Here is a 57,671-nt window from a genome sequence, read left to right as displayed (position 1 = left end):
AGCTCCAGCGGCAGTACGTCGAGCTGTGGGTGGAGGTGCTGCGGAAGGTCTATCCGGGCATCGCGGAACCCGCCGCCCGCTCCGCCGTGCACTCGGTCTTCGGCCTCCTGAACTCGACCCCGCACCTGGGCCGCCCCGGCTCGCTGCCGGGCCGCGGGGCGACGGCGGAGCTGCTGCACCGGATGGCACGGGGGGCCTTCGCTGCGGCCGCGGCGGAGTGACGAGCGTTACGGGATCTCCTCTGGACGCCTCTCCTTACCCGCCGGTACCTTGGTGTCTGAGCAAGCGCTTAGCCATGTGGGCCGCAACCCCCAATTGAGGAACCCCGACGGCGAGCAACCAGGTACGCGAGAGCGGCGCCGGTTCAGGCGCAGAGAAGGGTGGTGGCGGCGGTGCGCCGTACGGTGTTCAACGAGGACCACGAGGCGTTCCGGGAGACCCTGCGCGCCTTCATCGAGGCCGAGGTCGTCCCGGTCTACGACGAGTGGTTCGCCGCCGGCCAGGCGCCGCGCGACTTCTACTACAAGCTCGCCGAGCTCGGCATCTTCGGCATCCGCGTGGACGAGGAGTACGGCGGCGCCGGCATCGACTCGTACAAGTTCGAGGCCGTGATGTACGAGGAGACCGCGCGCGCGGGCGTGCAGTTCGGCGGCTCCGGTGTGCACGTGCTGCTCGGCCTGCCGTACATCAAGATGCTCGCCACCGACGAGCAGAAGAAGCGCTTCCTGCCGAAGTTCGTCTCCGGCGAGGAGATGTGGGCCCTCGCGATGACCGAGCCGGGCACCGGCTCCGACCTCGCGGGCATGAAGACCACTGCCAAGCTCTCCGAGGACGGCACGCACTACGTCCTCAACGGCGCCAAGACCTTCATCACCGGTGGCGTCCACGCCGACCGTGTGATCGTCTGCGCCCGCACCTCCGCGCCCACCGCCGAGGACCGCCGCTTCGGCATCTCCCTGTTCGCCGTGGACACCAAGTCCGAGGGCTACTCGATAGGCCGCAAGCTGGACAAGCTGGGCCTGAAGACCTCCGACACCGCCGAGCTGGCGTTCGTCGACGTGAAGGTCCCGGTCGAGGACCTGCTCGGCGAGGAGAACAAGGGCTTCTACTACCTGGGCCACAACCTCGCCTCCGAGCGCTGGGGCATCGCCTTCGGCGCCTACGCGCAGGCCAAGGCCGCCGTGCGGTTCGCCAAGGAGTACGTCCAGGAGCGCACCGTCTTCGGCAAGCCGGTCGCGTCCTTCCAGAACACCAAGTTCGAGCTGGCCGCCTGCCAGGCCGAGGTGGACGCCGCCGAGGCCGTCGCCGACCGCGCCCTGGAGGCCCTCGACGCCGGTGAGCTGACGCCCGCCGAGGCCGCCTCCGCCAAGCTGTTCTGCACCGAGGTCGCCCACCGCGTGATCGACCGCTGCCTCCAGCTGCACGGCGGCTACGGCTTCATGAACGAGTACCCGATCGCCCGCCTGTACGCGGACAACCGGGTCAACCGCATCTACGGCGGCACCAGCGAGATCATGAAGACGATCATCGCCAAGGACATGGGCCTGTAAGACCCGGGAAACCCCTAGAAATCACTGGCGGGTACAACTGTCTGCCATGAGCCAGGCACTACAGGGTCTCCTCGATCTGCTCGACCTCGAGCAGATCGAGGAGAACATCTTCCGCGGCCAGTCCCGGTCCGCCGTCGTCCCCCGCGTCTTCGGCGGGCAGGTCGCGGCCCAGGCGCTGGTCGCCGCGGGGCGCACGGTCCCCGCGGACCGGCACGCCCACTCCCTGCACGCGTACTTCCTGCGGCCGGGCGACCCGGGCGCGCCCATCGTGTACACGGTCGAACGCATCCGTGACGGCCGCTCCTTCACCACCCGCCGGGCGATCGCGGTCCAGCACGGCAGGCCGATCTTCGCGCTGTCGGCGTCCTTCCAGGTCCACGAGGACGGCCTCGACCACCAGACCCCGATGCCGCCCGCGCCCGACCCGGCCACGCTGCCCACCTCCCAGGAGCGGCTGCGCGGTTACGACCACCTCGATCCCGCGGTGGTGGAGAAGTTCCTGGAGGCCCGCGAGGCCGTCGACCTGCGCTACGTCGAGGAACCGCCGTACGGGAAGTTCGGCGAGCCGCGCGAACCGCACAGCCAGGTCTGGTTCCGCACCAACGGCAAGCTGGACGACGACCCGCTGCTGCACGTCGTCCTCGCCACCTACGTCTCCGACATGACCCTGCTCGACTCGATCCTGCTCGCGCACGGCCGGGGCGGCTGGGCCGTCGGCGACGTCGTCGGCGCCTCGCTCGACCACGCCATGTGGTTCCACCGGCCGTTCAGGGCCGACGAGTGGCTGCTCTACGACCAGGAGTCGCCCACGAGCCACGGCGGCCGCGGGCTCGGCCAGGCCCGGATCTACACGCAGGACGGGCAGCTGGCCATCTCGGTGATCCAGGAAGGGCTGGTCCGGGTCCCGCGCTGACGGGACAGCAGGACCGTCAGGACAGGCCCGCCTCCGCCAGCAGATACGCCGTCATCGGGTCGTAGTGGCGCGGGCTCGGCACATGGTCGTCGAGCGGGACCGTCACCTGTACGGTGCCCTCGGCCTCGGCGAGGAAGAGCGCCGGGTCGTTGCAGTCGGCGTAGCCGACGGAGTCGACGCCGTGCTGGCCGGCGTAGCCCGCCCAGCCGTGGTCGGCGACGACCAGGTCCGGCAGCGGGCGGCCCTCCTCCTCGAGTGCCGTGAGGATGGCCTTCATCGGCTCACCGGAGTGCGTGTGCCAGAGGGTGGCGCCGTGCTCCAGGACCGCCACGTCCGCGAGCTGCCACACATACCCCTCGTCCGTCTGCAGCCCCTCCGGGATCACCACGATCTCGCAGCCGGCCGCGCGCAGGGCGGCGGCCGTGGCGCGGTGCACGTCGAGCAAGCCGCCCGGGTGGCCGGTCGCGAACAGCACCCGCTGCCGCCCCTCGGCCGCCTTGCGCAGCCGGGCCGCCATCCGCTCCAGACCGCCCACCGTCAGCTCGGGGTCGATGGTGTCCTGGCCGTACCGGTACTCGGGGTCGTCGTTCACACCCACCCGCTCCGCCATCACCGCGAGCACGTCCTGCTCGTCGGTCCACCGGTCGCCGAGTTCCAGCCCGAGCCAGAAGTTGCGGACGCCGTTCGCGAGCTGGCGGTAGTGGGAGAGGTTGTTCTCGCGCGGGGTGGCGACGTCGCCCGCGATGCGGGTCTTCACGAGGTGCTCGAGGAGCTCGGCGCGGCTGGGTGTCCCGGGTATCGGCATGAAACCCATTGTGAGGCAGCCGACTCTGCGATTCCCTGGCGTCCGGCACGCTGGGACGCGCGTCACGTACTCAGCGACGTGGGCCCGCGTACCCACTGCCGCCGTACCTGTTGCCGTCGTACCTACTGCCGCCGCAGCGCGAACCACAGCTCCATGCGGACGTCCGGGTCGTCCAGGTCCGTGTCGAGGAGGGCGGCGCAGCGGGCGATGCGCTGGCGGACCGTGTTGCGGTGGACGGACAGGGCGACGGCCGTGCGGTCCCAACTGCCGTGCAGGGACAGCCAGGTGCGCAGGGTCTCGGCGAGCGCGGGGGTGCCCGAGATCGGGGCTAGGAGCGTACGGGCGTGGGCCGCGGCCTCCTCGGACGGCACCAGGTCGGCGAGGCCCGCCCGGTCGCCGTGCCGGACCAGCACCGCGCGGGTGGCGCGGGCGCGGGCCAGCGCGCGGGCGGCCTGGGTGTCGGCGGACGGCCATCCGGACGGGGCCGAGGCGGCGCTGACGCCCAGCGTCCAGCCCGGCTGTGCGGCCGGTTCGCGGCCGGCGGGCACCAGGACCCGGACGACGTCGTCGGCCAGGTCGACCAGCGGTGACCCGAGGGCCGCGCCCAACGCCGAGGCGGCCACCGGGTCGGGTGCCTGCGCATCCGGCCGGGCGTGCACCACGAGCCAGGGGCCGGGCCCGAGGAGGGCGGCCACCTCGGCCGGCGGCGCCCCCAGCAGCAGCCGTACCAGCGCGGACGACCGTGCCGCCCCGGTGCCGCTCTGGTGCTCGCCGGTGAGGAGGGAGAGCAGGACCGCGGCCACGGAGGCGATGGTGTGATCGCCGGGTTCCCGCTGCGGCGCGGCGACCCCGAGCACGAAACCCTGCCCGGCGCCGAGGGCGTAGGCGGCGAGGTGGGTGCCGGCGGCCGTGTCGGTGGCGGAGGTGGGCGCCCCCGGACCGGAGGGGCGTACGACCTGCGCGAGCCGGGCCAGCGCCTCCGGGACGGTCGCCTCCGCCGGGCGCCCCGCGGAGGCGATCTCCGCGCCCTCCGGCCCGTACAGCACCGCCCGGCCGCCCACCCGCTGGGCCAGCTGCCGCAGCACCGACGGCACCGGGTCCGGGCGGGAGGCCGCCGCCGCGAGGCTCTGCTGGGCCTCCGTCACCCGGCGCAGTTCGGCGAGGCGCGCCTGCGCCATCAGCTGCCAGACCGCGCGGGCGATGCCGGAGAACGTGGTCTGCTCAGGGACCTCGACGAGCGGCAGCTCGTGCGCGTCGCACGCCGCCACCAGGGCGCGCGGCACCGTGTCGTGCACGGGGGCCAGGCCGAAGCCGAGGGCCGCGCCGCCCGCCGCGACGATCCGCGAGACGTAGTCGTCGAAGTACGTGCCGGAACCGGCGGCCTCCGGGACATGGACCCCCGCGGTCAGCAGCAGCTCCCCGCCCAGCAGATACGGGTACGGGTCGGCCATCTCCGAGGTGTGCGCCCAGTGGATGACGATGCCCGGATCGGTCGGCCCCGCGATCTGCCGCAGGGCCAGGTCCTCACGGGCCAGGAGTGCCGAAAGGGGCACGGGTGGCGTGGGTGGCGTGGCGGGAGCCGTGGAGTCCGGCATGGTGTGCGCTCCCTCCATCCCGTACGGCTCGAATGGATGAAACGTACACTTCGCAGTCGCTTTTCAGCCACCTAGTGTCAGTGCTCATCACCCGCCGGCGAGACCGAGCGAAGGAGGGCCCCGTGGCCATCGACTACACAGTGATCGTCGTCTATCTGGCCGGAATGCTGGCCATGGGCTGGTGGGGCATGCGCCGCGCCAGGTCGAAGAGCGAGTTCCTGGTCGCGGGGCGCCGCCTCGGACCCGCGATGTACTCCGGCACCATGGCCGCGATCGTCCTCGGCGGCGCGTCCACCATCGGCGGCGTCGGCCTCGGCTACCAGTACGGCCTCTCCGGCGCCTGGATGGTCTTCACCATCGGCCTCGGGCTGCTCGCCCTGTCCGTCTTCTTCTCCGCCCGCATCGCCCGACTGAAGGTCTACACCGTCTCCGAGATGCTGGATCTCAGGTACGGCGGCCGCGCGGGCGTCATCTCCGGTGTGGTCATGTGGGCGTACACCCTCATGCTCGCGGTGACGTCCACCATCGCGTACGCCACGATCTTCGACGTGCTCTTCGACATGAACCGCACGGTCGCGATCATCCTCGGCGGCTCGATCGTGGTCGCGTACTCGACGCTCGGCGGCATGTGGTCGATCACGCTCACCGACATGGTGCAGTTCGTGGTCAAGACGATCGGCGTGCTGCTGCTCCTGCTGCCCATCGCGGTCGTCAAGGCGGGCGGCTTCTCCGAGATGAAGGCCAAGCTGCCGACGTCGTACTTCGACCCGCTGGGCATCGGCGGCGAGACGATCTTCACCTATGTCCTGATCTACACGTTCGGCATGCTCATCGGACAGGACATCTGGCAACGCGTCTTCACCGCCCGCAGCGACACGACGGCGAAGTGGGGCGGCACGGTCGCGGGCACCTACTGTCTGGCGTACGCCCTCGCCGGCGCCGTCATCGGTACGGCCGCCAAGATGCTGTACCCGAAGCTGGGCAGCCCGGACGACGCCTTCGCGACCATCGTCAAGGACGAACTCCCGGTCGGCGTGCGGGGGTTGGTGCTGGCCGCCGCGCTCGCCGCCGTGATGTCGACCTCGTCCGGCGCGCTGATCGCCTGCGCGACCGTGGCCAACAACGACATCTGGTCGCGGCTGCGGGGAGCCGTACGCAGGTCCGACGGCGAGCACGACGAGGTCAAGGGCAACCGCGCCTTCATCCTGATCATGGGCCTCGCGGTGATCGGCACGGCGATCGCGCTCAACAACGTCGTCGAGGCGCTGACGGTGGCGTACAACCTGCTGGTCGGCGGGCTCCTCGTGCCCATCCTCGGCGGGCTGCTGTGGAAGCGCGGCACCGTGCAGGGCGCCCTCGCCTCGGTGATCGTCGGTGGCCTCGCGGTCATCGGCCTGATGGCCGGCTACGGCATCCTCGCCAACGAGCCCGTCTACTACGGCCTTCTGTCGTCCCTCGTCGCATATGTGGCGGTCTCCCTGGGGACGAAGCCCACGGACGAGCGTGTCCTCGCCACCTGGCGCGAGCGTCTCGCGGGACGGTCCTCCGAACTCGCGTCCGAACCGGTCCCGGCTCCCCAGTAGAGTCGTACGAGAATCAGTACTTATCGCTCCATACGCGATGAAGCGTAGGAAAGAAGGCATCAGCCCATGAGCAGCAACGAGACGCCCCGCGGCCCCGTCGACTCCTCCCGCATCCCGCGGTACGCCGGACCCGCGACCTTCGCCCGGCTGCCCCGCCTCGACGAGGTCGGCCGCGCCGATGTCGCCGTGGTGGGCGTGCCGTTCGACTCGGGCGTCTCGTACCGGCCGGGCGCCCGCTTCGGCGGCAACGCGATCCGCGAGGCGTCCCGGCTGCTGCGGCCCTACAACCCGGCGCAGGACGCGTCCCCGTTCGCGCTGGCGCAGGTCGCGGACGGCGGGGACATCGCGGTGAACCCCTTCAACATCAACGAGGCCGTGGAGACCGTCGAGGCCGCGGCGGACGAGCTGCTGGGCACGGGCGCCCGCCTGATGACCCTGGGCGGCGACCACACCATCGCGCTGCCGCTCCTGCGCTCGGTGGCGAAGAAGCACGGCCCGGTCGCGCTGCTCCACTTCGACGCCCACCTCGACACCTGGGACACGTACTTCGGCGCCGAGTACACGCACGGCACACCGTTCCGGCGGGCGGTGGAGGAGGGCATCCTCGACACCGAGGCGCTCTCCCACGTCGGCATCCGCGGCCCGCTCTACGGCAAGCAGGACCTCACCGACGACGAGAAGATGGGCTTCGGCATCGTCACCTCGGCGGACGTCTACCGCCGGGGCGCCGACGAGGTCGCCGACCAGCTGCGGCAGCGCATCGGCGACCGCCCGCTGTACATCTCGATCGACATCGACTGCCTCGACCCGGCCCACGCGCCCGGCACCGGCACCCCGGAGGCGGGCGGCATGACCTCCCGCGAGCTGCTGGAGATCCTGCGCGGCCTGGCCTCCTGCAACCTGGTCTCGGCGGACGTCGTCGAGGTGGCGCCCGCGTACGATCACGCGGAGATCACGTCGGTGGCCGCGTCCCACACGGCGTACGAACTGACCACGATCATGTCCCGCCAGATCGCCGCGGCCCGCACGGAGAACAAGGGGAACGAAGGCAAGTGACCCACGACCACGACCTGGAACTCCGCCCGACCGAGGCGCAGATCTCCGCCGCTCTCAACCCTCCTCCCGGCCGCAACGGCGGAGACCTGGTCGTGGAGACGCTCGCCGGGCTCGGCGCGACGACGGTCTTCGGGCTGCCCGGCCAGCACGCGCTGGGCATGTTCGACGCGCTGCGCCGGTCGGCGCTGCGGTATGTGGGCCTGCGGGTGGAGAACAACGCGGGGTTCGCGGCGGACGCGTACGGCCGGATCACGGGCGAGGCGGCGCCGCTGCTCCTGTCCACCGGCCCGGGAGCCCTGACGTCCCTGGCCGCGCTGCAGGAAGCGGCCGCGGCCTCGGCGCCCGTGCTGGCGATCAGCAGCCAGATCCCGACGGCGGGGCTGGGCGGCGGCAGGCACGGCTATCTGCACGAACTCCCGGACCAGGCGGCCTCGTTCCGGGGCGTGGCCAAGTCGGTCCACACGGTCCGCACCCAGTCCCAGATCCCGTCCGCGATCGCGGCGGCCTGGAAGTCGGCTCTGACCGCCCCGCACGGCCCGGTGTGGGTGGAGATCCCGCAGGACGTACTGCTGGCGCAGACCTCGCTGCCGGTGGTGACGGGAGTGGACGCGACACCGGAGGACCTGGTGCCGCGCCCCGAGCTGACCGCCGTCGCCGCCGACCTGCTCTCCCGCGCCGAACGCCCGGCGATCATCGCGGGCGGGGGAGTGGTACGGGCGGACGCCTCGGGCAAGCTGCGGCAGCTGGCGGAGGTCTTGCAGGCGCCGGTGGTGACGACGCCGGGCGGCAAGGGCGCCTTCCCCTGGAAGCACCCGCTGTCCCTCCAGTCCTGGATCGAGGACCGGCACACCACGGACTTCCTGGAGGACGCGGACGTCCTGCTGGTGGTCGGCTCGGGCCTGGGCGAACTCTCCTCCAACTACCACACGTTCAAGCCCCGCGGCCGGGTCGTCCAGATCGAGGCGGACCTCGGCAAGCTGGAGTCCAACCACCCGGCGCTGGGCATCCACGCGGATGCCCGCCTGGCGTTGCAGGCCCTGCTGGAAACCGTGTCGGAGCGCACGGACCCCACGGCACCGGAGCGGGTCAGGGCGGTCCTCTCGAAGGTCACCGAACGCATCGCCTCCCAGGAACTGACCCTGGAACAGGACGTGTTGGCCTCCGTCCGCCGGGCGCTGCCCGCCGACTCCCCGTCCTTCTGGGACATGACGATCCTGGCCTACTGGGCCTGGTCGGCCTTCGACGCCAAGGGACCCAATCTCCTGCACTCCGCCCAGGGCGCCGGCGGACTCGGCTACGGCTTCCCGGCGGCCCTGGGAGCAGCGGCGGCGGACCCCACCCGCCCGGTGCTGGCGGTGTCGGGTGACGGCGGCGCCCTGTACTCGATCGCGGAGCTGGCGACGGCCCGCCAGTACGACCTGAACGTCACCTGGCTGATCGTCGACGACGGCGGCTACGGCATCCTGCGCGAATACATGACCGACGCCTTCGGCCAGGCGACGGCGACGGAGCTGTCCCGGCCGGACTATGTGGCCCTCGCCGAGTCCTTCGGGGTGCCGGGGGTGCGTACGACGCCGGAGACCCTGGAGACGGACCTCGCGAAGGCGCTGGCCTCAGCCGGGCCGTCGGTGGTGGTGCTGCCTGCGGTGCTGAGGATGTTCGCGGCGACGCATCTGGACTGACCGGGGCACTGCGGGGCGCGGCCGGTCTACGGACGTCGTGCGAGGAAGACGAACTCCCTGCCCGGCCGGTCGGGTGCCTCGCGCACGCCCTCCACCACGTACCCCTGTGCGACCAACTCGGCCTCGACCTCGTGCCGTTCGCGGAAACGCAGCGTTGAGTCCGACGTCAGCACCTGGCCGGTCGTGGTGAACACATAGGTCCAGCGGAACGACACCAGTGGCCCGCTCACCTCGATCAGTCGGACCCAGCTCTCGACCGCGCCGACGCCCGCAGTCTCCGTCACCCGGTAGGAGTCTTCGCGGTTCCATTCCTCCCAGGCGCGTCGGGCCGGATCCCGGGTCTCGAACACCAGCCGGCCACCCGGTCGCAGCGCGCTGTACGCCCCCTTCAGCGTCTCCTCCCACTCCCGGGCGTCGACGATCTGCTGGGCGACGTTCGCCGTCATGGTCGCCAGGTCGACCTGCAGCGGCGGGAGCGCTGTCGCATCACCGCAGATCCAGCGCACCCGTTCGCCGCCCGGCTTGGCCCGGGCGACGTCGATGGATGCCCTGGCCGGATCGCAGCCGACGACCTCGATCCCGCGATCGGCAAGCAGGAGCGCGAACACCCCGGTCCCGCAGCCGATGTCCAGAACCCGACGGGCCCCGAATTCCTCCGCCATGCGGGCGTAGGCGTCGAGATCGCTGCGGTCGGGGTCCAGCCGGTCGTAGATCGCGGCAAGCTGTGGATGCGTGAAGCACTCGTCGGCAGCCATGCTGCCGAACCTAGGCGGAGCCGGCCGCGCCGGGCCACGGAATTTCACCGGCCCCGCCCCACGCCACCGGCCTACCAGATCGCGTCCACCCACTCCGGGTGGTCGATGAACGGGTTCCGGTTGTGCTGGTAGGTGTCGTAGATGACCTGGTTGCGCTTCTCCTCGAAGGCGCTCGGCGGGTCCTCGTCGTTCCACTGCTTGAGGACCGAGAGCTTGCCGATGTACGGGTTGCTGCCGTTGTTGACCTTCTCGTCGGGCTCCAGGTCGGGGAAGCCGTCGCCCCCGTCGTAGCGGACCGCCATGTAGAGGATCATGCGGGCCACGTCGCCCTTGTCCGCGTCGCGCGGCTCGAAGGAGTCGGAGTCGACCCTGCTGCCGCCGCCGCCCGTGACCGCGCTGCCGCCGTTGTCGAAGTCCAGGTTGCCGCGGATGCTGTTGACCTGGACGTCGGCCGGGCGCAGATGGTGCAGGTCGGTGCCGGGGCCGGTCGAGGTGCCGAAGTCGCCGTGGGACTTGGCCCATACGTGCTCGCGGTTCCAGTCGCCGGTGTCGCCGCCGCTCAGGGACTTGGCGCGGGAGACGCCGCTGTAGAGCAGGATGACGTTGTTGCTGTTGTTCGGGTCCTGGTCGGTGACCTTGAGGGCGTTCCAGACCGCGTCGTACGAGATCTTCGTCTGGCTGCTGATGATCGTGTGCAGGGAGGACTTGAGGCTCGCGCCCGTCTTGCCGATCGCGTTCTTGTAGTACGTCGAGTCGTAGTCGGTCGTCGTGGCGTCGGCCGGAGTCGCGGTCAGGGCCGGGGTGGTGAGGCCGACCAGGACGGCCGCGGTGGCCCAGGCCACCGACTTCCAGCGGCGGGTGCGTGTCGCCGTCATGTGGGGGTTCCCATCTACGCGGGTTGAATGGAGGCGGCAAGAAGGAGGGTGACATGGACATGAGGTCCGGCAGGTGAACGGAACGTAAAAAGGGGCCCCGGTCATGTGGTCGGGGCCCCTTCGGTGTCGGAGTCCGTCAGCTGACGTCTGACGGGTCCAGGCGGTAGAGCGACGACGAGCTCGAACGGGACGAGGACGGCGAGGACGGCGAGGACGACGAGGACGGCGAGGAGTTCGTGTTCGTGGTCGTGTTCGACGTCGAACTCTTGCTGTAGGCGCTCTCCTTGACCGCCGTGCCGTGCTGCTGCACCCAGTTCGACACCTCGGTGCTGAGGTTGTTGCCGCCGCCGGGGCCGCCGCCCATGCCGCCGCTGCCGATCTGGATGTAGTGCAGCTCGCCCTTCTTCACCAGCTCCTTGAGCTTGGCCACCGTCATCGCGTTGTCGGAGCCGGTGAAGCCCCACATGGAGATGACCGGTTCCCTGGCGCTGAGCTCGATCTGGGCGGCGCTCTGCGAGTTGGACACCGCGAGCAGCCACTTGGCGCCGTCCTGGTGCTCCTTCAGGTACGAGATGAGCTCGCTGTCCGCGCCGCCCATGCCGCCGGGGCCGCCCATGCCGCCGCGGCCGAAGCCACGCTGTCCGGACGTATCGCCCAACTCGCCGTTGCCGCTGGGAGTTTGGCCGCCGCCCTGTGGGGTGCCGCCCGGCACTTCACCGTTCTGGCCCTGCCGCCCGCCGACGGGGAAACCGCCCGCGCCCTCGGCCCGGCCGCCTGCCCGGGTGGCGCCGCCCGGCATCCCCCCGCCGCCCGGGAAGCCGCCGCGGTTGCCGCCGGGTCCACCGCCGAAGCCGCCTCCCGTGGAGGGGCCGGCCGTCGGGTTGGTGCCGCCCATCATGCCGCCGGAGGAACCGAAGGCCGGCGAGACCGCGTACGCCGTTGGACCTGCGAGGGCCGCGATGACCGCCGCCGCCAGGGAAGCCGTCAGCAGCCGTACGCGGGAGCCGGAGCGGAAGGCGAGCATGCCGACGACGCCGGCCACGGTGAGGACGCCGATCGTGGGCCACAGCCAGGTGTTCCAGCCTGAGGCGCGACGGAGCAGCACGATCGCCCAGATGCCGGTGACGGCGAAGGCGACCGGGAGCACCCATGCCCAGCGCCTGTCGCGGCGGAAGGCGCCCAGCAGCATCGCGCCCCCGCCGCCGCACAGTGCCGCGATGCCCGGGGCGAGAGCGGTCGTGTAGTACGGGTGCATCGTGCCCTGGGCGGTCGCGAAGATCACGTAGTGCAGCAGGGTCCAGCCGCCCCACAGGACCAGTGCCATCCGGCGCAGGTCGGTGCGCGGGGCGCGCCCGCACAGGACCAGGCCGCCGATCAGGGCGATCGCGGAGAAGGGCAGCAGCCAGGAGATCTGGCCGCCGAGGATGTCGTTGAACATCCGGCCCAGGCCTGCGGAGCCGGAGAAGCCGCCGCCACCGCCCCCGCCGCCTCCGCCGTTGCCCTCGCCGCCGAAGACGCGGCCGAGGCCGTCGTAACCCATGATCAGGTTCCAGGCGGAGCCGTCCGTGGAGCCGCCGATGTAGGGCCGGTCGGAGGCCGGGACCAGCGAGACGGCGACCGCCCACCAGAAGCTGGAGACGGCCAGGACGACCGCGGCGAGAAGCAGGTTGACGATGCGCTTCACCCAAGGGGCCTTCGACGCGTAGAGGTAGAGCGCGAAGACGGCCGGGAGGGCGATCCAGCCCGCGAGCAGCTTGGTGTTGAAGGCGAGGCCGAAGCAGGCGGCCGAGCCGAGCAGCGGCAGCAGCCTCTCGTCACGGGTGGCGCGGAACGCCAGCGCCGCGCCCGCCACCATGAGGAAGACGAGCAGGGTGTCCGGGTTGTTGTCGCGGTTGATGGCGACGGTGATCGGGGTGAGCGCCAGCACCAGCGCGGCGACGGTCGCGGCGCCGTGGCCCCAGACCCGCTTCACATTGGCGTGCAGGATCCAGATCGTGGCGAGGGCCACCGCGATCATCGGCGCCATCATCTGCCAGGTGCCGAAGCCGAAGACACGGCACGACAGGCCCATGACCATGAGCGCGAGCGGCGGTTTGTCGACGGTCAGGAAGTTGCCCGGGTCCAGCGACCCGAAGAACCACGCCTTCCAGCTCTGCGTGCCCGCCCAGACGGCACCGCTGTAGAAGGTGTTCATGCCGGAGCCGGAGAGGTTCCAGGCATACAGGGCCGCCGCCAGGACGAGAATCGCGATCAGCGCAGGCAGCGACCAGCGGGGCGCCTTGTCCGCGGGCGCCGCGGGTGGGGACGGCGGCGGCCGGTCGGCGGACACGGTCTCGGCGGTGTGGGGGAGTGGATCGGTGGCAGATGTCACGAGCGCATCGTGCAGAGGCGGAGTGAGCGCGCGCTGTGGCGAACCTGGCTCCCGGCTGTGAATCGGCCGAGGCCGCGGTGACGCCTCGTACTGCTTTTGCCCAACGATCCCGCTGATGCGTACAACCATTCAGTCGAACCCGTGCGTCAACAGGGGCATGACTCACCGGACTTCCACCAGACGCGCAAGAGCGCTCGCCACCGGAGCCCTCGGGCTCGGCATCCTCATACCCGGCGTGGCCGCCGCCTCGCCCGCCGCGGCCGCCACGACACCGGCCGTCAGCTGTACGTCCTCCAAGGCCGCCCTGGCCACCAAACTCCAGAAGGACATCACCGCCGCCCTCGCGAACCGCACGGGCACCGTCTCGGTCGGCCTCTACGACCGCTCCACCAACACGACTTGCTCGCTGCGGGCCACTTCCTCCTACGACTCCGCGAGCGCAGTGAAGGTCACCGTCCTCGCCACGCTGCTGTGGGACGCGAAGAAGCACAACCGCTATCTGACCGACACCGAGGCCTCCTTGGCCAAGGCCATGATCACCAAGTCGGACAACGACGCGACCAGCAAGCTCTGGAAGCAGCTCGGCCTGACGAAGATCAAGGGCTTCCTGAGTGCCGCCGCCATGACGAAGACCGTCCCCGGCGCGAACGGCTACTGGGGGCTGACCCAGATCAACGTCACCGACGAGCAGAAGCTGCTCAAGCTGATCACCGCGCCGAACGCGGTCCTGAGCGACAACTCCCGTGCCTACATCCTGAAGTTGATGAGCCAGGTCATCTCCTCGCAGCGCTGGGGCACACCGTACGGAGCGCCCTCCGGGGTCTCGGTCCACGTCAAGAACGGCTGGCTGCAGCGCTCCACGCACGGCTGGCGGGTCCACAGCCTCGGCACCTTCAACGGCGGCGGCCACGACTACATGATCACGGTGCTGACGTGGGGCAACAGCACCATGAGCTACGGCATCAACACCATCCAGGGCGTGGCGAAGGTGATTCACAGGGACCTTGCCGCGAGTTGACCTCTACCGGTCTCCCGCCCGTCACCCTCCCGCCCTACGGTGACGCCCATGCGCCTGAGAACCGTACTCGCGACCGCCACCGCGGCCCTGGCGGCGGCCACCAGTCTGACCGCCGCCGGGCCCGCCACCGCCAACACACAGCAGGGCCATGCCTGTTCGCCCTCCGTCTCCGTCGACCGCTTCTCCGACGCGCTCGACAAGACGACGTACCAGGGCACCTTCGTCGGCAACTTCTCCGCGCTCGCCGTGGATCGTGACGGGTCACTGGCCGCCCTGGAGGACCGCTCCTCGCTGTTCAGCCTGGACCGGAAGACCCTCGCGCCGCAGTCCGTCGTCCCGCTCGCCGACGAGAAGGGCGCCGCGCTCGACAGCGAGGGGCTGGTCATCGACCGGGACGGCACCCGGCTGATCACCTCGGAGACCGAGCCGTCGATCCGCCGCTACAGCGTGGACGGCAGGATCCTCGACCGCCTCCCGGTCCCCTCCCCGCTCCTCGTCGCCCCGGCGGGCCGCGCCACGGCCAACCAGACCTTCGAGGGTCTGACCCTCCTGCCCGGCGGCCACACCCTGCTGGCCTCGATGGAGAACGCGATCTCCGGCGACGCCACGAACACCGTCCGCTTCCAGACCTGGGAGCGGACGAAGGGCGGGCACTTCCGGCTCGGCGCCCAGTACGCGTACCCGATCGACTCCGGCCTCGGCGTCCCGGAGGTCCAGGCCACCCCGGACGGTCGCCTCCTCGTCCTGGAGCGCGGCTTCACTCCCGGCGTCGGCAACACGGTCCGCCTCTACCTGGCCGACCCGCGCCACGCGACGGACACCAGCGGCATCGAGAACCTCACGGGCCAGTCCGGCGTACGCCTGATCAGGAAGACGCTGCTCACGGACCTGGTGACCTGCCCGTCACTGGGGGCGACGGCCAAGCAGCCCCAGCCGAACCCCCTGCTCGACAACATCGAGGGAATGGCGATCACGGGGTACACGAAGGGCCGCCTGAAGGTGCTGCTGGTCAGCGACGACAATCAGAACGCCGTGCAGACGACGCGCTTCTACTACCTGCGGGTACGCGTCTGAGCCTCGACCCTGTTTTGTTGCGGCGGGATGAAATCCGCCTCGTTCCGCGTTGGTGCCTTCCGGTAGATCAGGACTTCTGAGCGATGGAGGGCACCCGCGTGGAACCGCAACGGGGATGGGCACGACGGCTGGCGGGATACGCCTGGCGCTATCCGAAGGACGTCCTGCTCGCCCTCGGCTCCTCGCTCGCCGGCATGGCCGTCATGGCGCTGGTCCCGCTGGTCACCAAGGTGATCATCGACGACGTGATCGGTGACCACAGCCGCCGTATGGCCCCCTGGGCGGGAGCCCTGCTCGGCGCCGCCGTCCTCGTGTACGTCGCCACCTACATACGCCGCTACTACGGCGGCCGCCTCGCCCTCGACGTCCAGCACGACCTGCGGACCGAGATGTTCGAGACGATCACCCGGCTCGACGGGCGCCGCCAGGACGAGCTGTCCACCGGGCAGGTCGTCGGCCGCGCCACCAGCGACCTCCAGCTGATCCAGGGCCTGCTGTTCATGCTCCCGATGACCATCGGGAACCTGCTGCTCTTCCTGATCTCCCTCGTGATCATGGCCTGGCTGTCGCTGCCGCTGACGCTGGTGGCCCTGGCCGTGGCCCCCGCCCTCTGGTGGATCGCCAAGCGCAGCCGCTCCAGGCTGCACCCCGCCACCTGGTACGCGCAGGCCCAGGCCGCCGCCGTCGCCGGAGTGGTCGACGGCGCCGTCAGCGGCGTACGCGTGGTGAAGGGGTTCGGGCAGGAGGACCAGGAGACCGGAAAGCTCCGGGAGGTCAGCCGCCGGCTGTTCGCCGGGCGGCTGCGCACCATCCGGCTGAACAGCACGTACACCCCGGCGCTCCAGGCCGTCCCCGCGCTCGGCCAGGTCGCCATGCTGGCGCTCGGCGGCTGGCTGGCCGTGCGCGGGCACATCACCCTCGGCACCTTCGTCGCCTTCTCCACCTACCTCGCCCAGCTGGTCGGCCCGGTCCGCATGCTCGCCATGGTCCTCACGGTCGGGCAGCAGGCGCGCGCCGGCACCGAGCGCGTCCTGGAGCTGATCGACACCGAGCCGTACCTGAGGGACGGGACGAAGGAACTTCCCGCCGACGCTCCCGCGACCGTCGAGTTCGACGACGTGTCCTTCGGGTACGACCGCGCCCCCGGCAAAACCAGCCCGGTTCTCGACGGGCTGAGCTTCGAGATCCGCCCGGGCGAGACCCTCGCCGTCGTCGGCTCCTCCGGCTCCGGCAAATCCACCGTCTCCCTCCTCCTGCCGCGCTTCTACGACGTCACCCACGGCGCCGTCCTCATCGGCGGCCACGACGTCCGCGAGCTCACCCTCGACTCGCTGCGGGCCGCGATCGGGCTGGTCCCCGAGGACTCCTTCCTCTTCTCGGACACCGTGCGCAGCAACATCGCCTATGGCCGTCCCGACGCCACCGACGAGCAGATCGAGGCCGCCGCGCGTGCCGCCCAGGCGGACCGTTTCATCCGCGAGCTCCCGGACGGCTACGACACCAAGGTCGGCGAGCACGGCCTGACCCTCTCCGGCGGTCAGCGCCAGCGTGTCGCCCTGGCCCGCGCGATCCTCACCGACCCGCGGCTGCTCGTCCTCGACGACGCGACCTCCGCCGTGGACGCCCGCGTGGAGCACGAGATCCACGAGGCGCTGAAGCAGGTCATGCAGGGCCGCACGACCCTGCTCATCGCGCACCGCCGCTCCACGCTCAACCTCGCCGACCGGATCGCCGTCCTCGACGCCGGCCGCCTCGCCGACATCGGCACCCACGAGGAGCTGCAGGAACGGTCCGCCCTCTACCGGCGCCTGCTCACCGACCCCGACGAGCTCGGCGGCGTATCGCCGGGGCACACCCAGCCCGCCGTACCGGCCGAGGACACCTCGGTACGGGACGAGCTGGACGCCGAGTTCGACGCCGAGCGCGGTCTGACGCCCCGCCTGTGGACCGGCGACCGCGAGCCCAAGGACACCGCGCTGGCCGGGATGCCCGCCACCCCCGAACTCCTCGCGGAGGTCGACGCGCTGCCCCCGGCGAACGACACCCCGGACATCGACGAGGCGCGGGCGGTGCGGGCGGAGGAGTCGTACGGCCTGAAGCGGCTGCTGCGGGGCTTCGGGCTGCCGCTGCTGGTCAGCCTGGGGCTGGTCGCCGTCGACGCGGGCATGAGCCTGCTGCTGCCGATCATGATCCGGCACGGCATCGACCAGGGCGTCTCCAAGCTCGCCCTCGGCGCGGTCTGGTCGGCCTCGCTGCTGGCGCTGCTCGCCGTGGTGGTGCAGTGGGCGGCGCAGCGCGGTGAGACCCGGATGACGGGGCGCACTGGGGAGCGGGTCCTGTACTCGCTCCGGCTGAAGATCTTCGCCCAGCTCCAGCGGCTCGGACTCGACTACTACGAGCGGGAGCTGACCGGCCGGATCATGACGCGGATGACGACCGACGTCGACGCGCTCTCCACCTTCCTGCAGACCGGGCTGGTCACCGCGTTCGTCTCCGTCGTCACCTTCTTCGGCATCATGGTCGCCCTGCTGGTGATCGACGTTCAGCTGGCGCTCGTGGTCTTCGCGACGCTGCCGCCGCTGATCGTCGCCACGTTCTTCTTCCGCCGGGCGAGCGTGAAGGCGTACGAACTGGCCCGTGAGCGGGTGTCGGTGGTGAACGCCGATCTCCAGGAGTCCGTGTCCGGGCTGCGGATCGTGCAGGCCTTCCGGCGCGAGGGCGACGGCGGCCGGCGGTTCGCGGAGCGCAGCGACAGCTACCGCAGGGCCCGTATACGGGGTCAGTGGCTGATCTCGATCTACTTCCCCTTCGTGCAGCTGCTGTCGTCCGTGGCCGCCGCTGCCGTGCTGATCGCGGGCGCGGGCCGGGTGGACGACGCCACGCTGACGACCGGCGCGCTGGTGGCGTACCTGCTCTACATCGACCTGTTCTTCGCGCCTGTCCAGCAGCTCTCGCAGGTCTTCGACGGCTACCAGCAGGCCACGGTCTCCCTCGGCCGCATCCAGGAACTCCTCCAGGAGCCGACGTCCACCAAGTCCGCCGACGAGCCGCTCGAAGTGCTCTCCCTGCGCGGCGAGGTCGCCTTCGAGGACGTGCACTTCGCGTACGGCGACGACGAAGAAGCCCTCGCCGGCATCGAGTTGAAGATCCCGGCGGGCCAGACGGTCGCGTTCGTCGGCGAGACGGGTGCAGGCAAGTCGACCCTGGTCAAGCTGGTGGCGCGCTTCTACGACCCCACGGGCGGCCGGGTCACGGTCGACGGCCAGGACCTGCGGTCGCTGGACATCACCTCCTACCGCCACCGTCTCGGCGTCGTCCCGCAGGAGGCGTACCTCTTCCAGGGCACCGTCCGCGACGCCATCGCCTACGGCCGCCCGGACGCCACCGACGCCGAGGTCGAGGCGGCGGCCCGCGCGGTGGGCGCGCACGAGATGATCGCCACGCTCGACGGCGGCTACCTCCACGAGGTCGCCGAACGGGGCCGCAACCTCTCGGCCGGCCAGCGCCAGCTGATCGCCCTGGCCCGCGCGGAACTCGTCGACCCCGACATCCTCCTCCTCGACGAGGCCACGGCCGCCCTCGACCTGGCCACCGAGGCCCAGGTCAACCAGGCCACCGACCGCCTGGCCGGCCGCCGCACCACCCTCGTCGTGGCCCACCGCCTGACCACCGCCGCCCGCGCAGACCGGGTGGTGGTCATGGACCACGGCCGGGTCGTCGAGGACGGCACCCACGAGGAGCTGCTGGCGCTGGAGGGGCGGTATGCCGCGTTGTGGCGGACGTTTGTGGGTGCTGACGCGCCGGTGGGGGCCTGACCGGCTGTTCGTGTGGGGGTCGGTGGCATGTCGCCTGCGGCCGCGTGGGGCGCCGGGCGGAGCCCGGCCAGTCGTACGAAGCCTGGGAGGCCCGCCAGGGCCGAGCGGTGCGAGGGCGACCGGGGGAGGTTCAGCCCACGGCCGGGTCGTCGAGGACGGCACCCACGAGGAGCTGCTGGCGCTGGAGGGGCGTTACGCCGCGTTGTGGCGGACGTTCATCGGGGAGGCCGAGCCCGGGGAGCCGGTGGGCGCGTCGTACTGACGGTCATGCAACCATCCGACATACGTCCTGCGTCCGTACACCCGTACGTACATCGCCGGGGTACGGGAGGGATGACAGTGGACAGTGGTGCGATACGGCGGCGGCTCGGGGCGTTCCTTGCCGTGCTGGCCGCTTCCGGGGTGCTCGCGCTCGCGGCGCCGGGGGAGGCGCAGGCCGCCGACTCCTTCTGCGCGGGCCGCAAGATCAGGACGTTCACCTTCTCCACCGGGGCCGTGCAGCTGTACAAGAGCGGCAACTACCTCTGCGCCCTCACCGTCCCCAAGAGTCCCGGTGTCAAGCGCCCCATGATGGTCAGCCTGCAGGCCCGCGGCTTCGAGCCCGTCGTCGACAAGGGACTGTTCACGCAGCACGCCGGCCCGGTCCGCTCGTACGTCGGACACCGCAAGGTGTGGATCAAGGGCTCGGTCGGCAGCGGGTCGTACGACTCCGGCGGCTGGAAGCGTTACTAATCCGTCAATCACAGCAGTGATCCCCCATCTCCCCTGGTGCACAGCGGAGTTGCTCCGATAGCTTCCGCTCGCACATCTGAATGACAGGGGAGGGTGCATGCGCAAGGCGCTGAGATGGCTGCTCGCGCTCGCCGTGCTCATAGGCACGTTGAGCACGGCCGGGGCGGCCACCGCCGCACAGCCGGAGGCCACCGGAACGACCGACATCAAGGATCAGCTGCTCTCCATACCGGGGATGAGCCTGATCGAGGAGAAGCCGTACACCGGCTACCGCTTCTTCGTCCTGAACTACACCCAGCCGGTCGACCACCGCGACCCGTCCAAGGGCACGTTCCAGCAGCGGATCACCGTGCTGCACAAGGACGTCAGCCGCCCGACGGTCTTCTACACCAGCGGCTACAACGTCTCCACGACCCCCAGCCGCCGCGAGCCGACCCAGATCGTGGACGGCAACCAGGTCTCCATGGAGTACCGCTTCTTCACGCCCTCCCGGCCCGCCCCGGCCGACTGGAGCAAGCTGGACATCTGGCAGGCGGCCAGCGACCAGCACCGTATCTTCCAGGCGCTGAAGTCCGTCTACACCAAGAAGTGGATCGCGACGGGCGGTTCGAAGGGCGGCATGACCGCCACGTACTACGAGCGCTTCTACCCGCGCGACATGGACGGTGTCGTCGCGTACGTCGCCCCGAACGACGTCGTCAACGACGAGGACTCCGCCTACGACCGCTTCTTCACCAAGGTCGGCACCAAGGAGTGCCGCGACCGGCTGAACGCCGTGCAGCGCGAGGCGCTCGTGCGCCGGGAGCCGCTGGAGAAGAAGTACGCGGCCTACGCGGCGGACAACGGCTACACCTTCAAGACCATCGGCAGCCTGGACCGGGCGTACGAGGCCGTCGTCCTCGACTACGTCTGGGGCTTCTGGCAGTACAGCCTGCTCAGCGACTGCGCCACCGTCCCGGCGGACGCGAAGACCGCGACCGACCAGGCGATCTGGGACTCCGTGGACTCCATCTCCGGCTTCTCCTTCTACACCGACCAGGGCCTGGAGCCGTACACGCCGTACTACTACCAGGCGGGCACACAGCTGGGCGCGCCGGACATCCGCTTCCCGTACATCGAGAAGCAGTACATCCGCTACGGCTACGAGACGCCGCGCAGCCTGGTCCCGCGCGACATCCCGATGAAGTTCCAGCCGTACGCGATGCGCGACGTCGACTCCTGGGTGCGGCACCACGCGCACCACATGCTCTTCGTCTACGGCCAGAACGATCCGTGGGGCGCGGAGCGCTTCCGCGTCGGCAAGGGCGCGAAGGACGCGTACGTCTTCACGGCAGCGGGGCTGAACCACGGCGCCAACGTCGCCGGCCTGGTCGCCGACCAGAAGGCGCTGGCCACCGCCCGCATCCTGCAGTGGGCCGGTGTCCCCGCCGCCTCCACGGCGCAGGCGAAGCCGCTGGCCCGATTCGACAGCAGGCTGGACATCCGGGACGTGGAGCGCGAGCCGGCTCTGCGGCCGTAGCACCGCCGACTCCGGTGCTGCGCCCGGCGGTTGTTCACACCCGCCGGGCGCAGCCCACCGGCTGTGCGCTCGCCAGATGCACATACAGCGCCGTCCCCGCGGGGCACTGGGCGCGCGTGGCGACCGCCTCGACCACCTTGTACTGCGGTTTCCTGCTGCCGCTGCCGTCGCAGGCCGTCTCGCGGACCTGCCCGCTCCCGGAGCCGTAGACGCAGTCGCCGACGATGGTGCGGGGGCCGCCCCCGCCGCCCGGGTCGCCGGGGTGCGGTGGCTCCAGGTTGCGCATACAGGCGTAGCCCTGCGGGATCGAGCCGTCGCCGTCCTCGTCGGCGGACGGGCTCTGCCGGCTGATGTGCAGGACGAAGTCCGTGGTCGCCGGGCACAGCGGACCGTCGCTCACCGTGCCGTCGTAGCGGGCCACGACCCGGGCGGCCGCCCGCTCGCTGGTGCACGGCACCTCCGTGAAGCTCGTCGAGCCGAACGAACTGCACTCGTCGACGGCGAGGAACACCGCCCCGTAGCCGGAGGGCCGGGTCGTGGCCGCCTTCGGTGTCACGTCGGCCCTGCCGTCCTCGCCCGTCCCGGACTTCAGGATCTGACAGCCGGCCAGCAGGGCGGCGACCAGTACCAGCAGTGCGCAGACCACCCCCGCGGAACTTCTCTCACGCATCGCGAACCCCCCGGGCACCTCCCCAGATGACCCGCATCCAGCGTGACCCGCCGCAGCGGGCGCACGCCAGACGCGCGGGATGCTTTGGGCCAGTTTGGGGTTGCACGCCGGGTGCGTTACGTATGCGCCCTACGCCCCCTGTACCGGGTGCCGGGCGCACGGGTTCTAGTACGTCAGTCCGTACCCGATGGGATACAGCACCTTCGTCGGATCGTCCGCCCGCTGCACCGGCACCGGCAGCTTCCCGCGCGGCACCGCCCGGCCCGCGATGACGCGCGCGGCCGCCCGCAGTTCCACGTCGGTCCAGGAGTACGTCGCCAAGTGGGCGGAGGCGGAGGGGAGTTGGGCCACGTCGTAGGGGTTGCGGATCGCGACCGCCACCACCGGTCTGCCGGTCGCCGCCAGCTGTTCGACCAGCGTGCGCTGCGAGCTGCCCGCGGTGACGTTGTAGGTGCCCACGACCACCGCGTCCGCGTCCTGCGCCGCCGCGACCGCCGCGGCGATGGCGGCCGCGGAGGGGGCCGTGCCCGTGGACAGGGCGGTGGCGGTGAAGCCCAGTTCGGTGAGGGCGCTCGCGAGCACGCCGGTGGGCGGTCCCGTCGTACCGGACGGGGAGGCCGGGTCGGCGCCGACGACGAGGATCTTCCGGTGCGTGAGCCGGGACAGCGGCAGCAGGCCACCCGTGTTGACCAGCAGGGTCGTCGTGCGCTCGGCGATACGGTCGGCGGCGGCCAGGTGCGCGGCCGTGCCCACGGCCCGGTCGACGCCCTTCCGGCTGACGTAGGGCTCGTCGAAGAGCCGCAGCCTGGCCTTGAGCTTCAGGATGCGCAGGATCGACTCGTCCAGCCGGGACTCGGTGAGTTCCCCGTCCTGGACGGCCTTCAGGACGGCGTTCCAGGCAGTGGCGAGGTCCGGCGGGTTGAGGAGCTGGTCGACGCCGGCCTTGAGTGCGAGCACGGGGACGCGGTCGTCGCCGTACTTGGTCCGCACGCCCTGCATGCCCAGGGAGTCCGTCACCACCACACCGTCGTAGCCGAGCTCCTCGCGCAGGATGCCGGTGAGGATCGGGTGGGAGAGGGTCGCCGGGTCGCCGGAGCCGTCGAGGGCCGGGAACTGGATGTGCGCTGTCATGATCGAGTCGATGCCCGCCTCGACGGCCGCCCGGAACGGCACGGCGTCCAGTTTCTCCCACAGCTCCCGGCTGTGGGTGATCACCGGGAAGCCGTAGTGGCTGTCGACGGCCGTGTCCCCGTGCCCCGGGAAGTGCTTGGCGGTCGCGGCGACCGACGACCTCTGGTACCCGGCGACCTCGGCGGCGACCAGCGCGGCCACCGCGTCCGGGTCGGCACCGAAGGACCGGACGCCGATGACCGGGTTGGCCGGGTTGATGTTCACGTCTGCGTCGGGGGAGTAGTCCTGGTTGATGCCCATCGCGCGTAGTTCGGCGCCGGAGATGCGGCCGAGGGTGCGGGCGTCCTCGCGGGAGCCGCCGGCGCCCATGGCCATGGCGCCCGGGAAGAGGGTGGCGGGCTTGCCGACGCGGCAGACGATGCCGTGTTCCTGGTCGGTGGTGATGAGCACGGGCAGGCCGCGGGGCCGGCTGAGGGAGGCGCGCTGGATGCCGTTCGACAGGTCCGCGATCTGGTGCGGGTCCTTGGTGTTGTGCGCCCAGGTGAAGTAGATGATGCCGCCGACGCGGTATTCGGCGATCAGCTCGGCGGCCGTGCGGACGCCGATCTCCTTGAGGTTGGCGTCGATGTCGGCCTGGTCGGGGTCGGTGGCGGAATGGCCGTAGACCCGCATGACGAAGAGCTGGCCGACCTTCTCCTCCAGGGTCATACGGGAGATGAGGGAGCGGAGTTTCTTGTCGCCGGGGGTGCCGGCGCTTGCCGTGGTGCCGACGGCCAGAGCCGCGGTGACGCCTGCGCCGGCGGCGAGGACGGTACGTCTGGAGGGCACGTGCGCTCCTTCCGGAGTGATCCGCTGGAGATCAGCTGAAGGAAACTTCCGTGAGGGAGTGAATATCCGGGAAGTTTCTGCCAGTCAAGGGAGCGCGCACGGCAGGGGTTTGGCGGAGGGGCCGCCATCGGCGCTGTTGGAGGGGGCGCGCCGATGGCGGCGTGCTGCCGGCCGCTGTACGGCGGAGAGGGTGGAGTCAGCGATCGCAGCCAGCAGCGAGGGCCGACACCGCACGGCGGAGACTCATCCGGCAGCTTGCGGGTTGGACGAACCGAATTCGGGGCGGGTTCCCGCCTTCCGCGCGATTCCCGGAAGTTGGTGCCCGAGGGTTCAACGGGACGGGTGGGACGTGATGCCCGGCCACTGCTCCTGCAGAGTGCGTACGGTCTCTGCGATCGCCGGACGACGTGCGGCTCCTTTGCGCCACAGGGCGTACAGGCGCCGTACGGGGGTGGGTTCGAGGTGCACCTCGACGACCCCGGCGGGCAGCGGGCCGCGGCCCAGGCGCGGGACGAGACAGATGCCGAGGCCGCCGGCGACCAGCGCGACCAGGGTGGGGTTCTCGTCGGCCTGGTGCACGATCTCCGGCTCGTGCCCGGCGGCCCGCATGGTCCGCATCAGCCAGTCGTGACAGACCCGCCCCGGCGGCTGGCACACCCACCGCTCCCCGCCCAGCTCCTCGCGCCGCACGGACTCCCGCCCGGCGAAGGGATGGCCGTCGGGCACCAGCAGCGTGCTGAGGTCGTCGCCGATGACGGCGTGCTCGACGCCCGGCGGCACAGGCAGCGGCGCGATGTCCCAGTCGTGCACGACGGCCAGGTCGACCGCGCCCTTGGCGACCAGGTCGACGGAGAGATGCGGGTCGATCTCGGTGAGCCGGGCGTCGAGCGCGGGGTGCCGGGCGGCCAGGTCGGCGAGCACGGCGGGCATCAGCCCGCGCGCCGCCGAGGCGAACGCGGCGATCGTCAGCCGCCCCGCGGGCACCCCGCGCCGCTCCTCGAGCGCGGTCTCGGCCCGCTCGACTATGGCGAGCAACTCCTGTGCTGTATCGACGAGTTGATGGGCCTCGGGGGTCAGCCGCACCCCTCGTCCCTCTCTCTCCAGGAGTACGGTCCTGGTCTCCCGCTCCAGCTTGGCGATCTGCTGGGAGACGGCGGACGGCGTGTACCCGAGCGCGGCGGCCGCCGCTCCCACGGTCCCGTGGACGGAGACGGCGTGCAGGGCGCGCAGGCGTTGGAGATCGAGCACGGCAGCTCCCATTCATCAGCGTTGCTTCATCCGACCATGCAGTAATCATCGCTGGTGCTACATGGTCGTGGGGCGTGATGCTCGAACGCATGCGACCTGCACACCTTGCTCTTGCCGTGGTCGTTGCCGCCGTCTGGGGCGTGAACTTCACGGTCATCGAGATCGGCCTCGACCACTTCCCTCCGTTGCTGTTCTCGGCCCTGCGCTTCCTCGCGGCGGCCCTGCCGGCCGTCTTCTTCGTGGGCCGTCCGAAGGTGGCGTGGAAGTGGATGCTGGCGGTGGGGCTGGTGCTCGGTGTGGCCAAGTTCGGTCTGCTGTTCATCGGCATGGACGCCGGAATGCCGGCCGGACTGTCCTCGCTGGTCCTGCAGATACAGGCGGTGTTCACGGCCGGGGTGGCCTTCGTCGTGCTGGGCGAACGGCCTTCCGCGGTACGGGTGTCGGGCATGGCGGTGGCGCTGGCGGGCATCGGTGTCGCGGCGGTGGACGAGGGCACCTCGGGCCCGCTCGGCGCCTTCGCCCTCGTGATCGGCGCGGCGGCCTGCTGGGGCGTCTCGAACGTCCTGACCCGCAAGGCGGCCCCGCCGGACGCCCTGAACTTCATGGTCTGGGTGAGCACGGTCCCGGTCCTGCCGCTGCTCGTCCTGTCCCTGCTGCTGGAGGGTCCGGGCAGGGACTACGACGCCCTGCGCGCCCTGGACTGGCAGGGCGCCGGCACGGTCGTCTACGTGGCCTGGGTGACGACGGTGTTCGGCTTCGGGGCGTGGGGGTGGCTGCTGCGCAGGTACCCGGCGTCGACGGTCGCGCCGTTCTCGCTGCTCGTCCCGGTCTTCGGAATGTCGTCGGCGGCCGTCTTCCTCGGGGAAGGCGTGAGCCCGCTGCGGTGGTGTGCGGCGGCGCTGCTGGTGGGCGGGGTGGGGCTGGCGTCGGTGACGCGGGGGCGACGGGAAGTCGTCCATCCCGTGGACGAGGCGGCGACCGAGCCCGCACTCGGCCGATCATGAGGGCATGCCCGTAGTCACCATCCCCGGTTCCAAGTCCGTCACCGCCCGCGCGCTCTTCCTGGCTGCGGCGGCCGACGGGGTCACCACCCTCGTACGCCCCCTGCGCTCGGACGACACCGAGGGCTTCGCCGAGGGGCTGGTGCGGCTGGGGTATCGGGTCGGGCGGACCCGGGACGCCTGGCAGGTGGACGGCCGTCCGCAGGGCCCCGCGGTGAGCGAGGCGGACGTGTACTGCCGGGACGGCGCCACGACCGCCCGGTTCCTGCCGACCCTGGCGGCGGCGGGACACGGGACGTACCGCTTCGACGCGTCCGCCCAGATGCGCCGCCGGCCCCTGCTGCCCCTGACCCGGGCCCTGCGCGACCTGGGCGTCGACCTGCGGCACGAGGAGGCGGAGGGGCACCACCCGCTGACGGTACGGGCGGCCGGTGTCGAGGGCGGCGAGGTGGTCCTGGACGCGGGGCAGTCCTCGCAGTACCTGACGGCCTTGCTGCTGCTGGGCCCGCTGACCCGCAAGGGCCTGCGGATCCGGGTCACCGACCTGGTGTCCGTCCCCTATGTGGAGATCACGGTCGCGATGATGCGGGCGTTCGGGGTGGAGGTGGAGCGGGAGGGCGAGGTGTTCGTGGTCCCGCCGGGCGGCTACCGGGCGACCACGTACGCGGTCGAGCCCGACGCCTCGACCGCCAGTTACTTCTTCGCGGCGGCCGCGGTGACGCCGGGCGCCGAGGTGACGGTGCCCGGGCTGGGCACGGGGGCGCTCCAGGGCGATCTGGGCTTCGTCGACGTGCTGCGGAGGATGGGCGCGGAGGTGTCGGTCCGCCCGGACGGCACGACGGTCAGGGGGACGGGGGTGCTGCGCGGCCTGACGGTCAACATGCGGGACATCTCGGACACCATGCCGACACTGGCGGCGATCGCGCCCTTCGCGGACGGGCCGGTGCGCATCGAGGACGTGGCGAACACGCGCGTGAAGGAGTGCGACCGGCTGGAGGCCTGCGCGGAGAACCTGCGTCGGCTGGGGGCGGAGGTCGCCACCGGCCCGGACTGGATCGAGGTCCGGCCGGGGGTACGGGCGCCGGGCGGGGCTGAGATCAAGTCGTACGGGGACCACCGGATCGTGATGTCGTTCGCGGTGGCGGGGCTGCGGGTGCCGGGTATTTCGTTCGACGACCCCGGCTGCGTGCGGAAGACGTTCCCGGGGTTCCACGAGGTGTTCGGGGAGTTGAGCAACCGGCTGGTCAGCCCTGGATGTTGAGGTGCAGCAGAAGGTCGCCCCGGCCGCCTACCTTCAGGTGCGTGGCACCGAGGTTGGCGAGCCGCAGGATCCGGCCGTCGGGGGAGCCCTTGGGGATACGGACCTGTTTGGGACCGTCCAGGGTGTCCACGGAGACGGTGCCGCCGTTCACCGCCGTGGAGCTCGGGATCTTCAAGGTGGTGTGCAGGTCGTCGCCGGTGCGGCTGAGGTGGGGGTGCGCAAGCTCGGCGACCTCCACGTAGAGGTCGCCGGCCGGACCGCCACCGGGCCCGACCTCGCCCTGGCCGGCCAGTCTGATGCGCGTGCCGTTCTCGACGCCGGCCGGGATCTTCACGGTGAGGGTCCGGCGGGAGCGGACCCGGCCGTCGCCCGAGCACTTGTGGCAGAGAGGGGTCATGAGGACACCGGAGCCGTCGCACTTCCGGCACCACTCCTGGCGGGACTGGCTCCAAGCGCGCTTCTTCCAGCCGGTGCCCCTGCAGGAGTGGCACGGTTCGGCTTCGGACGCCTGCGTGCCGCCCCGGCCCGAGCAGGTCGGGCAGAGCACCGCGGTGTCCACCCTGATCTCCTTGACCGTGCCGAACGCGGTCTCCTCCAGGGTGTGTTCGAGCTTGATCAGGGCGTCCTGGCCGGGCCGCGTGCGGGGCCGCGGCTTCGGGAACTGGTCGAAGAGGTCGGAGAAGTCCCACTGCCCTCCGGCGGGCGCCGCGGGCGGTTCCCATGGGCTCTCGGCGCCCCCGGTGTTCCCTGCGGGCTCACGCTCTCCGGCGGTCCGCGCGACCGTCACCTGGTACTCCAGGTCCGCCCAGATCCGTGGCCGCTGCTTCACCCCCGCGCGGTGCAGTGACTCGTACACGTATTCGTACAACTCGGTTACGGTGATCCGCCCGTCCCCGTTCAGGTCCGCCGCCCCGGTGCTCAGCCCCTCGATCAGCGCCCCCGTGAAACGCGACGGTTGCGGCACCTTGGACTTGACGTGCGCGCCCTCCCAGGCGTACTCGGTGCGGTTGGTCGCGGTCAGCACCGCCCGCCCGTGTCCGCCGAGTTCGTCGCGTACGTGGACCTGGTCGTCGCCCTTGGCGCCCGGCAGGAACGCCCCGCTGTAGCAGCAGTCGAGGAGGACGACGACGGTGCGCGCCCGGCACCGTTCCATACGGTCCCGCAGGAACGCCGCCGGTACCGCCGTGGACGCCGGCAGGTCGCGGTCCGTGTCGCGGGCGGCGAAGTACAGATGGCCGTCGTCGTCCTTGATGCCGTGGCAGGAGATGTGCAGGAGGAGCAGGTCGTCGCGGCTGCGGTCCAGGAAGAAGCGCTCGACGGCTCGCATCACTTGGTGCGCCTGCGCGTCCTTCAACTGCTCCGTACGGAAGCCGCCGATCCCGGGGTCGGCGAGCACACCCGCGAGGCTCGCGCAGTCCTGACCGGGCGAGCGCAGGGTGCTCAGGGTCCGGTCGTCGTATGCGCCGGTCGCGATCAGCAGGGCGTCCCTGCGGCCCGGGCCGAAGGCGAAGTCGGTCATGTGCGGCCCGCTCCCGTCACTCCTGGCCGGCGGACGACTGTTCCGCAGCCTCGTCCCGGAGCCCCTCCAGGAAGGCTTCCACCAGAAGCCGTTGCTCCTCCGGGGATGCCTGGCCGAGCTCAAGGGTGCGGCCGTCGACCTCGACCTTCACCGTGCGGGCCGGACGGTTCTGCAACCACGTCTCCACGACACGCAGGGCGGGCCGGAACACGGCGGGCGCGAGGCTGACGGCGAGCGCGCCTACGCTGATGAGCTCACCGGGCTTCGCACCGGGCGGCGGTGCGGCGTCCGACCGCTCCACCTTCACGTCATCCACGTCGAGTTCGAGCAGCCGCTTCCTCAACTGCCTGGTGAGCGCGTCGAGTTCCTCGCCATCCAGCTCGTCCCCACCGGACAGCACCAGACGCATACCGTCGGCCACGGCCACCTCGTCCCCCAGTTCCCCCTGCTCATCTGCACACCCAGTCTAGGCGCGAGGACCTCGTGAAATCCGTTCGACGGAGCAGGGCGGTACGGGCAGACTCCCGACGTGACCTTCAGATGCGAAGCACCGCTGCTCCAGGGCCGGTTGGTGCGACTCGAACCACTGATCCACCGGCACGTGGCCGACCTCGCGGTCGCCGCGGAGGAGAACCGGGGCACGTACGGGTTCACCTGGGTGCCGAGGGCGGAGGAGGTCGGCGAGTACGTCGACGCGCAGCTCGCCCGCGCCGCGACGGGACGCCTGCTGCCCTACGCCCAGGTGTCGGTCGCGACGGGGCAGGCGGTGGGTGCGACGTCGTACTGGGAGCCGCGGTGCTGGCGGGCCGAGGACAGGTTGGACGCGGTCGAGGTCGGCTTCACGTGGCTCGGAGCCTCCGCCCAGGGCACGGGCATCAACGCCGAGGCCAAGCTGCTCCTGTTCCGGCACGCCTTCGAGGTCTGGGAGGTGTCGCGCGTCGACCTCAAGACCGACGCCAGGAACGAGCGTTCCCGCGCGGCGATCCAGAGCGTCGGCGCCCGCTTCGAGGGAGTACTGAGGAACTGGTCGCGGTCCTGGGCGCCGGGGGAGGACGGGCGGTTGCGTGACTCGGCGATCTTCTCCATCACGGCGGAGGAGTGGCCGGAGTGCCGGGAGCGGTTGGAGGAGCGGGCGCGGTCACGCCGGCCTCGCCGGTGCGAGCCGGACAGCCGCGGTGCTCCAGTTCGCGCAGGAAGGTCGGACGACGCAGATCAACCGTGAAGCCCTCCCTCACCCGTTCCACCCCGAAAGACTGACTGGACCGATGGAACGGCGATCGGAAACCATCGCCCCATGACCGCGAAGCACTTCCTCATCCTCCACGGCTGGCAGAACCACCGTCCCGAGGCCCACTGGCAGCACTGGCTCGCCGACCGCCTCACCGACCTCGGCCACCAGGTCACCTACCCCCAGCTGCCCGACCCCGACGACCCGAGCCTGGAGGTGTGGCTCACGGAGCTGACCCGGCACCTCGACGACCTCGGGGGCTCCGAACGCGTCGTCCTCGCGCACAGCGCCTCCGTCCTGCTCTGGCTGCACGCCGTCTCCCGCGGCCTGGTGAAGGACGGCGCGGTCGACCGCGTGCTGCTCGTCGCCCCGCCGTCCGCCTCGGTCCTCGCCCGCTTCCCCGAGGTGGCCGAATTCGCCCCGCCGGCCCTCGGCTTCACCCTCCCGGCCGCCACCCGTCTCGTCGCGGGCGACAACGACCCGTACTGCCCGGAGGGCGCCCGGGAGGTCTTCGGCGACCCCCTGGGCATCCCCACCGACCTCCTGCCCGGCGCGGCCCACCTCGACCTCGACGCCGGCTACGGCTCCTGGCCCGCCGTACTGGAGTGGTGCCTGGACGGGGCGGCGACGATCACGGCCCGCCCCGCGTAGGACGTACGGCTCAGGCGCACTCGTTGAGCAGCCGCCCCAGATGCTCCCGCCCCGCCGCCAGCAGCTCCGGCAGCGGTGCGGCCTCCTCGTACCAGCGCTTCTCGTACTCCCAGCACAGCCAGCCGTCCCAGCCGTGCCGGGAGAGGACCTCCACGGTCTCGGTGAGCGGCAGCACGCCGGCGCCCAGCGCGAGCGGCGTCGGGTCCTCGGCGGAGGCGATGTCCTTGACCTGGACGTAGCCGAGGTACGGGGAGAGGGCCGCGAACGACTCCGAGGGCTGCTCACCGCCCAGCCAGGTGTGCATGACGTCCCAGAGGGCGCCGACATGGCGGTGCCCGACCAGGCCGAGGATGCGGATCGCGTCGGCGGCCCTGCGGTGCGAGTCGTGGGTCTCCAGGAGGATGCGTACGCCGAGGTCGGCGGCGTACTCCGCCGCCGTGCCGAGCCGTCGCGCGGCCGTCGCGTCGGCGCGCTCGGTGCTCTGCTCGTGGCCGCCGCCCGGGAAGACCCGGATGTAGGGGGCGCCGAGGTCGCGGGCGAGGTCGAGGAGGCTGCGGATCTCGTCGATCACCGGGCCGTCGTCGCCCGGGGCGGCCACGCGCGCGTACCCGGCGAGGCCCAGCACCTCGACGCCGCCCGCCTTGAACTCGGCGGCCACGTCGGCACGTTCCGAGAGGTCGATGCCGGGGTGGACCGGCTCCTCCGGATGCGCGCGCAGTTCGACACCGTGGTAGCCGTGGGTGGCCGCCAGCCGGATCACGTCCGGGATGGGCAGGCCGGGTACGCCGAGGGTGGAGAACGCCAGTCTCATGGTCCCTACTGTCACTCGGGGGTGCCGTGCAGGTCCAGGCGCCAGTCCTGGCCGTTCAGGTCCTTTCCGAAAGAACGGTGCGGTTTCTCGGCGACGAGCACGAAGCCGTGGCGCTGGTAGATGCGGCGGGCGGCGGCCAGGACGTCGTTGGTCCACAGGACGAGCTCGCGGTAGCCGACACCGCGCGCGAAGTCGACGACGGCCCGCACCAGCCGGTCGCCGATGCCGAGCCCGCGCGCCTCCGGCTCGACCAGCAGCAGCCGGAGCCGGGCCGTGCCGGGTGCCTCGTCCCGTACGCACATCACGCACCCCACCGGGCGGCCGTCGAGCTCGGCGATCCACACCCGCTCCAGATGCGGGTCGTGGTCCTCGGCGAAGTCGGCGACGATCCGCGCCACCAGCCCCTCGTAGTCGGTGTTCCAGCCGAACTCGGACGCGTACAGAGCGGCGTTGCGCTGGACGATCCAGCCGAGGTCGCCGGGGGCCGGTTCGCGCAGGACGACGTCCTCACGGCGGGGAGGGCGGCCCTCGGAGAGGATCTCGCGGACGGCCCGCATCGCCTCCGCCAGGCGCGGCCGCTCGGCGGAGGGCACGGTGGACAGCAGCGCGCCCACCGATTCGTTCGCACGCTCGGCGAGCAGGGCGGCGGTCTCACGGCCGCGGGGCGTGAGGGAGACGCGCCGGCGCCGGGAGTCGTCGGCGGACGGCGTGCGCTCGACCAGCCCGTCCTCCTCGAACTTGTTCAGGATCCGGCTCAGGTACCCGGCGTCCAGCGAGAGTTCGGCCCGCAGGTCGGCCGCGTCCGTCCGCGGGGAGTGCGCCAGTTCGTACAGGACGCGGGACTCCGTCAGGGTGAACGGGGCGTACAGCTGACGGCTGTAGTCGAGGGCGCCGATGACGTTCGTGTAGAAGCGGTTGAAGGTGCGGATGTCCTGGACGGTCATGAGCGTCGACCCCCGGATGGTTGTCCCGGATACATGAACCAGATAGTTGACTCAGTCAGAGATACCGTCGGCTCCGAGACTAGGACACCCGCACCCGCGTGACTACCCTTCGTCGCCCACCGGCCGGTACACGCTCACCTGCACACCGGTCTTGCCCCTGACCGTGGAGACCAGCTCGAACGGCCGCTTGACCCCGTCCTCGGGGAAGATGGACTTTCCGCCGCCGAGGATCACCGGCATGTGGATGAGCTGCAGTTCGTCGACCAGCCCCTCGCCGATCAGTGTCCGCACCAGGGTGGGGCTGCCCATCATCGCCAGGTCGCCGCCGGGAGCGGCGCGCAGCTCCCGGATCCGCGCGACCGCCTCGCCGCCCGGGATGCGCTCGGTGTTGTTCCAGGTCAGCTGGTCGTCTCCGAGGGTGTCTGTCACGACGTACTTCTTCATCCCGTTGAGCCGGTCGGCGAACGGATCTCCGGCCCGGTCGGGCCAGGCCCCCGCCATCGTCAGATACGTACGGCGCCCGTAGAGCAGTGCCTCGGCCTGCTCCAGGCCCGCGGCGAAGGCCCCGCCGACCACCTCCGGATCGAAGTACGGATGCGACCACCCGCCGTGCGCGAACCCGCCGTCGGTGTCCTCCTGCGGACCGCCGGGCGCCTGCACGACTCCGTCGAGACTGATGAACTCGCTGACAACGATGCGCATGGGACTCGCTCCCTACTGTCCGTCTGCGGTGCCTTGGTAGGCGTTACGTCCATCAGACCGAAGAACCGGCCGGGAGTCATCGCTCAGTCCCACCAGAACCGGGGAAGCGGGGCCCGGAGGTTTTCAGAAGGTCCTCGGGCAGATCGTCGTATCGAGCCGGCTCGCGCCACGACGGCGCCCACGGCCTCCGGGCCCTGGAGGAAGAAGGGGGCGTCGGGCCGGCAGAGATACGGATGCACGCCCGTCGCCCCGGCCGACTCCATCAGCCGAGGCCACAACTCCACAATGTCGTCGGGCAGTTCCTCGGACGCCCACACGTCGACATGTCCACGGGGCTCGAACACTCTCAGCCCCTCCGGCCCGTCTCAGCGCCGGTCAGGCAGGCCATCTCAGCCCTCCGGCGTTCGATGACGAGGACGTTCAGGCCGAAAGCGGGGATCTGGGGGCGGCAGCCCCCAGAGGCGGGACGGTCACGCCGCCGCCGGATCCCGCGGCACCCCGGAGGACCCCCGCACCATCAGCTCCCCCCGCACCGTGGCCATCCCGCCCGGCGGCGGCTCCTCCCGCCCCATGGCGATCCGCCCGGCCCGCGCACCCGCCTCCGCCAGCGGCAGCCGCACCGTCGTCAGCGCGGGCACTGCATCGACACTGAACGGCAGATCGTCGAACCCGGCGACCGACACGTCCTCCGGAATCCGCAGCCCGGACTCCCGCAGCGCGGCGCACGCCCCGAGCGCCACGGAGTCGTTCGCCGCGACGACCGCGGTGAGGGACGGGTCCCGGCGGAGCAGCTCCAGCGTCGCCTCGTACCCAGAGGTCCGGTCGTAGCGCCCCCACACCGTCAACCGCGGGTCCTCCTCGATCCCCGCCGCGGCCAGCGCCGCCCGGTGCCCCTCGAGACGGTGCCGCGTCGTCGTCCGCTCCTCGGGCCCGGCGATGTAGCCGAGCCGCCGGTGCCCGAGCCCGATCAGGTGCTCGGTCAGCCGCTGTCCGCCCCCGCGGTTGTCGAAGGCCAGCGCGATCGCCCCGGTGTCCGGAGCCGGCGGCCGCCCGCACAGCACCACCCGCGTCCCCGCGTCCGTCAGCTTCCGCAGCTTCGCCGCGACCGCCGCCGCGTGCGGCTCGTTCTCCATGGCGCCGCCGGTCAGCACGACCGCCGCCGCCCGCTGCCGCTGCAGGAGGGTCAGATACGTCAGCTCCCGCTCCGGCGAACCCCCCGTGTTGCAGACGACCGCGAGGCGTTCCCCGCCGGCCCGGCCGCCCGGTCCCCCGATCTCCGACTGGATCGCGCTCGCCATGATCCCGAAGAACGGGTCGGCGATGTCGTTGACGAGGATTCCGACCAGATCGGAAGTCGCCGCCGCCAGCGCGCTGGCCGGCCCGTTCAGCACGTAGTCCAGCTCGTCGACCGCCTTCAGCACCCGCTCACGGGTGGAGGCGGCCACGGGATAGTTCCCGTTCAGCACGCGCGACACCGTCGCGGGCGAGACCTGCGCGCGGGCCGCCACGTCCGCCAGGGTCACCGTCATCTCGTCGTCCTCCGGTCGCGCATTTCGTCGCGCATCTCTCGTGTCTCGTCGTACGTCCGTACCTCGTCGTACGTGCTCGTAGACAGACCGCCGCAGGCCCCCGGTTCCGAGCACGTCGAGCAGACCTTACGGCCAGAACGCCCCACTGTTCGTCCCCTCGAACAACTCGAAGCGGTCACGGTCTTGTCCGGACCACGGCTCAGAGGCTACTTTCTCCTTGTATAGAAAGCGCTTGCTGTGACGCTCATGAGTAGGGCCGACGCGGCGCACACCACCCGCGTACGACGCTGTGTACGACGCCTGCGAAGGGAATGACGTGACACGCAAGACGGTGCGTATCGCCATGAACGGCGTGACCGGGCGCATGGGCTACCGCCAGCACCTGGTCCGCTCCATCCTGGCCATCCGCGAACAGGGGGGCCTCGACCTCGGCGACGGCACCGTGCTGTGGCCGGAGCCGGTCCTGGTGGGCCGCCGCGAGCACGCGCTCAGGGCGCTCGCCGAGCAGCACGGCCTGGACCCGCAGAACATCTCCACCGACGTCGACGCGGTCCTCGCGGACCCGACCGTCGAGATCTACTTCGACGCCCAGGTGACCTCGGCCCGCGAGGAGGCGATCAAGAAGGCGATCGCGGCGGGCAAGCACATCTACACGGAGAAGCCGACCGCGACCGGTCTGGAGGGCGCCCTGGAGCTCGCCCGCCTCGCGAACGCAGCGGGCATCAAGCACGGCGTCGTCCAGGACAAGCTGTTCCTCCCGGGCCTGCTCAAGCTCAAGCGCCTGATCGACGGCGGCTTCTTCGGCCGGATCCTGTCCATCCGCGGAGAGTTCGGCTACTGGGTCTTCGAGGGCGACTGGCAGACCGCGCAGCGCCCGTCCTGGAACTACCGTGCCGAGGACGGCGGCGGCATCGTCGTCGACATGTTCCCGCACTGGGAGTACGTCCTGCACGAGCTGTTCGGCCGGGTGAAGTCCGTCCAGGCCCTCACCGCCACCCACATCCCGCAGCGCTGGGACGAGAACGACAAGCCCTACGACGCCACCGCCGACGACGCCGCCTACGGCATCTTCGAGCTCGAAGGCGGCGCGATCGCCCAGATCAACTCCTCCTGGGCCGTGCGCGTCAACCGCGACGAGCTGGTGGAGTTCCAGGTCGACGGCACCGAGGGCTCGGCCGTCGCCGGCCTGCGCAACTGCCGTGTCCAGCACCGCAGCATGACCCCCAAGCCGGTCTGGAACCCCGACATCCCGGCGACGTACTCCTTCCGCGACCAGTGGCAGGAGATCCCCGACAACGACGACTTCGACAACGGCTTCAAGGCCCAGTGGGAGCTGTTCCTCAAGCACGTCTACGCCGGTGCCGACTACCACTGGGACCTCCTCGCCGGCGCCCGTGGCGTCCAGCTCGCCGAGCTGGGCCTGAAGTCCTCGGCCCAGGGCGCCCGCATCGACGTACCGGAGATCTCGCTGTGACCATCCGACTCCCGGACTTCAAGGGCGGATCGAGGACGTACGACCCCCGCCCCGAGCCCCTCGCCGTCACGGCCGGCTCACCCTTCACCTCTCGTACGGTCTTCTCGGCGGCGCACGTCGTCTCCGACCCGTACGCGGACGTGTCGCCCGACTCGCCCGCCGCCGTCGACTGGGACGCCACCCTCGCCTTCCGCCGCCACCTGTGGTCCCACGGGCTCGGCGTCGCCGAGGCGATGGACACCGCCCAGCGCGGCATGGGCCTGGACTGGGCGGGCGCGGCCGAGCTGATCCGACGGTCCGCCGCCGAGGCCAAGGCGGTCGGCGGCCGGATCGCCTGCGGAGTCGGCACCGACCAGATCACCGCCGGGTCCCTCGTGGAGGTCCGGACGGCCTACGAGGAGCAGCTCGCCCTCGTGGAGGAGTCCGGCGCGCAGGCCATCCTGATGGCGTCCCGCGCGCTCGCGGCGGCCGCGAACGGCCCCGAGGACTACCTCGAGGTCTACGGCCACCTCCTGCGCCAGGCGTCCGAGCCGGTGATCCTGCACTGGCTCGGCCCGATGTTCGACCCGGCCCTTGAGGGCTACTGGGGCTCGTCCGACCTGGACACGGCCACCGACACCTTCCTGGACGTCATCGCCGCGCACCCGGACAAGGTGGAGGGCATCAAGGTCTCCCTGCTGGACGCCCAGCGCGAGATCGACATCCGCCGCCGGCTCCCGCAGGGCGTCCGCTGCTACACGGGCGACGACTTCAACTACCCCGAGCTGATCGCGGGCGACGAGAAGGGCTTCAGCCACGCCCTGCTCGGCATCTTCGACCCGCTGGGCCCGCTGGCGGCTCAGGCGGTAAGAGTCCTGGACACGGGCGATGTGGCGGGCTTCCGCGCCCTGCTCGACCCGACCGTCGAACTCTCCCGCCACCTCTTCCAGACCCCGACCCGCTTCTACAAGACGGGCGTGGTCTTCCTCGCCTGGCTGGCCGGCCACCAGTCGCACTTCACCATGGTCGGCGGCCTCCAGTCGGCCCGTTCCCTCCCGCACTTCGCCCGTGCCTACGAACTCGCCGACGGCCTGGGCCTGTTCCCGGACCCGAAGCTGGCGGAGGAACGGATGAAGAACCTCCTCGCCCTGTACGGAGTGGCCCAGTGAGTGACCCAGTGACCACCGGCGACCTCTCCCGCTTCTCCATCAACCAGATGACGGTGAAGCAGCTGTCGATGCCCGAACTGGTCGACGCCTGCCTGGAGTTGGGTGTGCCGGGCGTGGGGCTGTGGCGTGAACCGGTCCGGTCCCACGGTGTGGAGGCGACGGCGAAACTGGTCCGCGACGCGGGCCTGACCGTCACCACCCTGTGCCGCGGCGGCTTCTTCACGGCGATCGACCCGGCCGAGCGCGCGGCCGCCCTGGACGACAACCGCCGGGCGATCGACGAGGCGGCGGCCCTCGGAACGGACACGCTGGTGCTGGTCTCCGGCGGCCTCCCGGCGGGTTCGAAGGACCTGCACGGCGCGCGGGAGCGGATCGCGGACGCGCTCGGCGAGCTGGGGCCCTACGCGGAGCAGCACGGCGTACGGCTGGCCATCGAGCCGCTCCACCCGATGTACGCCGCCGACCGCTGCGTGGTCTCCACGCTCACCCAGGCGCTCGACCTCGCGGAACGCTTCCCGGCCCACCAGGTCGGCGTCACCGTCGACACGTACCACATCTGGTGGGACGACAACGCGCCCGCGCAGATCGCCCGCGCGGGTGCCGGCGGTCGTATCCACACCTTCCAGCTCGCCGACTGGACCACGCCGTTGCCGCAGGGCGTGCTCAACGGCCGCGGGCAGATCGGGGACGGCTCGATCGACATGCGGGAGTGGAAGGGGTACGTGGAGGCGGCCGGATACACCGGGCCCATCGAGGTCGAGCTGTTCAACGACGCGCTGTGGGCACGGGACGGCCGGGAGGTGCTGGCGGAGACGGCCGCACGGTTCGTGGAGCACGCCGCCTGACCGCACCGGGACAACTCGCTGGAACCGCACAGAGGTTCGTGCAAATGTGATCTCGTGAGCGAGAGTCTCGGACCACTGGAACGGGTCGACGGCCGCTGGGCGTTGGGGGACGCCCGGCGGCCGCGCCGTGCACGGGTGGAGTTCCGCCCGGACGGCCTGCACGCCATCGCGCGGGACTCCCGGGCGGAGGTGGTCCCCTGGTCCAGGGTCATGCTGGGCTTCCGCATCACCCTGGGCGGCCGCTACCCCCGCGGCGTCTACACCCAGATGGGCGTCCTGGGCGGCCTGCCCGGCCCCTTCAAGGGGCGCGGCGGCGGCTATCTGCACATGACCGTGCGCCATCCGTACGAGGACCAGGAGCTGTTCTTCGACCGCCATCCCCGCTGGTACCGGACGAAGGACGTCCTGGTCCTGCAGTCCGTGATGACGCAGCTGGTCCAGGACGGCGAGGTGCACCGGCTCGGCGACCCCGACTGGACGGCCCGCATGGTCGCACACCTGTCCACATTCGACGGCTGGGCGACGACGGGGGCGCTGCGCCGGGCGGTGGCGGAGGCCCTGGAGGCGGCGGGACCGCCGAGTACCGGGGCGGGTCAGGGGTGACACGGGCCATGGTCGCCGCGCTGTACCGCTACCCGGTGAAGTCGATGCTCGGCGAGCCGCTCGAAGCCGTCGAGATCAGTGAGCGCGGGCTGAGCGGTGACCGCCGGTTCGCGCTGCTGGACGCGGAGTCGGGCAAGGTCGCCAGCGCGAAGGCCCCGCGTCTGTGGCGGGAGTTGCTCCGTTGCGCCGCGACCCTCACCGAGGCCGGGCCGCGCATCACGGGACCGGACGGCACCGAGCTGCACACGGACGCCGCCCTCTCGGCCCTCGTCGGCCGCAAGGTCACGCTGACCGACGTGCCTCCGCCCGCCGCCGCTCTGGACCGCTCTCGCCCGGATCAGGTCCTGGCGGCGGGCCAGGAGGCCGAAGTGGAAGCGGACACCGTCCAGTTCGGCTCGGCCGCCCCGCCGGGCACCTTCTTCGACTTCGCGCCGGTGCACGTCATCACGACGTCGACGCTGAGGAGAATCGCCGAACTGAGCCCTAGGGGCACGGTGGAGGCGCAGCGCTACCGCCCCAACCTGGTCATCGACACGGACGAGGCCGAAGCCTTCGTGGAACACACCTGGGCCGGCCGGCAACTGCACATCGCCGACGGCCCGATCCTCCGCGTCATCGCCTCGACACCCCGCTGCGCGATCCCCACCCTCGCCCACGGCGACCTCCCCCGCGACCCGGACGCCCTGCGCGTCCTCGCCCACCACAACCGCACACCCGCCCTGCCCGGGCGGCCGCCCGAGCCGTGTGCCGGGGTGTATGCGCAGGTGGTGCGGGGCGGCTGGGTGCGGGAAGGGGATGTCATACGGTTCTGATGCCGCCGGTGGTCAGTGCGCGCGCACCGCCCGGTGCAGCGCCTCGGCCGCCAGCCGCATGGCCGAGTCCTGGGCGGCCCGGCCGAGCAGATCCGTGCGGATGGGGCCGCCGCCGGCCAGATGCCGGTCGTACGGCAGGACGACGACGGGAACGCCCGTCTCCTTCAGGTGAGCGGTGGCCGCCTTCACGTCGAGGATCATGTCGGGGGAGCTCGCGGTGAGGGCCACGACGGTCGTCGAGAGCGCGGAATGCGGCAACTGCCCGAGCCAGTCGAGGACCTGCCGGGTCCCGCCGACACCCTCCGCGGTCATCGGTGCGACGACCACCCGGGCGTGGGCGGTGTCCATCGCCGTCCTGGCGACGTCGCCGGGCAGCGTCTCGCAGTCGACGACCGTCACGGAGAAGTAGCGCCGCAGGGCGAGCGTCACGGTGCGGTACGTCCGTACGTCCAAGGGGGCGCCGACCTTGCCCTGGCTTCCGGGCAGCAGCCAGCCGCCGTCGGCCACCGGCACCAAGTACCCGGTGACATGGGTCAGTTGCATGGCCGGCGTCAGAATCCGGGCGAGGTCGCCGCACGACCATCGCACCGACTCCGCGCCCATCCGCACCGGCAGCGTGCCCAGCGCGGCGTCCGCCTCCAGCGTGAGCACCGGGTCGTGCCGGTAGTGGTTGAAGGTACGCCCGAGCAGCGCGGCAACGGTCGACTTGCCGACGCCCCCGCGGATCGAGGTCACGGCAATGACCCGCCCGGTGGCCACCGGCTGCTGCAACTCTCGCGCGATCCGCGTCTGTTCGGCCACGTCCTGCGAAACGGAGGTGGCCAGCCGACGCAGGGTACGGCCGGTCCGGTGGGCGAGTGAATCGCCGTGGTGGGGGCGACCGAGGGCGAGGGCGAGGCGGGGGTCGAGGGTGGGGAGGCTCTCGGGGGTGGAGGCGGGTGTGGCGGGGGCTGAAGGGGGAGTGGGGGCGGGGACGCGGGAGGGGGAGGCGGGTGCGGGCGCCCCGGGCTCCGGTGCGGCGGGGTGTGCGGGGAAGGCAGTGGTGGGTGGGGCAGGGGGCGGGGTGGGGGCGCCGGCGGGGTGCGCGGATATGGCGGTTGGGGGTTGGTGAGGTGGGGTGGGGGCATGGGAGCGGGACCCGGAGACGGGCGGGAGGGAGGCGACGGGAGCGGTGGGCGTGGGCGCCCCGGGCTCCGGTGCGGCGGGGTGCGCGGGCATGACGGTCGGGGGTTGCTGCGGTGGAGCCGGGGCGGCCATGGACTGCGTGGGGGCGGTGGCCTGCTCAATGCGCTGAGGGGCGGCCGCTGTGGCCGCAGGCATCGGGCCGGCCGACGGACCGGTCTGGCCCCCGGCAGGGGCCGGGGCCTCGTCCCGTGCCGAGTGGACGAGCCGCAGGGTGGGCTCGCCGCCGGGTCCGGGAAGCGCCGGATCCGCTGCCACGACGGCTTCGCCCGAGGGCGCCGAAGCCGGCTGCTGCTCCGCCGGCCCGAGCTGGAACAGCGCATCGCGCCGCCAGTCGTCGTCACCCGCCGGCTCCCGCTCCTGTTCCCCGTGAACCATGCCGTCCCGTCCCCTAAGCGATGGTGTCGAGCAGCCGCTCGTACACGCCGAAGGCCCCGATGAGCAGTGGAAGCAGGGCGATGACACCGGCGGATTCCAACAGGTCACCCGCTCGCCGCAGCCGCACCCGTACCTGCTCGGCGGGACGTACGACGAGCGTGGCGAGCGTCAGCACGGCCAGCCCGGCGAGCACGACCAGGGCAGGCCCCGCCGCACCGGACCGCTCCACCCACACCGCCAACAGCCGTACGGCCACCACGGCGGCACCCCCCAGCAGCGCCACGACCTCGGCGACCAGCGGAAAAGCCCGCGCCCGCAGGGCCATCACCACCGCCGTGACGACGGCGAGCAGCACGGTCCACACGCCGGGCGCGCGCAGGGCCCACACCGCCGCCACGGTCGCCGACACGGCAACGGTGACGGTGGCGAGCACCAGCCCGCGATGGGCGGTCGCCAGCGCCGCGGACGCCTGGTACCGGCTCACGGAGACCCCGCCGGCCCGCCGGTCGTCGAGCCCGGACAGCCCGGAGGCCGTGAGCGCGAGCCGCGGCAGCACACCGAGGGCGACGACGGAGACGACGGCGAGCACCGCACCGGCCCGAGCCTGCTGCCCTGCCGTCTCTGCCCCCGACTGCAGGGCGACGACGCCCTCCCAGCCGAGGACGGTGCCGGCGAGAGCGCCGGCGCCCACCGACCCGGCGCGCCCCAACCGAGTGCAGAGCCCCAGCAGTACGAGCGTCACGGCACCCACAGCGGCCGGCGCACCCACGTGCAGCGCACCGGGCCATCCGTGGTCACCGGCAAGTGTCCAAGCCCCGAGGGCACCGAGCACCCCGGCCGTGCAGATCAGTGTGCCGGCGACCCCGCCCTGCCGCCCGCCACGCCCCACCAGGGCCCCGACACCGGCGGCGACACCAGCGAGGGCGAGCAGCGCAGCCGCGACGACAGAGGCGTCGTAGGCACTCCGAGCGAAGATCCCGCCCGCGCCGGCCCACCCCACGGTCGCCAGTCCGGCGACGACGCGCCGCGACTCGGGCCCCCACTGCCACGCCGGCCCGCCGAGATCCACCGGGACCTCGTCACTCACGCCGTGCACTGCGGGCGCCGACGGAGCATCCCCGGCCTGAACGAGCCGCAGCACGGCACCGTCCCGCACCCCGGCGGACTCGAGGCTGCAGTCAGGAGCGAGCGCGGACCCGTCGGCGGTCACGAGATGCCGCAACTCGGGCCGCTCACCGGCCCGGTCGCCCAGCACCCGCAGGATCTCGGGCAACAGCACCCCGACCGGCTCCCGAGCCGGCAACACGAGATCGACCCGACGCCGCTCCCCGACCAGCGTGACGCGACTCAGAACAACTGCGGACCCATTGGCCGCCGTACGACTCAAGGCCCCCGCAGACATCACGTAATCGAACCTATCACCGGGTTGAGTACGACCCGCAGGACGAGACCAGCCCCGCTCGAAGGCTGCACGGAACCTCCGTACGTGCTTTTCTCACCAGGCACCGGTGACAGCGCGAAAAAATCTGAAGACGCCGTGCAACCCTTCCGCCACCCCGTGGGTCGTACTTGGCATCAGGACTTCTCGGAGGGGGATCTGGGGGGATCGCGGGGGTTCTGATGGTGGAGGGGAAAAGCCGAGGGGGCCCGGTCGACGGACCGGGCCCCCTCGAATCTGTGCGACACCCCTTCGCTACGGGCCGGCGGTGGCCACGCCGCTTTCGTCGACGGTGAACTTTCCGTTCGTGGCGCCGTTGAAGGTCCCGCTCTTGATCCACTCGATCAGTGCCGCCTTGACCGTGGCATGCGGGCCGGCCCACGGTTCGCCGGGGCGCCCGCCGTAGGGCGTTCCGGATTCCGGTGTGCAGCGCGGGCCGGAGCAGCCCTCCATCTGAAACTGGTGGCTGGCGCACTGGACCTGTACGAGCACCTTGTTCGTCATCGACGCCGGGAGAGCGTTGAAGATGGTGGACGCGTTGGCCGGCGGCGCGGTGGCGTCGTCGAGGCCGTGGATGACCAGCGTGGGCGGGGTCAGCTGCCCCACGACAGTGGTGTTCCAGCCGTAGTTGGAGAACGTCGGAGAGCGGTCGAGACCGGCCGGGTTGCCGGGATCGTCCCCTCCCCAGTTCCGCCCCTCGGTGTCCTGCTCCATGATCTGCTTCCAGAACTGATCCTGGCTGCCGGGGATGACACGCCCGGTGCACACGGCCTCGCGAGCCGGCGGCAGCACCGGCGCTGCCGGGCGGCGGTCAAGCGTCAGCGGGAACGTGACGAAGCCCGAAGGGGGCGTCGTCTCCTCGGTCGGTCCACCGAAGATCGACGACATGAACACGGCACGGTTGACCTTCGCGATGACGGCGGCGCTTCCGGGCAGGACCGGGTTGGCTGCGTACAGTGTCCGCCCGACGCGCACCCCACCGAGCGAATAGCCGAGCAGGGTGACCTTGCCGTCCGTCGGCTGCGCGCGCGTGATGGCGTCATCGATGACCTGGCGGATGTCGCGCACCCAGACGTCCATGCGCGCAAAGCGGTAATTGCTCGAGTGCGCGCGCCTCTCGCCGCCCAGCGGATTGGTGAGCAGCAGGCTCCCCTGCTGATCGAGGGTGAAGATCGGGTTGTGGGTGCGGTCGCACCCCTCGGGGTACGGACAGGTGCCGTCCGCGAGGTAGGGCCTGAGGCTCGCGTTGCCGGGATCGTTCAGGCCGTTGTCGAAGCGCGTCGAGTGGCCGTAGCCGAGCAGGCTCGGGGCGAAGGTGTCGATTCCCGCACGTGCGAGTCCTTCCTGCAGGCTGAGCGAGCCGCCTTCCGGCGCGGGGGAGCGCAGGTCGAAGGCCGGCGAGGCGGTGATGGCGCGGCCGTGGATCAGCACCGCCGCCCTGTTGGGCACTCCCGGGCATTTGCCGTTCGCGTACACCGGCTGGACGCGATGCACCTGGATCTTCGCCGGCTGCCCGTCGAACTGAGGGTCCGGCATGAGTCCGGGCGGCACCGTGAACCTCAGCCAGTGATCGTGGGTGGCGACCCCGGTCGGCGCTTCGTCGCATTGCCGGGCCGACGGCTCGGTGGCAGCGGCCATCGGCGAGGTGCCGAAACCGAAGGGACTCGCGATCAGGCAGACGCACAGCAGGAGCCACTTCGTCCGGGCCCCGGCCCGTCCCCCGGACCACCCCGCCGGCACGCCCAGTCTCCGGAGGATCCCTCTGTGCCGCCGAGTCACGCACGGTGCTGCCATGCCCAAACCCCCTGCCACTGGATGCGAGTTGAGCCCTCTCTCCTCAGCGTGCCCAGCAGTCAGTCGGCGAGCGCCCCGCGCACGGACGCACAGGTGGCACACAGGCGCGCGGCGGCAGCAGCGCTTTCGCTCTCGCCCCGTGCAGTGGCCGACCGCCCATGTTCCCTGCGCGGTCGCACGACTTGGAGGCCGGAGGCCACCGACGCCACCACGCTCCCGGAGACCAGGCCCCACCACACCGGCCGTGCCGCCGCCGACAGCTCCTTCAGCCGCTCGTGCCCCGCTCCACCACCAGCTCGGCCCCGTCCCCGTGGCCCGGCTCCGCCGACGCGCCGGAGCGATGACGGTTCAGGATTCCCGTCTTCTTCACAGGGCCTCACCTCGCCGCGATTCGCCGGGCACGCTCCCCGGCCTGCTGCCGGGGGTCCGGCCCGTGGCGTAGCCACTGTCGGACGCCGCGTCCGCCGGGACGGCACAGCACAGGGCGTCGACCTCCTCGGCCGTCGGGAAGGACACCTGCGCGCCCTCCTTGGTGACGGCGGCCGCGCCGACCCGGGCCGCGTATGCCGCGGCCTCCGCAAGGGACGCCCCCGACCCGAGCCGGTATGCCAGCGCCGCCGTGAACGCGTCGCCCGCGCCCGTGGTGTCCACCGCGTCCACCTTCACCGAAGGCACCCGTGTCACCCCGGCCGAGGAAGCCACCAGCGCGCCCTCCGCACCCAGGGTGACCACGACCGAGCGCGGGCCCTTGGCGAGCAGCAGGCGCGCCCAGTCCTCCGGGCGGTCGGAGACGTAGGCGTCGCCGAGGACCACCTTCGCCTCGTGCTCGTTGACGATCAGCGGGTCGCAGGCCGCCAGCACCTCGGGCGGCAGCGGCCGAGGCGGCGAAGGGTTCAGTACGAAGCGGTTGTCCGGCGCCAGACTCCGTACGACCTCCACGACCGCCTCCAGCGGGATCTCCAGCTGGGTCGAGACCACCCGCGAGGCCAGGAACAGGCTCGCGGCGGTCCGTACGTCCTGCGGGGTCAGCCGCCCGTTCGCGCCCGGCGACACCACGATGCTGTTGTCCCCGGAGGGATCGACGGTGATGAGCGCGACCCCGGTCGGCGCTCCGCCGACCAGCACCCCCACCGTGTCCACGCCGGCCGCCCGCTGCGAGTCGAGGAGCAGCCTGCCGTACGCGTCGTCGCCGACCCTGGCCAGCAGGACCGTACGGGCCCCGAGGCGGGCCGCGGCGACGGCCTGGTTCGCGCCCTTGCCGCCCGGGTGGACGGCCAGGTCCGAGCCGAGCACCGTCTCGCCGGCGCCCGGCCGCCGCTCGACGCCGACCACCAGGTCGGCGTTGGCGGATCCCACGACCAGCAGGTCGTAGTCGTACATCAAATGACTCCCCTGAGAGATGATGAGAGATGACGTGTGGCGGGCCGCTGTCGCCGCCGGGCAACCACCCGAGCAACCCCCGGCTCCCCTGGCAGCAACGACCGCCCGCCCGTTCCCCTTTGCCGGTCGCCTCGTGAGCCGCCGAAGCCGGCCACGTTCTCCTTCGTGACCACCTTCACCGGCACCGTCACCGACTTCGTGACCCTCTTGCCCTCGGCGACCTCCACCGCGTTCTGTACCGCGATTCTGCCGAGTTCCGTCGGCTGCTGGGCCACCGACGCGTAAAGCGTGCCCGCCTCGACGGCGCTGAGGCCCTCCGGGGTGCCGTCGAAGCCGATGACCGCGACTGATTTGCCGGTCTTGTCGCCCAGGGCCTTACCGGGGTCGCACCGGCCTTGCGGCGCAGGGCGTGGTCCCTGAGCCCCGCCGCTGTCACACCTCACCGGTACCGTCGGGCCATGGCAAAAGAAGCGGGGAACCCTACGGAGGAGCGGCGACTGGCCGTGCTCGAGGGCGTCCTGGAGCGGATCACGTACGCCAACGAGGAGAACGGCTACACGGTCGCCCGGGTCGACACCGGCAGAGGAGCCGGAGACCTGCTCACGGTCGTCGGCGCGCTGCTCGGCGCCCAGGTCGGCGAATCCCTGCGCATGGAGGGCCGTTGGGGCTCCCACCCCCAGTACGGCAAGCAGTTCACGGTGGAGAACTACACGACCGTGCTCCCGGCCACCGTCCAGGGCATCCGCCGCTATCTCGGCTCGGGGCTGGTCAAGGGCATCGGCCCCGTCTTCGCCGACCGCATCACCCAGCACTTCGGCCTCGACACCCTGCAGATCATCGAGGAGGAGCCGAAGCGCCTCATCGAGGTGCCCGGGCTCGGCCCCAAGCGCACCAAGAAGATCGCCGACGCCTGGGAGGAGCAGAAGGCGATCAAGGAGGTCATGCTCTTCCTCCAGACCGTCGAGGTGTCCACCTCCATCGCCGTGCGCATCTACAAGAAGTACGGCGACGCCTCGATCTCCGTCGTCAAGAACCAGCCGTACCGCCTCGCGGCCGACGTCTGGGGCATCGGCTTCCTCACCGCTGACAAGATCGCCCAGTCCGTGGGCATCCCGCACGACAGCCCGGAGCGCGTGAAGGCAGGCCTGCAGTACGCGCTGTCGCAGGCCACCGACCAGGGCAACTGCTACCTCCCCGAGGAGCAGTTGATCGCCGACGCGGTGAAGCTGCTGCAGGTCGACACGGGCCTGGTCATCGAGTGCCTCGCCGAGCTCGCCCAGCCGCCCGAGGAGGGCGAGGACCCCGGGGTCGTACGGGAGAAGGTGCCAGGACCGGACGGCGGCGACCCGGTGACGGCCGTGTACCTCGTCCCCTTCCACCGCGCCGAACTCTCCCTCTCCGCCCAGCTGTTGCGGCTGCTGCGCACCGCCGAGGACCGGATGCCCGGCTTCCACGACGTGGCCTGGGACAAGGCGCTGGCCTGGCTGAAGGGCCGTACGGGCGCCGAGCTCGCGCCCGAGCAGGAGGCCGCCGTCAAGCTGGCGCTGACCCAGAAGGTCGCCGTGCTGACCGGCGGCCCCGGCTGCGGAAAATCGTTCACGGTCCGCTCGATCGTGGAGCTGGCCCGCGCCAAGAAGGCGAGGGTCGTCCTGGCCGCCCCCACGGGCCGCGCCGCCAAGCGCCTGGCCGAGCTCACCGGGGCCGAGGCCTCCACCGTCCACCGACTGCTGGAGCTGAAGCCCGGCGGTGACGCGGCGTACGACAAGGACCGCCCGCTCGACGCGGACCTGGTGGTCGTCGACGAGGCCTCCATGCTGGACCTGCTGCTCGCCAACAAGCTGGTGAAGGCGGTCCCGCCGGGCGCCCACCTCCTCTTCGTCGGGGACGTCGACCAACTGCCCAGCGTGGGCGCCGGCGAGGTGCTCCGCGACCTGCTCGCCGAGGGCAGCCCGATCCCCGCCGTCCGCCTCACACGCGTGTTCCGCCAGGCCCAGCAGTCGGGGGTGGTGACGAACGCGCACCGGATCAACTCCGGGCACCACCCGGTCACCGACGGCATGAAGGACTTCTTCCTCTTCGTCGAGGACGACACGGAGGAGGCGGGGCGGCTCACGGTGGATGTGGCGGCCCGCCGGATTCCGGCCAAGTTCGGGCTCGACCCGCGCCGGGACGTGCAGGTCCTCGCGCCCATGCACCGCGGCCCGGCCGGCGCCGGCACGCTCAACGGTCTGCTTCAGCAGGCCATCACCCCGGGCCGCCCGGATGTGCCGGAGAAGCGGTTCGGCGGCCGGGTCTTCCGGGTCGGCGACAAGGTCACCCAGATTCGCAACAATTATGAGAAGGGCAAGAACGGTGTCTTCAACGGCACCGTCGGCGTGGTCACCTCGCTCGACCCGGTCGACCAGCGCCTGACGGTACTGACGGACGAGGACGAGGAGGTCGCGTACGAGTTCGACGAACTGGACGAGCTGGCCCATGCGTACGCCGTCACCATTCACCGCTCCCAGGGGAGTGAATATCCCGCCGTGGTGATCCCGGTCACCACCGGAGCCTGGATGATGCTGCAGCGGAACCTGCTGTACACCGCGGTGACCCGGGCCAAGAAGCTGGTCGTCCTGGTCGGTTCGCGCAAGGCGATCGGCCAGGCGGTGCGCACGGTGTCGGCCGGGCGACGCTGCACGGCACTCGACTTCCGGCTCTCCCCGAGACCCCTGTGAGAGCTCCCTGGACCCCCTTGCGGCCCCGCCGAGCCGGGTTTGAGACAGGCATCACGAAAAATGATCGATCAAATGAGTCGTGAAGGTCACACAGCACTTCCGGATGGGGAATCAAGGGGGCAGGATGAGCAAGTTGGCGGCACTCAGTGCCGTCAATAGGCCCGATGGTCGACCCCGAGTGCACTCTCCTGAGCCAATTGGGGGATGGTAGAGACAGTCAGGGCAACCTCGAAGATGAGGCACTACGTCGGTGAGGGAAGACGTGAGCGACAACTCTGTAGTACTGCGGTACGGCGACGGCGAGTACACCTACCCGGTGATCGACAGCACCGTCGGCGACAAGGGCTTCGACATCGGGAAGCTCCGCGCCCAGACCGGTCTGGTGACGCTGGACAGCGGTTACGGGAACACCGCCGCCTATAAATCCGCCATCACCTACCTCGACGGCGAGGCGGGCATCCTCCGGTACCGCGGCTACCCGATCGAGCAGCTGGCGGAGCGCTCCACCTTCCTGGAGGTCGCCTACCTGCTGATCAACGGCGAGCTCCCGACCGTCGACGAGCTCTCCGTGTTCAAGAACGACATCACGCAGCACACCCTGCTGCACGAGGACGTCAAGAACTTCTACAAGGGCTTCCCGCGCGACGCCCACCCGATGGCCATGCTGTCCTCGGTCGTCTCGGCGCTGTCCACGTTCTACCAGGACAGCCACAACCCGTTCGACGAGAAGCAGCGCAACCTCTCGACGATCCGCCTGCTCGCCAAGCTCCCGACGATCGCGGCGTACGCGTACAAGAAGTCGATCGGTCACCCGTTCGTCTACCCGCGCAACGACCTCGGCTACGTCGAGAACTTCCTGCGCATGACCTTCTCGGTCCCGGCGCAGGAGTACGACCTCGACCCGGTCGTCGTCGCCGCCCTGGACAAGCTGCTGATCCTGCACGCGGACCACGAGCAGAACTGTTCGACGTCCACGGTCCGCCTGGTCGGCTCCTCGCAGGCGAACATGTTCGCGTCGATCTCGGCCGGCATCAACGCCCTGTGGGGCCCGCTGCACGGCGGTGCCAACCAGTCCGTCCTGGAGATGCTCGAGGGCATCCAGGCGAACGGCGGCGACGTCGACTCCTTCATCCGCAAGGTGAAGAACAAGGAGGACGGCGTCCGCCTGATGGGCTTCGGCCACCGGGTGTACAAGTCCTTCGACCCGCGCGCGAAGATCATCAAGGCGGCGGCGCACGACGTCCTCTCGGCCCTCGGCAAGTCCGACGAGCTGCTGGACATCGCGCTCAAGCTGGAGGAGCACGCGCTCTCGGACGACTACTTCGTCCAGCGCAACCTCTACCCGAACGTGGACTTCTACACGGGCCTGATCTACCGCGCCATGGGCTTCCCGACCGAGATGTTCACGGTCCTGTTCGCCCTCGGCCGCCTCCCGGGCTGGATCGCCCAGTGGCACGAAATGATCAAGGAGCCGGGCTCCCGCATCGGCCGCCCGCGCCAGATCTACACGGGCGTGGTGGAGCGGGACTTCGTCCCGGTCGAGGAGCGCTGATACGCCGCCGGTGACGGGGCCCGACCTGCTTTTGAGGGGCGCGGGGCCGCATCGATTTGCGGCTCCGCCGCGTGGGCGCGACAAGCCCCCACCGGCCTTCAGCCGAACGACGATCTGAGGACCCGAGTCCCCTCGGCTGAATCCGCGAAGCGAAAGGCGCCCTGGCGCCGGTCCCCCCACGGGCCGACGTCCAGGGCGCCTTCCCATGTCCCGGTGCGGATTCCCCCCACGGGATCCGGCCGGGCGTCTGTGAAGCCAGCGCCTGAATCGCTGTCGAGTGCGGCGAGCGTTGAGCAGAATGAGCAAAACTCGCCGTACTCATGGTTGTGCGGTCTGCCGGGACAACGCACGCTCGGGAGGGCCGCTCAAAGCACCCCGGTGTACGTGGCCCCGGCAACGCACCTCTGAGGAAGTCCCCCAAGACATCCTCAGATGCCAGGAAACGCCCCCCAAGACGCTGCCTGACACCGTCAACTTAGACCTTCGAACCCCTTCGATGGTTACGTTCACATCACTGTGATCTGCGTCTCTTGCATTTGTCCGTTAGATACGCAAGAGCCCCGGTACAGCGATCGGTGCCCAAGCGTAAGGATGATGCGCGAGCCTTGTGAAGAGCTTATGTGAGGCTGGCGCCGGACTCCAGAGGTGCTCTCACCTCGACTTCGACTAACCGCCGGTAACCTCGCGGCAGGTCAACGGAACGTCCGCAGCCGGAGGCTGTTCGTCACCACGAACACCGACGAGAAGGCCATCGCGGCCCCGGCGATCATCGGATTCAGCAGGCCCGCGGCGGCCAGCGGCAGCGCGGCCACGTTGTATCCGAAGGCCCACACCAGATTGCCCTTGATCGTGGCCAGAGTCCTGCGGGACAGCCGGATCGCGTCCGCGGCCACCCGCAGATCCCCGCGCACCAGCGTCAGATCGCCCGCCTCGATCGCCGCGTCCGTCCCGGTCCCCATCGCCAGACCCAGATCGGCGGTGGCCAGCGCGGCCGCGTCGTTGACCCCGTCGCCGACCATGGCGACCGTCCGCCCCTCGGCCTGCAGCCGCCGTACGGCTGCCACCTTGTCCTCGGGCAGGACCTCCGCGATCACCTGCTCGATCCCGACCTCGCGCGCCACCGCCCGGGCGACCGCACTGTTGTCCCCGGTCAGCAGCACGGGAGTGAGCCCCAGCGCGCGCAGTTCGCGCACCGCCTCGGCGCTGGTCTCCTTGATCGCGTCGGCGACGGCGACGACACCGCGTGCCACCCCGTCCCAGCCGACCACGACGGCGGTACGTCCCTCGCTCTCGGCCTCGGCCCTGGCGCGGGCCAGTTCCTCGGGGAGCTCTTCGAAGAGCCGCCCCACGGCCACCTCGCGGCCCTCCACACGGCCGCGTACGCCCCGCCCGGGCACGTTCTCGAACCGCTCGACCTCCGGCAGCCGCCCGGCCCGCTCCTCGGCGCCGAGCGCGATCGCCCGGGCGACGGGATGCTCGGAGGCGTGCTCGACGGCGCCCGCGAGCCGCAGCACCTCCTTCTCGTCGGTGCCGGCGACGGCGTACACCTCGCACAGGGTCATCCGGCCGGTGGTGACCGTTCCCGTCTTGTCGAGTACGACGGTGTCGACGCGGCGCGTGGACTCCAGGACCTCCGGGCCCTTGATCAGGATGCCGAGCTGGGCACCACGCCCCGTACCGACCAGCAGCGCGGTCGGGGTGGCCAGGCCCAGCGCGCACGGGCAGGCGATGATCAGGACCGCGACGGCAGCGGTGAACGCGGCCACCGTGTCGCCCGTGACGCCGAGCCACACGCCGAAGGTGCCGACGGCGATCAGCATGACGACCGGCACGAAGACCGCCGAGATCCGGTCGGCGAGCCGCTGCACCTCGGCCTTGCCGTTCTGCGCGTCCTCCACCAGCTTCGCCATCCGCGCCAGCTGGGTGTCGGCGCCGACCCGGGCGGCCTCGACGACCAGCCGCCCGCCGGCGTTGACCGTGCCCCCGGTGACGGCATCGCCCACGCCCACGTCCACCGGCACCGACTCGCCGGTCAGCATCGAGGCGTCCACGGCGGAGGCACCCTCGACGACGGTGCCGTCGGTCGCGATCTTCTCCCCGGGCCGTACGACGAAGCGATCCCCCACGGCCAGTCGGGACACGGGGACGTGCACTTCACGGCCGTCCCGCAGGACGGACACGTCCTTGGCGCCGAGCTCCAGCAGCGCCCGGAGCGCCGCGCCCGCGCGGCGCTTGGAGCGGGCCTCCAGACAGCGCCCGAGCAGGATGAACGCGACGACGCCCGCGGCGACCTCGAGGTAGATGGTGGACGCCCCGTCCATGCGCGAGACGGTGAACCTGAACTCGTCGTGCATGCCCGGCATGCCCGCGTCGCCGAAGAACAGTGCCCACAGCGACCAGCCGAACGCGGCCAGCGTGCCGACCGAGACCAGTGTGTCCATGGTGGCGGCGCCGTGCCGGGCGTTCGTCCAGGCGGCTCGGTGGAACGGCAGTCCGCCCCAGACGACGACAGGAGCGGCGAGTGTGAGCGCCAGCCACTGCCAGTTGTCGAACTGCAGGGCCGGGATCATCGACAGCAGTACGACGGGGAGCGCGAGCAGGGCGGAGACGGTGAAGCGCTGCCGGTAGGAGGCCGGTTCCGGGTCCTCGGCGGCCTCCTCCTCGGCGGCGGGCTCGGGTTGCGGCGGGGGCGGCTCCTCGGCCGTGTATCCCGTCTTGACCACGGTGGCGATCAGGTCGGCGACCTGGATGCCCGCGGGGTAGGTGACCTTCGCCTTCTCCGTCGCGAAGTTCACCGTGGCGCTGACGCCGTCCATGCGGTTGAGCTTCTTCTCGACGCGGGCCGCGCAGGAGGCGCAGGTCATCCCGCCGATGAGCAGCTCGACCTCGGAGGCGTCCGCTGCCGTGGGTATCGGTGCCGGTGTCTCTGTGGTGGTGCTGCTCATCTCGGGCTCCCGGACCTCGGTCAGACCTGGCCGACGAGCTCGAAGCCCGCCTCGTCCACCGCGGCGCGTACGGCCGCCTCGTCGAGCGGGGCCGCGGAGACGACGGTGACCTCACCGGACGCGGCGACGGCCGTCACCGAGCTGACGCCGGGAAGCTCGCGGATCTCACCGGAGACGGAACCCTCGCAGTGTCCGCAGCTCATGCCGCTCACCTTGTAGACGGCGGTGACGGTACCCGGGGTGTCGGTCTGGGCGGTCATGTCGTTCTCCTCGTCGAGGCGTGTGGGGCTGCGGGGGCCCACGGGAGGCCCTCCACTTCTCACACTATACCCCTAGGGGGTACCCATCCAAGGAGAGGTGCGGCACTCATGCGGTGCGAGTCGTGGCGGCGCCCGTGTCCTCCCGGGTGCCCAGTCGATCGCCGACCAGGGGCTCCAGATAGCGGATCAGTACGTTCTTGATCTCCCGGGTGTACGCGTCGCGCTCGGCGCCCTCGTGGGCGAGTACCAGCTCCAGGCCCGCCTTGTACATGCCGAGGCAGACATGCGCGGTGCGGGTGACGTCGGCCGGGGGTGTGTCCGGCAGCAATGAGGACAGCAGGGCCTCGATCCGGGAGACCAGGGTCGCGTGCAGGGCGTCGTGCTCCTCGGCGATCCGGCCCGGGATGTCGGGGCCGTGCATCAGCGCGAAGAACACCGGGTGGTCGCAGTTGAAGGCGATGAACCGGTCCACGGCGGCGCCGACGGCCTCCTCCAGCGGAGTCGCCGGGTCGACCGGTGCGAGCGCCTCGCCGTACGTCTCCCGCATCTCGTGCATCAGCCGGTCGCCCAGCTCGATCGCGATCGCTTCCTTGTTCGGGAAGAACTGGTACAGCGTGCCCGGTGAGACGCCGGCCTCGCGGGCGATGGCGTTGGTGCTGGCGGCCGTGTAGCCGGTGGTGCAGAAGACCGAGGCGGCGGCCTCCAGGAGCTGGGCGATGCGGCGCTCGCCGCGGGCCTGGCGGCGGCGCGGCTGCTCCTGCTGTGAGTTCTCGGGCACGCGTTATCCCCAGTTCTCCGAACGCGATTGACAAACACGAGCGGTCGCTCGCATTCTGGGTCCAGATGAAACGCGAGCGATCTCTCGTGTTTGCCAGTTTATGGTTTCCACGGTGAAGGGGACACCGCACGATGACCGAAGTCAACAAACCACCGCGTCCCGGGGGCTGGACCCGCTTCGTGACCGCCCGCCCGCGGCTCTCACTCCTGGTGGCCCTGGTCATCACCGCGCTCGCCGTGCTGGCCGGCAGCGGCGTCGCCGACCGCCTGGGCAGCGGTGGCTGGGAGGACCCGGCCGCCCAGTCGACGTATGCGACCAAGGCGCTGGAGCGCGAGTTCCCGGACTCCCAGCCCAACCTGCTGCTGCTCGTCGACGCGGGCCGCTCCTCGGTGGACGATCCGGCCGTCGCCGCCCAGGCACGCCGCCTCACCGCGCGCCTGGCCGGGGAGAAGGGCGTCATAGGCGTCGGCTCCTACTGGCAGTCCAAGTCGCCGGCCCTCCGTGCGAAGGACGGCCATGAGGCGCTGATCGCCGCGCACATCACAGGCGACGAGAAGGCGATGGGCGACACCCTGGACCGCATCGCGCCCCACTACCGCGGCTCACACGGCGCGGTGCAGGTGAAGGTCGGCGGCCTCGTCGCCGTGCGGCACGAGATGCAGACGATCATCAAGGAGGACCTGACCCGCGCCGAGATGATCGCCCTGCCGGTGACGCTCGTGCTGCTGGTGATGGTCTTCGGCTCGGCGATCGCCGCCCTGCTGCCGCTGGGCATCGGCATCGTCGCGATCCTCGGCACGAACGCGGTGCTGCGCGGTCTGACCGAGTTCACCGACGTCTCGGTCTTCGCGATGAACCTCACCACGGCCCTGGGCCTGGGTCTGGCCATCGACTACGCGCTGTTCATCGTCCGCCGCTTCCGTGAGGAACTGTCCACGGGCGCCGACCCGTTGACGGCGGTGGGCACCACCCTGCGCACGGCCGGCCGCACAGTCCTCTTCTCCTCCCTGACGGTCGCGGTCTCCCTCGCGGCGATGCTGCTGTTCCCGCAGTACTTCCTGCGGTCCTTCGCCTACGCCGGCATAGCGGTGGTCCTGCTGGCCGCCGCGGCCGCGCTGATCCTGCTCCCGGCCGCCCTGGTGCTGCTCGGACACCGGGTCAACTCCCTGGATCTGCGCCGCCTGTTCCGGCGCGGACGGGCGCCGAAGGCCTCCGGCGAGGAGGGCACGGCCTGGGCGCGGATGGCGACCCTCGTGATGCGCCGGGCCCCGCTCTTCGCCGTGGCGACCACCACCGTCCTGATCGTCCTCGGACTGCCCTTCCTGGGCGTGAAGTTCGGCACCGCGGACGACCGTCAGCTCCCCTCGACCGCGGAGTCCCACGTGGTTCAGCAGCACATCCGCGACGGCTTCCCGGGCAGCCCCGGCGGCGGTCTGGAGGTGCTCGCCGAGGGCAGCTCGACCCCCGCCCAGTACACCGCGTACAAGGACCGAATAGCTGATCTGCCCGGCGTGCTGAGGGTCGACGGCCCGCTGGTGAAGGGGCAGTCGGCGTACTTCACCGTGTTGCCGAAGGGTGAGGCCGTGGACGACGCGGCCCAGCGCCTGGTGGGTGAACTACGTGCCACGCACGCCCCCTTCGACACCAAGGTGACCGGCACGGCGGCCGTCCTGGTCGACTCCAAGCACGCGATAGCCGAGCGCCTGCCCTGGGCGGCCGCCTTCATCGCGATCGTCACCCTGCTCCTGGTCTTCCTGCTGACCGGCAGCGTGCTGATACCGATCCAGGCGGTGGTGCTCAACGCACTCAGCCTGACCGCCATGTTCGGCGCGGTGGTGTGGGTCTTCCAGGACGGTCACCTGTCCGGCCTGCTCGGCTTCACCAGCCCCGGCTCCATAGAGACCACCCTGCCGGTCCTGATGTTCTGCGTGGCCTTCGGCCTCTCCATGGACTACGGCGTCTTCCTGCTCTCCCGCATCAAGGAGGAGTACGACAGAACGGGCGACCACAACGAGGCGGTCCGCCACGGCCTGCAGCGCACGGGCGGCCTGATCACAGCGGCGGCGGTGATCCTGGCAGTGGTGATGGTCGCCATCGGCACCTCCCGGGTCACCAACACCAAGATGCTGGGCCTGGGCATCGCCCTGGCGGTACTGATGGACGCGATGATCGTACGGAGCCTGCTGGTACCGGCGGTGATGAGGCTGACGGGACGGGCGACCTGGTGGGCGCCGGGGCCGTTGCGGAGGTTCCACGAGCGGTTCGGTCTGAGTGAGGGCGAGGACGAGCGCCCCGTAAGGGGCGCGGGGCTGCATCGAACTGCGGCTCCGCCGCGGAGCGCGACCAGCCACGATGTACCCGCACACACAAACGGCGATGGGAGCGCAGATGCGGGCAGTGGTGATCGAGCAGTACGGGAGCCGGCCCGACGTACGTGAGGTACCCGACCCCCGCCCCGCCGACCACGGAGTGGTCGTCCGCGTCGAGGCCACCGGCCTCTGCCGAAGCGACTGGCACGGCTGGCAGGGCCACGACCCGGACATCACCCTGCCCCACGTACCGGGCCACGAACTGGCCGGCGTCGTAGAGGCCGTCGGCGCCCGAGTGACCGCCTGGCGCCCAGGCGACCGCGTCACCGTCCCGTTCGTCTGCGCCTGTGGCAACTGCGCGGCATGCGCGGCAGGCGACCAGCAGGTCTGTGAGCGCCAGACCCAGCCCGGCTTCACGCACTGGGGCTCGTTCGCCCAGTACGTGCCGCTGGACCACGCGGACGTGAACCTGGTGGCCGTTCCGGAGGGCCTGTCGTTCGCCACAGCGGCAGCGCTGGGCTGCCGCTTCGCCACGGCGTTCCGCGCGGTCGTGCAGCAGGGCCGGGTGGCGGCGGGGGAGTGGGTCGCGGTGCACGGCTGCGGGGGTGTGGGCCTGTCCGCGGTGATGATCGCGGCGGCGTCGGGGGCGCGGGTGATCGCGGTGGACGTATCGCCTCAGGCCCTGGACCTGGCGCGGAAGTTCGGCGCGACGGAGTGTGTGGACGCGACACGGACAGCCGATACGGCCGCGGCGATCCGTGAGCTGACCGGCGGCGGCGCCCAGCTGTCCCTCGACGCCCTCGGCTCGCCCGCCACCTGCGCCGCCTCGGTGAACGGCCTGCGCCGCCGCGGACGCCACGTCCAGGTGGGCCTGCTCCCGTCGCCCACCGGCACGACCCCCGTCCCGATGGCCCGGGCGATCGCCCTGGAGCTCGAACTCCTCGGCAGCCACGGCATGGCGGCGCACACCTATCCGCCGATGCTGGAGCTGGTCAGAGCGGGTGTGCTCCGCCCCGACCTGCTGGTCACGTCCACGATCACCCTGGACGCGACCCCGGACGCGCTGGCTGCGATGGGGACGGCGCCGGGAGCGGGGGTGACGGTCATCGAGCCGTGGAGTTGAACGAGCGGGCGGCCCACTCCCGGTCGAGGATCGACATGATCACCTCGTCGGCCCACTCCCCGTGCCG

46 protein-coding genes and 1 pseudogene (2 of these 47 only partly in view) are annotated in these 57,671 nt (G+C 71.2%); 24 read left to right on the top strand and 23 right to left on the bottom strand.

All coding sequences use genetic code 11. The features are described from left to right. The 3 genes from ACFY1E_RS03860 to ACFY1E_RS03850 form a co-directional block, all read left to right on the top strand. On the top strand, positions 1-221 hold the 3' portion of the coding sequence (locus ACFY1E_RS03860) for a TetR/AcrR family transcriptional regulator (RefSeq protein WP_389071023.1). It extends 376 nt beyond the left edge of the window; the window shows 221 of its 597 coding nt (coding positions 377-597); its start codon lies off the left edge, out of view; the stop codon is at positions 219-221. A gap of 171 nt (positions 222-392) precedes the next feature. Then, positions 393-1,550, top strand: a complete 1,158-nt coding sequence (locus ACFY1E_RS03855; protein ID WP_389071020.1) for an acyl-CoA dehydrogenase family protein — start codon at positions 393-395, stop codon at positions 1,548-1,550. A 46-nt stretch (positions 1,551-1,596) separates the two neighbouring features. Further along, positions 1,597-2,463 carry an acyl-CoA thioesterase gene (locus ACFY1E_RS03850; protein WP_389071017.1) on the top strand — a complete coding sequence of 289 codons (867 nt, stop codon included), beginning with the start codon at positions 1,597-1,599 and terminating at the stop codon, positions 2,461-2,463. 16 nt (positions 2,464-2,479) lie between these two features. Here the strand turns inward: ACFY1E_RS03850 and ACFY1E_RS03845 are convergent, their stop codons facing one another. Continuing rightward, positions 2,480-3,268 (bottom strand): phosphatase, encoded by a 789-nt coding sequence (locus ACFY1E_RS03845; RefSeq protein ID WP_389071014.1) that lies wholly within the window; start codon positions 3,266-3,268, stop codon positions 2,480-2,482. Between the two features lie 122 nt (positions 3,269-3,390). Continuing rightward, positions 3,391-4,863 (bottom strand): PucR family transcriptional regulator ligand-binding domain-containing protein, encoded by a 1,473-nt coding sequence (locus ACFY1E_RS03840; RefSeq protein WP_389071012.1) that lies wholly within the window; start codon positions 4,861-4,863, stop codon positions 3,391-3,393. A gap of 122 nt (positions 4,864-4,985) precedes the next feature. Here ACFY1E_RS03840 and ACFY1E_RS03835 point away from each other — a divergent pair, with 122 nt between their 5' ends. The 3 genes from ACFY1E_RS03835 to ACFY1E_RS03825 all read left to right on the top strand — a co-directional run bounded on the left by ACFY1E_RS03835 (position 4,986) and on the right by ACFY1E_RS03825 (position 9,184). Beyond that, positions 4,986-6,446, top strand: a complete 1,461-nt coding sequence (locus ACFY1E_RS03835; protein ID WP_389071011.1) for a sodium:solute symporter — start codon at positions 4,986-4,988, stop codon at positions 6,444-6,446. Positions 6,447-6,512: 66 nt separating this feature from the next. Continuing rightward, entirely contained in the window at positions 6,513-7,502 is a 990-nt protein-coding gene (speB, locus tag ACFY1E_RS03830; protein ID WP_389071008.1) for an agmatinase, read from the top strand. Continuing rightward, positions 7,499-9,184, top strand: coding sequence for a thiamine pyrophosphate-binding protein (locus ACFY1E_RS03825; protein ID WP_389071006.1), 1,686 nt, complete (start codon positions 7,499-7,501; stop codon positions 9,182-9,184). The genes speB and ACFY1E_RS03825 overlap by 4 nt, the downstream gene beginning before the upstream one ends. 26 nt (positions 9,185-9,210) lie before the next feature. Here ACFY1E_RS03825 and ACFY1E_RS03820 read toward each other — a convergent pair whose 3' ends face one another. The 3 genes from ACFY1E_RS03820 to ACFY1E_RS03810 form a co-directional block, all read right to left on the bottom strand. Next, complete coding sequence (locus tag ACFY1E_RS03820) at positions 9,211-9,939, bottom strand: class I SAM-dependent methyltransferase (protein ID WP_389071004.1); 729 nt, start codon at positions 9,937-9,939, stop codon at positions 9,211-9,213. 71 nt (positions 9,940-10,010) lie between these two features. Further along, positions 10,011-10,814, bottom strand: a complete 804-nt coding sequence (locus ACFY1E_RS03815) for an endonuclease I family protein (RefSeq protein WP_389071002.1) — start codon at positions 10,812-10,814, stop codon at positions 10,011-10,013. A gap of 136 nt (positions 10,815-10,950) precedes the next feature. Continuing rightward, positions 10,951-13,185: an ArnT family glycosyltransferase gene (locus ACFY1E_RS03810; protein WP_389071001.1), complete on the bottom strand. Its 2,235-nt coding sequence runs from the start codon at positions 13,183-13,185 to the stop codon at positions 10,951-10,953. 157 nt (positions 13,186-13,342) lie between these two features. Between ACFY1E_RS03810 and ACFY1E_RS03805 the strand changes: the two genes are divergently transcribed. The 5 genes from ACFY1E_RS03805 to ACFY1E_RS03785 all read left to right on the top strand — a co-directional run bounded on the left by ACFY1E_RS03805 (position 13,343) and on the right by ACFY1E_RS03785 (position 21,343). Next, on the top strand, positions 13,343-14,203 hold the full coding sequence (locus ACFY1E_RS03805) for a serine hydrolase (protein ID WP_389070999.1): 861 nt from the start codon (positions 13,343-13,345) through the stop codon (positions 14,201-14,203). Positions 14,204-14,251: 48 nt separating this feature from the next. Further along, positions 14,252-15,277: an esterase-like activity of phytase family protein gene (locus ACFY1E_RS03800; protein ID WP_389070996.1), complete on the top strand. Its 1,026-nt coding sequence runs from the start codon at positions 14,252-14,254 to the stop codon at positions 15,275-15,277. 98 nt (positions 15,278-15,375) lie between these two features. Further along, positions 15,376-19,092: an ABC transporter ATP-binding protein gene (locus ACFY1E_RS03795; protein ID WP_389070994.1), complete on the top strand. Its 3,717-nt coding sequence runs from the start codon at positions 15,376-15,378 to the stop codon at positions 19,090-19,092. Positions 19,093-19,425: 333 nt separating this feature from the next. Next, on the top strand, positions 19,426-19,824 hold the full coding sequence (locus ACFY1E_RS03790; RefSeq protein ID WP_389070992.1) for a hypothetical protein: 399 nt from the start codon (positions 19,426-19,428) through the stop codon (positions 19,822-19,824). Between the two features lie 97 nt (positions 19,825-19,921). Then, a complete protein-coding gene (locus ACFY1E_RS03785) occupies positions 19,922-21,343 on the top strand; it encodes a S28 family serine protease (protein ID WP_389070989.1) in 1,422 nt (473 codons plus the stop codon). Between the two features lie 34 nt (positions 21,344-21,377). Here the strand turns inward: ACFY1E_RS03785 and ACFY1E_RS03780 are convergent, their stop codons facing one another. The 3 genes from ACFY1E_RS03780 to ACFY1E_RS03770 all read right to left on the bottom strand — a co-directional run bounded on the left by ACFY1E_RS03780 (position 21,378) and on the right by ACFY1E_RS03770 (position 25,220). Further along, a complete protein-coding gene (locus tag ACFY1E_RS03780) occupies positions 21,378-22,013 on the bottom strand; it encodes a hypothetical protein (protein WP_389070987.1) in 636 nt (211 codons plus the stop codon). Between the two features lie 165 nt (positions 22,014-22,178). Next, positions 22,179-23,972: a glycoside hydrolase family 3 protein gene (locus ACFY1E_RS03775; protein ID WP_389070984.1), complete on the bottom strand. Its 1,794-nt coding sequence runs from the start codon at positions 23,970-23,972 to the stop codon at positions 22,179-22,181. A gap of 330 nt (positions 23,973-24,302) precedes the next feature. Continuing rightward, entirely contained in the window at positions 24,303-25,220 is a 918-nt protein-coding gene (locus ACFY1E_RS03770; RefSeq protein ID WP_389070982.1) for a LysR family transcriptional regulator, read from the bottom strand. Positions 25,221-25,309: 89 nt separating this feature from the next. On the opposite strand from ACFY1E_RS03770, the gene ACFY1E_RS03765 reads away from it, so the two are divergent. Continuing rightward, a complete protein-coding gene (locus ACFY1E_RS03765) occupies positions 25,310-26,224 on the top strand; it encodes an EamA family transporter (RefSeq protein WP_389070979.1) in 915 nt (304 codons plus the stop codon). A 4-nt stretch (positions 26,225-26,228) separates the two neighbouring features. After that, on the top strand, positions 26,229-27,482 hold the full coding sequence (gene aroA, locus ACFY1E_RS03760; RefSeq protein WP_389070977.1) for a 3-phosphoshikimate 1-carboxyvinyltransferase: 1,254 nt from the start codon (positions 26,229-26,231) through the stop codon (positions 27,480-27,482). Here aroA and ACFY1E_RS03755 read toward each other — a convergent pair. Together ACFY1E_RS03755 and ACFY1E_RS03750 are read right to left on the bottom strand one after the other, a co-directional pair. Next, complete coding sequence (locus tag ACFY1E_RS03755; RefSeq protein ID WP_389070974.1) at positions 27,466-29,001, bottom strand: DnaJ C-terminal domain-containing protein; 1,536 nt, start codon at positions 28,999-29,001, stop codon at positions 27,466-27,468. The genes aroA and ACFY1E_RS03755 overlap by 17 nt on opposite strands. A 16-nt stretch (positions 29,002-29,017) precedes the next feature. Beyond that, the gene (locus ACFY1E_RS03750) at positions 29,018-29,422 is read right to left on the bottom strand and encodes a hypothetical protein (RefSeq protein WP_389070972.1); all 405 of its coding nucleotides are present in this window, start codon (positions 29,420-29,422) and stop codon (positions 29,018-29,020) included. Between the two features lie 108 nt (positions 29,423-29,530). Here ACFY1E_RS03750 and ACFY1E_RS03745 point away from each other — a divergent pair, with 108 nt between their 5' ends. Further along, the gene (locus ACFY1E_RS03745; protein WP_389070970.1) at positions 29,531-30,223 is read left to right on the top strand and encodes a GNAT family N-acetyltransferase; all 693 of its coding nucleotides are present in this window, start codon (positions 29,531-29,533) and stop codon (positions 30,221-30,223) included. A gap of 72 nt (positions 30,224-30,295) precedes the next feature. Then, positions 30,296-30,880 carry an RBBP9/YdeN family alpha/beta hydrolase gene (locus ACFY1E_RS03740; RefSeq protein ID WP_389070968.1) on the top strand — a complete coding sequence of 195 codons (585 nt, stop codon included), beginning with the start codon at positions 30,296-30,298 and terminating at the stop codon, positions 30,878-30,880. Positions 30,881-30,890: 10 nt separating this feature from the next. Here ACFY1E_RS03740 and ACFY1E_RS03735 read toward each other — a convergent pair whose 3' ends face one another. From ACFY1E_RS03735 to ACFY1E_RS03720, 4 genes are all read right to left on the bottom strand, one after another. Beyond that, positions 30,891-31,691, bottom strand: a complete 801-nt coding sequence (locus ACFY1E_RS03735) for a sugar phosphate isomerase/epimerase family protein (RefSeq protein ID WP_389070966.1) — start codon at positions 31,689-31,691, stop codon at positions 30,891-30,893. Positions 31,692-31,702: 11 nt separating this feature from the next. Further along, positions 31,703-32,635: a GNAT family N-acetyltransferase gene (locus ACFY1E_RS03730; RefSeq protein WP_389070963.1), complete on the bottom strand. Its 933-nt coding sequence runs from the start codon at positions 32,633-32,635 to the stop codon at positions 31,703-31,705. Between the two features lie 102 nt (positions 32,636-32,737). Continuing rightward, positions 32,738-33,337: a dihydrofolate reductase family protein gene (locus ACFY1E_RS03725; protein WP_389070961.1), complete on the bottom strand. Its 600-nt coding sequence runs from the start codon at positions 33,335-33,337 to the stop codon at positions 32,738-32,740. A 470-nt stretch (positions 33,338-33,807) separates the two neighbouring features. Further along, positions 33,808-34,866 carry a LacI family DNA-binding transcriptional regulator gene (locus ACFY1E_RS03720; protein WP_389070958.1) on the bottom strand — a complete coding sequence of 353 codons (1,059 nt, stop codon included), beginning with the start codon at positions 34,864-34,866 and terminating at the stop codon, positions 33,808-33,810. Positions 34,867-35,182: 316 nt separating this feature from the next. Between ACFY1E_RS03720 and ACFY1E_RS03715 the strand changes: the two genes are divergently transcribed. The 5 genes from ACFY1E_RS03715 to ACFY1E_RS03695 are packed head-to-tail and all read left to right on the top strand — an operon-like array spanning position 35,183 to position 39,748. Next, the gene (locus ACFY1E_RS03715) at positions 35,183-36,340 is read left to right on the top strand and encodes a Gfo/Idh/MocA family protein (protein WP_389070956.1); all 1,158 of its coding nucleotides are present in this window, start codon (positions 35,183-35,185) and stop codon (positions 36,338-36,340) included. Continuing rightward, positions 36,337-37,488, top strand: a complete 1,152-nt coding sequence (locus ACFY1E_RS03710) for a dihydrodipicolinate synthase family protein (protein WP_389070953.1) — start codon at positions 36,337-36,339, stop codon at positions 37,486-37,488. The genes ACFY1E_RS03715 and ACFY1E_RS03710 overlap by 4 nt, the downstream gene beginning before the upstream one ends. Positions 37,489-37,535: 47 nt before the next feature. After that, positions 37,536-38,333, top strand: coding sequence for a sugar phosphate isomerase/epimerase family protein (locus ACFY1E_RS03705; RefSeq protein WP_389071618.1), 798 nt, complete (start codon positions 37,536-37,538; stop codon positions 38,331-38,333). A gap of 54 nt (positions 38,334-38,387) precedes the next feature. Beyond that, entirely contained in the window at positions 38,388-38,936 is a 549-nt protein-coding gene (locus ACFY1E_RS03700; RefSeq protein WP_389070951.1) for a hypothetical protein, read from the top strand. An 8-nt stretch (positions 38,937-38,944) separates the two neighbouring features. After that, complete coding sequence (locus tag ACFY1E_RS03695) at positions 38,945-39,748, top strand: MOSC domain-containing protein (protein WP_389070948.1); 804 nt, start codon at positions 38,945-38,947, stop codon at positions 39,746-39,748. Positions 39,749-39,760: 12 nt separating this feature from the next. Here the strand turns inward: ACFY1E_RS03695 and ACFY1E_RS03690 are convergent, their stop codons facing one another. From ACFY1E_RS03690 to ACFY1E_RS03670, 5 genes and pseudogenes are all read right to left on the bottom strand, one after another. Continuing rightward, positions 39,761-41,308: a hypothetical protein gene (locus tag ACFY1E_RS03690; RefSeq protein ID WP_389070945.1), complete on the bottom strand. Its 1,548-nt coding sequence runs from the start codon at positions 41,306-41,308 to the stop codon at positions 39,761-39,763. Positions 41,309-41,321: 13 nt separating this feature from the next. Continuing rightward, the gene (gene eccD, locus ACFY1E_RS03685; RefSeq protein ID WP_389070943.1) at positions 41,322-42,710 is read right to left on the bottom strand and encodes a type VII secretion integral membrane protein EccD; all 1,389 of its coding nucleotides are present in this window, start codon (positions 42,708-42,710) and stop codon (positions 41,322-41,324) included. 291 nt (positions 42,711-43,001) lie between these two features. Continuing rightward, positions 43,002-44,486, bottom strand: a complete 1,485-nt coding sequence (locus ACFY1E_RS03680) for an alpha/beta fold hydrolase (RefSeq protein WP_389070940.1) — start codon at positions 44,484-44,486, stop codon at positions 43,002-43,004. Between the two features lie 420 nt (positions 44,487-44,906). Continuing rightward, the gene (locus ACFY1E_RS03675; protein WP_389070938.1) at positions 44,907-45,920 is read right to left on the bottom strand and encodes a ribokinase; all 1,014 of its coding nucleotides are present in this window, start codon (positions 45,918-45,920) and stop codon (positions 44,907-44,909) included. A 143-nt stretch (positions 45,921-46,063) separates the two neighbouring features. Beyond that, positions 46,064-46,297: pseudogene (locus ACFY1E_RS03670) on the bottom strand (substrate-binding domain-containing protein); the annotation flags it as partial. Positions 46,298-46,378: 81 nt separating this feature from the next. On the opposite strand from ACFY1E_RS03670, the gene ACFY1E_RS03665 reads away from it, so the two are divergent. Both ACFY1E_RS03665 and ACFY1E_RS03660 read left to right on the top strand, forming a co-directional pair. Next, positions 46,379-48,637 (top strand): ATP-dependent RecD-like DNA helicase, encoded by a 2,259-nt coding sequence (locus tag ACFY1E_RS03665; RefSeq protein ID WP_389070935.1) that lies wholly within the window; start codon positions 46,379-46,381, stop codon positions 48,635-48,637. 262 nt (positions 48,638-48,899) lie between these two features. Then, positions 48,900-50,189 carry a citrate synthase gene (locus ACFY1E_RS03660; RefSeq protein ID WP_030934849.1) on the top strand — a complete coding sequence of 430 codons (1,290 nt, stop codon included), beginning with the start codon at positions 48,900-48,902 and terminating at the stop codon, positions 50,187-50,189. A gap of 692 nt (positions 50,190-50,881) precedes the next feature. Here the strand turns inward: ACFY1E_RS03660 and ACFY1E_RS03655 are convergent. From ACFY1E_RS03655 to ACFY1E_RS03645, 3 genes are all read right to left on the bottom strand, one after another. Further along, positions 50,882-53,134: a heavy metal translocating P-type ATPase gene (locus ACFY1E_RS03655; RefSeq protein WP_389070932.1), complete on the bottom strand. Its 2,253-nt coding sequence runs from the start codon at positions 53,132-53,134 to the stop codon at positions 50,882-50,884. Between the two features lie 20 nt (positions 53,135-53,154). Further along, positions 53,155-53,394 (bottom strand): heavy-metal-associated domain-containing protein, encoded by a 240-nt coding sequence (locus tag ACFY1E_RS03650; protein WP_115913507.1) that lies wholly within the window; start codon positions 53,392-53,394, stop codon positions 53,155-53,157. Positions 53,395-53,500: 106 nt separating this feature from the next. Beyond that, entirely contained in the window at positions 53,501-54,172 is a 672-nt protein-coding gene (locus tag ACFY1E_RS03645) for a TetR/AcrR family transcriptional regulator (RefSeq protein WP_389070930.1), read from the bottom strand. Between the two features lie 131 nt (positions 54,173-54,303). On the opposite strand from ACFY1E_RS03645, the gene ACFY1E_RS03640 reads away from it, so the two are divergent. Further along, positions 54,304-56,610, top strand: a complete 2,307-nt coding sequence (locus tag ACFY1E_RS03640; protein WP_389070927.1) for an MMPL family transporter — start codon at positions 54,304-54,306, stop codon at positions 56,608-56,610. Then, a complete protein-coding gene (locus ACFY1E_RS03635) occupies positions 56,561-57,604 on the top strand; it encodes a zinc-dependent alcohol dehydrogenase family protein (RefSeq protein ID WP_389070925.1) in 1,044 nt (347 codons plus the stop codon). The genes ACFY1E_RS03640 and ACFY1E_RS03635 overlap by 50 nt, the downstream gene beginning before the upstream one ends. On the opposite strand, the gene ACFY1E_RS03630 is transcribed toward ACFY1E_RS03635, so the two are convergent. Beyond that, a protein-coding gene (locus tag ACFY1E_RS03630) for a GNAT family N-acetyltransferase (protein WP_389070922.1) crosses the window boundary here: on the bottom strand, positions 57,585-57,671 show its 3' portion. Its footprint extends 486 nt past the window's final position; 87 of the gene's 573 nt are visible here — the last part of the coding sequence; its start codon lies beyond the right edge, outside the window; its stop codon occupies positions 57,585-57,587. The two genes, ACFY1E_RS03635 and ACFY1E_RS03630, sit on opposite strands and share 20 nt — an antisense overlap.

Source organism: Streptomyces sp. NPDC001604, from assembly GCF_042893475.1.
Lineage (GTDB): Bacteria > Actinomycetota > Actinomycetes > Streptomycetales > Streptomycetaceae > Streptomyces.
Note: the sequence above shows the minus strand (reverse complement) of the source record. Positions and strands in the feature narration are given on the sequence as shown.

Bases quoted from the DNA above. Each gene is read 5' to 3' on its own strand.
- ACFY1E_RS03665 (WP_389070935.1), top strand. From the start codon at position 46,379: ATGGCAAAAGAAGCGGGGAACCCTACGGAGGAGCGGCGACTGGCCGTG.
- ACFY1E_RS03755 (WP_389070974.1), bottom strand. From the start codon at position 29,001: ATGACCGACTTCGCCTTCGGCCCGGGCCGCAGGGACGCCCTGCTGATC.
- ACFY1E_RS03695 (WP_389070948.1), top strand. From the start codon at position 38,945: ATGGTCGCCGCGCTGTACCGCTACCCGGTGAAGTCGATGCTCGGCGAG.
- ACFY1E_RS03675 (WP_389070938.1), bottom strand. From the start codon at position 45,920: ATGTACGACTACGACCTGCTGGTCGTGGGATCCGCCAACGCCGACCTG.
- ACFY1E_RS03840 (WP_389071012.1), bottom strand. From the start codon at position 4,863: ATGCCGGACTCCACGGCTCCCGCCACGCCACCCACGCCACCCGTGCCC.
- ACFY1E_RS03640 (WP_389070927.1), top strand. From the start codon at position 54,304: ATGACCGAAGTCAACAAACCACCGCGTCCCGGGGGCTGGACCCGCTTC.
- speB (WP_389071008.1), top strand. From the start codon at position 6,513: ATGAGCAGCAACGAGACGCCCCGCGGCCCCGTCGACTCCTCCCGCATC.
- ACFY1E_RS03730 (WP_389070963.1), bottom strand. From the start codon at position 32,635: ATGACCGTCCAGGACATCCGCACCTTCAACCGCTTCTACACGAACGTC.
- ACFY1E_RS03650 (WP_115913507.1), bottom strand. From the start codon at position 53,394: ATGACCGCCCAGACCGACACCCCGGGTACCGTCACCGCCGTCTACAAG.
- ACFY1E_RS03765 (WP_389070979.1), top strand. From the start codon at position 25,310: ATGCGACCTGCACACCTTGCTCTTGCCGTGGTCGTTGCCGCCGTCTGG.
- ACFY1E_RS03790 (WP_389070992.1), top strand. From the start codon at position 19,426: ATGACAGTGGACAGTGGTGCGATACGGCGGCGGCTCGGGGCGTTCCTT.
- ACFY1E_RS03655 (WP_389070932.1), bottom strand. From the start codon at position 53,134: ATGAGCAGCACCACCACAGAGACACCGGCACCGATACCCACGGCAGCG.
- ACFY1E_RS03850 (WP_389071017.1), top strand. From the start codon at position 1,597: ATGAGCCAGGCACTACAGGGTCTCCTCGATCTGCTCGACCTCGAGCAG.
- eccD (WP_389070943.1), bottom strand. From the start codon at position 42,710: ATGTCTGCGGGGGCCTTGAGTCGTACGGCGGCCAATGGGTCCGCAGTT.
- ACFY1E_RS03800 (WP_389070996.1), top strand. From the start codon at position 14,252: ATGCGCCTGAGAACCGTACTCGCGACCGCCACCGCGGCCCTGGCGGCG.
- ACFY1E_RS03805 (WP_389070999.1), top strand. From the start codon at position 13,343: ATGACTCACCGGACTTCCACCAGACGCGCAAGAGCGCTCGCCACCGGA.
- ACFY1E_RS03690 (WP_389070945.1), bottom strand. From the start codon at position 41,308: ATGGTTCACGGGGAACAGGAGCGGGAGCCGGCGGGTGACGACGACTGG.
- ACFY1E_RS03845 (WP_389071014.1), bottom strand. From the start codon at position 3,268: ATGCCGATACCCGGGACACCCAGCCGCGCCGAGCTCCTCGAGCACCTC.
- ACFY1E_RS03635 (WP_389070925.1), top strand. From the start codon at position 56,561: ATGCGGGCAGTGGTGATCGAGCAGTACGGGAGCCGGCCCGACGTACGT.
- ACFY1E_RS03820 (WP_389071004.1), bottom strand. From the start codon at position 9,939: ATGGCTGCCGACGAGTGCTTCACGCATCCACAGCTTGCCGCGATCTAC.
- ACFY1E_RS03735 (WP_389070966.1), bottom strand. From the start codon at position 31,691: ATGAGACTGGCGTTCTCCACCCTCGGCGTACCCGGCCTGCCCATCCCG.
- ACFY1E_RS03725 (WP_389070961.1), bottom strand. From the start codon at position 33,337: ATGCGCATCGTTGTCAGCGAGTTCATCAGTCTCGACGGAGTCGTGCAG.
- aroA (WP_389070977.1), top strand. From the start codon at position 26,229: ATGCCCGTAGTCACCATCCCCGGTTCCAAGTCCGTCACCGCCCGCGCG.
- ACFY1E_RS03785 (WP_389070989.1), top strand. From the start codon at position 19,922: ATGCGCAAGGCGCTGAGATGGCTGCTCGCGCTCGCCGTGCTCATAGGC.
- ACFY1E_RS03780 (WP_389070987.1), bottom strand. From the start codon at position 22,013: ATGCGTGAGAGAAGTTCCGCGGGGGTGGTCTGCGCACTGCTGGTACTG.
- ACFY1E_RS03740 (WP_389070968.1), top strand. From the start codon at position 30,296: ATGACCGCGAAGCACTTCCTCATCCTCCACGGCTGGCAGAACCACCGT.
- ACFY1E_RS03705 (WP_389071618.1), top strand. From the start codon at position 37,536: ATGACGGTGAAGCAGCTGTCGATGCCCGAACTGGTCGACGCCTGCCTG.
- ACFY1E_RS03720 (WP_389070958.1), bottom strand. From the start codon at position 34,866: ATGACGGTGACCCTGGCGGACGTGGCGGCCCGCGCGCAGGTCTCGCCC.
- ACFY1E_RS03815 (WP_389071002.1), bottom strand. From the start codon at position 10,814: ATGACGGCGACACGCACCCGCCGCTGGAAGTCGGTGGCCTGGGCCACC.